49 protein-coding genes, 1 tRNA gene, 1 other RNA gene, 2 pseudogenes and 1 riboswitch are annotated in these 50,125 nt (G+C 46.6%); of the genes and pseudogenes, 36 read left to right on the plus strand and 17 right to left on the minus strand.

Going from position 1 to position 50,125, the window contains the following annotated elements:
- Window positions 1-423: ESPR-type extended signal peptide-containing protein (locus MBO_RS08510; protein ID WP_036366735.1), on the minus strand; the 423-nt coding region annotated here is incomplete at its 3' end.
- 516 nt (window positions 424-939) lie between these two features.
- Here MBO_RS08510 and MBO_RS08515 point away from each other — a divergent pair.
- The 4 genes and pseudogenes from MBO_RS08515 (at window position 940) to galE (ending at window position 5,822) form a co-directional block, all read left to right on the plus strand.
- A complete protein-coding gene (locus MBO_RS08515; protein ID WP_036366737.1) occupies window positions 940-1,806 on the plus strand; it encodes a UTP--glucose-1-phosphate uridylyltransferase in 867 nt (288 codons plus the stop codon).
- A gap of 9 nt (window positions 1,807-1,815) precedes the next feature.
- Window positions 1,816-3,438 (plus strand): glucose-6-phosphate isomerase, encoded by a 1,623-nt coding sequence (gene pgi / locus MBO_RS08520; RefSeq protein WP_036366739.1) that lies wholly within the window; start codon window positions 1,816-1,818, stop codon window positions 3,436-3,438.
- 34 nt (window positions 3,439-3,472) lie between these two features.
- On the plus strand, window positions 3,473-4,753 hold the full coding sequence (locus MBO_RS08525) for a UDP-glucose 6-dehydrogenase (RefSeq protein WP_036366741.1): 1,281 nt from the start codon (window positions 3,473-3,475) through the stop codon (window positions 4,751-4,753).
- 30 nt (window positions 4,754-4,783) lie between these two features.
- Window positions 4,784-5,822 (plus strand): annotated as a pseudogene (gene galE / locus MBO_RS08530) (UDP-glucose 4-epimerase GalE).
- A 46-nt stretch (window positions 5,823-5,868) separates the two neighbouring features.
- On the opposite strand, the gene MBO_RS08535 reads toward galE, so the two are convergent.
- Together MBO_RS08535 and MBO_RS08540 are read right to left on the minus strand one after the other, a co-directional pair.
- Complete coding sequence (locus MBO_RS08535) at window positions 5,869-6,888, minus strand: M48 family metallopeptidase (protein ID WP_036366742.1); 1,020 nt, start codon at window positions 6,886-6,888, stop codon at window positions 5,869-5,871.
- 11 nt (window positions 6,889-6,899) lie between these two features.
- Complete coding sequence (locus tag MBO_RS08540) at window positions 6,900-8,006, minus strand: YjgN family protein (RefSeq protein WP_036366744.1); 1,107 nt, start codon at window positions 8,004-8,006, stop codon at window positions 6,900-6,902.
- 202 nt (window positions 8,007-8,208) lie between these two features.
- Here MBO_RS08540 and rdgB point away from each other — a divergent pair, with 202 nt between their 5' ends.
- The 12 genes from rdgB (at window position 8,209) to MBO_RS08600 (ending at window position 21,852) form a co-directional block, all read left to right on the plus strand.
- Window positions 8,209-8,805 (plus strand): RdgB/HAM1 family non-canonical purine NTP pyrophosphatase, encoded by a 597-nt coding sequence (gene rdgB, locus MBO_RS08545; RefSeq protein ID WP_036366747.1) that lies wholly within the window; start codon window positions 8,209-8,211, stop codon window positions 8,803-8,805.
- Window positions 8,806-8,971: 166 nt separating this feature from the next.
- A complete protein-coding gene (gene tig, locus MBO_RS08550) occupies window positions 8,972-10,306 on the plus strand; it encodes a trigger factor (RefSeq protein WP_036366749.1) in 1,335 nt (444 codons plus the stop codon).
- Window positions 10,307-10,447: 141 nt separating this feature from the next.
- Entirely contained in the window at window positions 10,448-11,074 is a 627-nt protein-coding gene (clpP, locus tag MBO_RS08555; RefSeq protein WP_036366801.1) for an ATP-dependent Clp endopeptidase proteolytic subunit ClpP, read from the plus strand.
- 9 nt (window positions 11,075-11,083) lie between these two features.
- The gene (gene clpX / locus MBO_RS08560) at window positions 11,084-12,391 is read left to right on the plus strand and encodes an ATP-dependent protease ATP-binding subunit ClpX (protein WP_406812855.1); all 1,308 of its coding nucleotides are present in this window, start codon (window positions 11,084-11,086) and stop codon (window positions 12,389-12,391) included.
- Between the two features lie 185 nt (window positions 12,392-12,576).
- Window positions 12,577-14,727 carry a fatty acid oxidation complex subunit alpha FadB gene (fadB, locus tag MBO_RS08565; RefSeq protein ID WP_036366754.1) on the plus strand — a complete coding sequence of 717 codons (2,151 nt, stop codon included), beginning with the start codon at window positions 12,577-12,579 and terminating at the stop codon, window positions 14,725-14,727.
- Between the two features lie 22 nt (window positions 14,728-14,749).
- Window positions 14,750-15,922, plus strand: a complete 1,173-nt coding sequence (gene fadA, locus MBO_RS08570; protein ID WP_036366756.1) for an acetyl-CoA C-acyltransferase FadA — start codon at window positions 14,750-14,752, stop codon at window positions 15,920-15,922.
- Between the two features lie 235 nt (window positions 15,923-16,157).
- Window positions 16,158-16,670 carry a hypothetical protein gene (locus MBO_RS08575; RefSeq protein ID WP_227712717.1) on the plus strand — a complete coding sequence of 171 codons (513 nt, stop codon included), beginning with the start codon at window positions 16,158-16,160 and terminating at the stop codon, window positions 16,668-16,670.
- 158 nt (window positions 16,671-16,828) lie between these two features.
- Window positions 16,829-17,872 carry a siderophore ABC transporter substrate-binding protein gene (locus MBO_RS08580; protein ID WP_052585411.1) on the plus strand — a complete coding sequence of 348 codons (1,044 nt, stop codon included), beginning with the start codon at window positions 16,829-16,831 and terminating at the stop codon, window positions 17,870-17,872.
- Window positions 17,873-18,364: 492 nt separating this feature from the next.
- A complete protein-coding gene (locus tag MBO_RS08585; protein WP_036366757.1) occupies window positions 18,365-19,354 on the plus strand; it encodes an ABC transporter permease in 990 nt (329 codons plus the stop codon).
- 9 nt (window positions 19,355-19,363) lie between these two features.
- The gene (locus tag MBO_RS08590; protein ID WP_036366760.1) at window positions 19,364-20,338 is read left to right on the plus strand and encodes an iron chelate uptake ABC transporter family permease subunit; all 975 of its coding nucleotides are present in this window, start codon (window positions 19,364-19,366) and stop codon (window positions 20,336-20,338) included.
- A gap of 42 nt (window positions 20,339-20,380) precedes the next feature.
- Window positions 20,381-21,079, plus strand: coding sequence for a CPBP family intramembrane glutamic endopeptidase (locus MBO_RS08595; RefSeq protein WP_036366763.1), 699 nt, complete (start codon window positions 20,381-20,383; stop codon window positions 21,077-21,079).
- Window positions 21,080-21,090: 11 nt separating this feature from the next.
- Complete coding sequence (locus MBO_RS08600) at window positions 21,091-21,852, plus strand: ATP-binding cassette domain-containing protein (RefSeq protein ID WP_036366765.1); 762 nt, start codon at window positions 21,091-21,093, stop codon at window positions 21,850-21,852.
- Between the two features lie 365 nt (window positions 21,853-22,217).
- On the opposite strand, the gene panF is transcribed toward MBO_RS08600, so the two are convergent.
- Window positions 22,218-23,654: a sodium/pantothenate symporter gene (panF, locus tag MBO_RS08605; protein ID WP_036366767.1), complete on the minus strand. Its 1,437-nt coding sequence runs from the start codon at window positions 23,652-23,654 to the stop codon at window positions 22,218-22,220.
- Window positions 23,651-23,950, minus strand: coding sequence for a YhdT family protein (locus MBO_RS08610; RefSeq protein WP_052585412.1), 300 nt, complete (start codon window positions 23,948-23,950; stop codon window positions 23,651-23,653). The genes panF and MBO_RS08610 overlap by 4 nt, the downstream gene beginning before the upstream one ends.
- A gap of 161 nt (window positions 23,951-24,111) precedes the next feature.
- Here MBO_RS08610 and MBO_RS08615 point away from each other — a divergent pair, with 161 nt between their 5' ends.
- Both MBO_RS08615 and MBO_RS08620 read left to right on the plus strand, forming a co-directional pair.
- Entirely contained in the window at window positions 24,112-24,831 is a 720-nt protein-coding gene (locus MBO_RS08615; RefSeq protein ID WP_036366769.1) for a nitroreductase family protein, read from the plus strand.
- A 122-nt stretch (window positions 24,832-24,953) separates the two neighbouring features.
- A complete protein-coding gene (locus tag MBO_RS08620) occupies window positions 24,954-25,430 on the plus strand; it encodes a hemerythrin domain-containing protein (RefSeq protein WP_036366771.1) in 477 nt (158 codons plus the stop codon).
- 89 nt (window positions 25,431-25,519) lie between these two features.
- On the opposite strand, the gene ykgO is transcribed toward MBO_RS08620, so the two are convergent.
- From ykgO to MBO_RS08660, 8 genes and pseudogenes are all read right to left on the minus strand, one after another.
- Window positions 25,520-25,660 carry a type B 50S ribosomal protein L36 gene (gene ykgO / locus MBO_RS08625; protein WP_036366773.1) on the minus strand — a complete coding sequence of 47 codons (141 nt, stop codon included), beginning with the start codon at window positions 25,658-25,660 and terminating at the stop codon, window positions 25,520-25,522.
- Between the two features lie 132 nt (window positions 25,661-25,792).
- Window positions 25,793-26,764 carry a tRNA dihydrouridine synthase gene (locus MBO_RS08630; RefSeq protein WP_036366775.1) on the minus strand — a complete coding sequence of 324 codons (972 nt, stop codon included), beginning with the start codon at window positions 26,762-26,764 and terminating at the stop codon, window positions 25,793-25,795.
- Between the two features lie 18 nt (window positions 26,765-26,782).
- Window positions 26,783-28,270 carry a UvrD-helicase domain-containing protein gene (locus tag MBO_RS08635; protein WP_036366805.1) on the minus strand — a complete coding sequence of 496 codons (1,488 nt, stop codon included), beginning with the start codon at window positions 28,268-28,270 and terminating at the stop codon, window positions 26,783-26,785.
- Window positions 28,271-28,338: 68 nt separating this feature from the next.
- On the minus strand, window positions 28,339-29,097 hold the full coding sequence (gene tatC, locus MBO_RS08640) for a twin-arginine translocase subunit TatC (protein WP_036366777.1): 759 nt from the start codon (window positions 29,095-29,097) through the stop codon (window positions 28,339-28,341).
- Window positions 29,094-29,633 (minus strand): Sec-independent protein translocase protein TatB, encoded by a 540-nt coding sequence (tatB, locus tag MBO_RS08645; RefSeq protein ID WP_036366779.1) that lies wholly within the window; start codon window positions 29,631-29,633, stop codon window positions 29,094-29,096. Before tatB ends, tatC begins: the two co-directional genes overlap by 4 nt.
- A 17-nt stretch (window positions 29,634-29,650) precedes the next feature.
- On the minus strand, window positions 29,651-29,884 hold the full coding sequence (tatA, locus tag MBO_RS08650) for a Sec-independent protein translocase subunit TatA (protein ID WP_036366781.1): 234 nt from the start codon (window positions 29,882-29,884) through the stop codon (window positions 29,651-29,653).
- Window positions 29,885-29,932: 48 nt separating this feature from the next.
- On the minus strand, window positions 29,933-30,718 hold the full coding sequence (gene hisIE / locus MBO_RS08655; protein WP_036366806.1) for a bifunctional phosphoribosyl-AMP cyclohydrolase/phosphoribosyl-ATP diphosphatase HisIE: 786 nt from the start codon (window positions 30,716-30,718) through the stop codon (window positions 29,933-29,935).
- A gap of 53 nt (window positions 30,719-30,771) precedes the next feature.
- Window positions 30,772-31,119: pseudogene (locus tag MBO_RS08660) on the minus strand (YnfA family protein).
- Between the two features lie 179 nt (window positions 31,120-31,298).
- On the opposite strand from MBO_RS08660, the gene rpmI reads away from it, so the two are divergent.
- Window positions 31,299-31,493: a 50S ribosomal protein L35 gene (gene rpmI / locus MBO_RS08665; RefSeq protein WP_036366807.1), complete on the plus strand. Its 195-nt coding sequence runs from the start codon at window positions 31,299-31,301 to the stop codon at window positions 31,491-31,493.
- A 29-nt stretch (window positions 31,494-31,522) separates the two neighbouring features.
- On the plus strand, window positions 31,523-31,879 hold the full coding sequence (rplT, locus tag MBO_RS08670) for a 50S ribosomal protein L20 (RefSeq protein ID WP_036366783.1): 357 nt from the start codon (window positions 31,523-31,525) through the stop codon (window positions 31,877-31,879).
- A gap of 140 nt (window positions 31,880-32,019) precedes the next feature.
- Here rplT and MBO_RS08675 read toward each other — a convergent pair whose 3' ends face one another.
- Window positions 32,020-33,123, minus strand: a complete 1,104-nt coding sequence (locus MBO_RS08675; RefSeq protein ID WP_036366784.1) for a porin — start codon at window positions 33,121-33,123, stop codon at window positions 32,020-32,022.
- 353 nt (window positions 33,124-33,476) lie between these two features.
- Here MBO_RS08675 and pheS point away from each other — a divergent pair, with 353 nt between their 5' ends.
- The 7 genes from pheS (at window position 33,477) to MBO_RS08710 (ending at window position 42,076) form a co-directional block, all read left to right on the plus strand.
- The gene (pheS, locus tag MBO_RS08680) at window positions 33,477-34,505 is read left to right on the plus strand and encodes a phenylalanine--tRNA ligase subunit alpha (protein ID WP_036366786.1); all 1,029 of its coding nucleotides are present in this window, start codon (window positions 33,477-33,479) and stop codon (window positions 34,503-34,505) included.
- Between the two features lie 39 nt (window positions 34,506-34,544).
- Window positions 34,545-36,944 (plus strand): phenylalanine--tRNA ligase subunit beta, encoded by a 2,400-nt coding sequence (gene pheT, locus MBO_RS08685; RefSeq protein WP_036366787.1) that lies wholly within the window; start codon window positions 34,545-34,547, stop codon window positions 36,942-36,944.
- A 46-nt stretch (window positions 36,945-36,990) separates the two neighbouring features.
- Complete coding sequence (locus MBO_RS08690; protein WP_036366788.1) at window positions 36,991-37,290, plus strand: integration host factor subunit alpha; 300 nt, start codon at window positions 36,991-36,993, stop codon at window positions 37,288-37,290.
- A 225-nt stretch (window positions 37,291-37,515) separates the two neighbouring features.
- Window positions 37,516-37,779, plus strand: coding sequence for a type B 50S ribosomal protein L31 (locus MBO_RS08695; RefSeq protein ID WP_036366789.1), 264 nt, complete (start codon window positions 37,516-37,518; stop codon window positions 37,777-37,779).
- Window positions 37,780-38,057: 278 nt separating this feature from the next.
- Window positions 38,058-38,939 carry a cell division protein ZipA C-terminal FtsZ-binding domain-containing protein gene (locus MBO_RS08700; protein WP_036366790.1) on the plus strand — a complete coding sequence of 294 codons (882 nt, stop codon included), beginning with the start codon at window positions 38,058-38,060 and terminating at the stop codon, window positions 38,937-38,939.
- A 73-nt stretch (window positions 38,940-39,012) separates the two neighbouring features.
- Window positions 39,013-41,085: an NAD-dependent DNA ligase LigA gene (gene ligA, locus MBO_RS08705; RefSeq protein ID WP_052585413.1), complete on the plus strand. Its 2,073-nt coding sequence runs from the start codon at window positions 39,013-39,015 to the stop codon at window positions 41,083-41,085.
- An 88-nt stretch (window positions 41,086-41,173) separates the two neighbouring features.
- Window positions 41,174-42,076, plus strand: a complete 903-nt coding sequence (locus tag MBO_RS08710) for a DMT family transporter (protein ID WP_046700783.1) — start codon at window positions 41,174-41,176, stop codon at window positions 42,074-42,076.
- Window positions 42,077-42,140: 64 nt separating this feature from the next.
- Here the strand turns inward: MBO_RS08710 and MBO_RS08715 are convergent, their stop codons facing one another.
- Entirely contained in the window at window positions 42,141-42,716 is a 576-nt protein-coding gene (locus tag MBO_RS08715) for a hypothetical protein (protein ID WP_036366791.1), read from the minus strand.
- 24 nt (window positions 42,717-42,740) lie between these two features.
- On the minus strand, window positions 42,741-43,208 hold the full coding sequence (locus MBO_RS08720; RefSeq protein WP_036366792.1) for an Lrp/AsnC family transcriptional regulator: 468 nt from the start codon (window positions 43,206-43,208) through the stop codon (window positions 42,741-42,743).
- Between the two features lie 147 nt (window positions 43,209-43,355).
- On the opposite strand from MBO_RS08720, the gene rarD reads away from it, so the two are divergent.
- Window positions 43,356-44,336 carry an EamA family transporter RarD gene (gene rarD, locus MBO_RS08725; protein ID WP_036366793.1) on the plus strand — a complete coding sequence of 327 codons (981 nt, stop codon included), beginning with the start codon at window positions 43,356-43,358 and terminating at the stop codon, window positions 44,334-44,336.
- 48 nt (window positions 44,337-44,384) lie between these two features.
- Here the strand turns inward: rarD and smpB are convergent, their stop codons facing one another.
- The gene (smpB, locus tag MBO_RS08730; RefSeq protein WP_036366794.1) at window positions 44,385-44,852 is read right to left on the minus strand and encodes an SsrA-binding protein SmpB; all 468 of its coding nucleotides are present in this window, start codon (window positions 44,850-44,852) and stop codon (window positions 44,385-44,387) included.
- Between the two features lie 177 nt (window positions 44,853-45,029).
- Between smpB and nfsA the strand changes: the two genes are divergently transcribed.
- From nfsA to MBO_RS08770, 8 genes are all read left to right on the plus strand, one after another.
- Entirely contained in the window at window positions 45,030-45,812 is a 783-nt protein-coding gene (nfsA, locus tag MBO_RS08735) for an oxygen-insensitive NADPH nitroreductase (RefSeq protein WP_036366795.1), read from the plus strand.
- Window positions 45,813-45,894: 82 nt separating this feature from the next.
- A riboswitch (TPP riboswitch) is annotated at window positions 45,895-45,990 on the plus strand.
- A 31-nt stretch (window positions 45,991-46,021) separates the two neighbouring features.
- Entirely contained in the window at window positions 46,022-46,735 is a 714-nt protein-coding gene (locus MBO_RS08740; protein ID WP_036366796.1) for an ABC transporter ATP-binding protein, read from the plus strand.
- Window positions 46,735-47,478, plus strand: a complete 744-nt coding sequence (locus MBO_RS08745) for an ABC transporter permease (protein ID WP_036366797.1) — start codon at window positions 46,735-46,737, stop codon at window positions 47,476-47,478. The genes MBO_RS08740 and MBO_RS08745 overlap by 1 nt, the downstream gene beginning before the upstream one ends.
- A gap of 30 nt (window positions 47,479-47,508) precedes the next feature.
- Window positions 47,509-48,492: an ABC transporter substrate-binding protein gene (locus tag MBO_RS08750; protein ID WP_036366798.1), complete on the plus strand. Its 984-nt coding sequence runs from the start codon at window positions 47,509-47,511 to the stop codon at window positions 48,490-48,492.
- A gap of 141 nt (window positions 48,493-48,633) precedes the next feature.
- Window positions 48,634-49,128 (plus strand): pantetheine-phosphate adenylyltransferase, encoded by a 495-nt coding sequence (gene coaD / locus MBO_RS08755; protein WP_036366810.1) that lies wholly within the window; start codon window positions 48,634-48,636, stop codon window positions 49,126-49,128.
- On the plus strand, window positions 49,129-49,374 hold the full coding sequence (locus tag MBO_RS08760; protein WP_036366799.1) for a YfhL family 4Fe-4S dicluster ferredoxin: 246 nt from the start codon (window positions 49,129-49,131) through the stop codon (window positions 49,372-49,374).
- A 68-nt stretch (window positions 49,375-49,442) separates the two neighbouring features.
- An RNA gene (gene rnpB / locus MBO_RS08765) (RNase P RNA component class A) lies at window positions 49,443-49,782 on the plus strand.
- A gap of 77 nt (window positions 49,783-49,859) precedes the next feature.
- Window positions 49,860-49,936: transfer RNA gene (locus tag MBO_RS08770), tRNA-Met, on the plus strand.
- The last annotated feature ends 189 nt before the right edge of the window (window positions 49,937-50,125 follow it).

The following is a 50,125-nucleotide window of genomic DNA, read 5'->3' on the forward strand; positions in this document are numbered from 1 at the left end:
GTTGGCATTATCAACAGCAGTATGTGTGTTGGCAGCAATGGCTTCAATGAGTACATCGTCTGTTGCGTCCAAAGCACTAACAATATCGCCCACGCCATCAAGAGCAGCATGGTGGTCTCCAATTGTCTCATAAGCTAGTTTAAACCATTCCGAAAGGTTATCAAGATCAGTGCTTGTTTCTTTTGCAGCAACCTCTAAATTTTCTATTCTTTCATAGTTCAATTCACTAAGGTTAGCCAGTTCCGTAGTACTTTCTGTATAGTGCGATTTAACTTGAGCAACCGCTTGACCAGCTACCGTACTTGCTACAGCCAATGCCAACGCAGAGGCGATCACACGACCTTTTGAGCGAGAAGTGGCGATTTCTGAGCATACCACCGATTGACCAAGCGAGTTGCGCTTGACTTTAAAGATTTTATTCACAAGATAACTCCTATCTGATTTGTGATGGAAGGTAAATAAGAGCCCATTGTGTAGCTTTTGGGCACCTATCACCATATGTTTTAACACCGTTTTGCTTTATGGTAACAAGGCATTCCTTTTGTGTCAAATATATTTTAGCAACACTTGAAGCCTTGCTATAAAATTTTTTGGATTTTTTGGGGTTGTTTTGGCAATTATTATGTGTGGCGATTGGCGTTTCGTCGCATCCCTCATTGTGCTTCCAGTTAGCACTTGCTAAGAATAGATATTATTTGAATGCTGGGAGATCGCTGTGTCTGGGGCGCATAAGATGAGCGGATGTATTATTGGCAAGATAGGTCATTTGCCTGCATTGTCATTGTGCGATGTGTGTTATAATCGAACATTGATTGAATGCCATGAGGTTGAATGGTCATGATGGATCATTTGGCTGGTCTGATGCTCAAGGCGTCATGACTTTTTTGAATTGCTGTTATTTAATCATAGTAGCCGTTGTAGATGTGATAGGTAGTTTAGATGAAATCAGTAACTTATGCCATCATTCCTTGTGCAGGCTTTGGCACACGGATGCTCCCGCTTTCAAAAGCCATCCCAAAAGAGCTGTTGCCACTTGGCAATCGCCCAAGCATTCATTATGTGATTGATGAAGCGATCAAAGCAGGCATTAAAAACATCGTGCTTGTCAATCACTCCCAAAAAAGTGCGATAGAAAATTATTTTGATGTCAATGGCGAACTTGACAGTCAATTAAGACATAAGGGCAAAAATGAGCTGGCCGACAGTCTAAACTTTTTGCCAGATGATGTGGTGATTGCCAGCGTGCGTCAAGGCAAGCCTTTGGGGCTTGGGCACGCTGTGCTACAAGGGCGTGCGGTGGTGGGCGATAATCCTTTTGCTGTGCTTTTGCCTGATGTGGTGCTTGACCCATTTGACACAGATTATGCCAGTCAAAACTTGGCATTTATGCTAAAAGAATTTGAAAAAACGGGTCGCTCACAAATCCTTGTCAACCCTGTGGCGGTGGCGGACATTGACAAATATGGCATTGCTAAATTACAAAATGCCCAAACCCTTGAAAAATCAAGCCAAAACCAAGTGCTGCCTGTTACAGGTTTTGTAGAAAAACCAAACGCCAAAGACGCACCGTCAAACCTTGCGGTGGTGGGTCGCTATGTGTTTGACAATGCTATTTTTGAGCATCTTGCCAACACTGCCCCAAGCGTGGGCGATGAAATTCAGCTGACCGATGCGATTGATGCACTGATTGGCAGTCAGGGCGTGGATGTAACAACAATGGTGGGTAACAGCTTTGATGCTGGCGATATGACAAGTTATATGCAGGCGTTTGTTTATTTTGCTGAGCATATTGGCGAGCCATTTTAAGGATTTGCCATGAATCAAAGTCCCACTTGGCAAACTCTACACGCCCTTGCCCAAACCGAGCGCACCTTAACCGAGCTGTTCAAAGATGACAAACGTGGCGAGCGGTTTGGCGTGTCGGCTTGTGATATGTACATGGATTTTAGTAAGCAAGCGATTGACGATGAGATTTTATCAGCGTTATTGAGCTTGGCGGACGATTGTCAATTATTCAATAAAATCAATGATTTATTAACAGGTAAAAAAGTAAACGACTCTGAAAACCGTCCCGCCTTGCACACCGCGTTACGCTTACCAAAGGGCGAGTCGCTCATCGTGGACGGTGCGGACGTAAACGCCCAAGTCCACGACAGCCTTGCCAAAGCCGAGACGATTGTTAGCCGTATCCGCACAGGCGTGTGGCGTGGCTATGCAGGTCATGCCATGACGGATGTGGTCAATATCGGTGTGGGCGGTTCGGATTTAGGGCCCCTAATGGCAACGACTGCCTTGTCCGAGTGGTCAGACACGTCCATTCGGGTGCATTTTGTCTCTAACATGGACGGCACTCAGCTTGACAGTCTGTTAAAGGTGCTAAATCCGCAAACCACACTGTTTATCATTTCATCAAAGTCGTTTGGTACGATAGACACGCTCTCCAACGCCAAAACCGCCTTGGGTTGGCTGTTGTGCGCCCATGACAATAAACCCACGATTTTGCGTCGTCATTTTATTGGCATTTCCACACGTCCTGACAAGATGAGCGATTGGGGCATTCATGAAAATAATCAGTTGCTACTGTGGGACTGGGTCGGCGGTCGGTTTAGTATGTGGTCGGTCATCGGGCTTGCCATTGCCATAAAAATCGGCATGGACGGCTTTTATGAGCTACTATCAGGGGCGAACGATATGGACAAGCATTTTGCCACAGCCGATTTTGCCCAAAATATGCCCGTCCTACTTGGGCTGTTGGGTGTATGGAACAGCACTTTTTTGGGGATTAACGCCCACACCGTGCTACCTTATGACGGCAGATTGTCGCATTTTCCCAACTATCTGACCCAGCTTGAAATGGAGTCCAACGGCAAATCGGTCGCCAGAGATGGTCAGCAGGTCGGCTATGACACTTGCCCGATTTTGTGGGGTGACATTGGTTCAAATGCCCAGCACGCTTTTTATCAGCTCCTTCATCAGGGCACGCAACGGGTCTCTTGCGACTTTATCACGCCCATTCATCGCTATCATCAGCACCAAACTGCCAATTCTCATTTGTCCGAACAGCACAAGCTTTCCTTGTCAAATTGCCTTGCTCAGTCGCAGGTGTTGGCATTTGGCAATCACGCCTTGCCTGATGAGTTGCAAAAAAATGACGATGATTTTGCCCAATTTAAACAATATCGTGGCAATCAGCCGTCCACAACGCTTTTGCTTGACAGCCTAACGCCAAAAACGCTCGGCTCACTCATCGCCCTATATGAGCATAAAGTTTATGTGATGAGCGTGATTTGGGGTATCAATCCGTTTGACCAATGGGGCGTGGAAGTGGGTAAAGTCATGGCAAATCAGGTCTATGACGTATTGTGCGACAAACAAAGCGTGGGGGCGTTTGATTCATCAACCAATACGCTGTTAAATAAAATTAAGGGTAAATTTTAAAAAGTATTTTTAATAAAAATTACGGTAAATGATAATGAAAACACACGATACGGTCTATATCATCGGAGCAAATCATGAAGCGATTAACGCAGGGATTTTGTTTGCCAGTTTAAATAAAAAAGTGCATTTATTAAGTGTTAAAAATGCCATTGATGAGACGTTGTTTCATTACCATTTTGACCGTCAAATTAATGCCTTATGGTCGCTGTATGTGAATGAAAATAAAATCATTCATCATCACAAAAATAGCCGTGATGATACACTTGATTTTATTAAACAATCCCAAGGCAGTTTAATCTGGCTATTTGTTGATGACATGAGTGATGAAGAATTGGCATTATTTACCGAAACACAGGATAATCCGCACAGTCAAATTATCCTAAGTGGTATTGATACCATTGGCAAAATGGAGCAAATTGCCGATGAAATGATTAGTAAATGGGTGTATTATTTGCCGTTTGTTTTTATGAAAGACGGGGCGAATTTTAGCAGTTTTTATCAATCGGATTTGGTATTGATTGGTGAAAAAACAGCAAATAGTGTGGTAAATTGCGAAATCATCTCTTTTATCAAATCCCAAGCCAAAAAATTTCAAATTGACACCATTAAAACCATAGAATTTGCTCGTAGTGCGATTATGGCAATGCTTGCCACTCGCTTGTCGTTTATGAATGAAATGACACGCCTTGCCGATAAAGAAAACGTCAATATCAAGCACATTGAGCGGATTATGGGCTCGGACAGTCGTATTGGTTCGGCATATTTGGGAGCAGGTTGGGGGTTTGGCGGAAAGACCCTGCCCAATGAATTGGCTTTATTAAAAAGTCAATTTGACAATCAAAACGTCAAATCGGATGTGTTAAATGCCGTGATTGATGTCAATGATGACCAAAAAGAGCTGATTTTTAGAAAATTTTGGCGATATTTTAATGGCTTTATAGAAAATAAAACCGTGATGATATGGGGGGCAGGTTATCGCACTGGGGCAGGGCTTAGTACCAATAGTGCCATTCACCCTTTATTAAAATTGTTGTGGTCGTATGACATAAAGACGATGGTTTATACCAATAATACCACGATTGAATTACAAACGATGTATGAAAATGAGCGGTTATTTTCAATCACAAATGACCCTTATGAATTAAATGAAATAGACGGTTTATTTATTATTAATTGGTCGGGATTAACACCGCCTGATGTTTATGAATTAAATAAACATAATATACCGATATTTGATGCCAAAAATATTTTAAGTGATGATGAGATTAAAATTTTAACCAGTGATTATATTGGTATTGGTCGCAAAAATCACTAAGCCCATTTTTAAGAGAGTATGACATGAAAAATCCTAGTAACAGGCAGAGCAGGCTATATCGGCTCACATACCTTGATTGAACTCATCAAGGCAGGTTATAAGCCTGTGGTGTAGGATAATTTGTCCAATTCTAGCCCTGTGGCGATTGGGCGTGTACAAAAAATTGTCGGTACGCAGATGGCATTTATCAAGGCGATGTCTTAGATAAGGCTCATTTGGAGCGGGTGTTTGATGAACATGATTTTTTTGGTGTGATTCATTTTGCAGGGCTAAAATTGCAGGGCTAAAAGCGGTGGGCGAGAGCGTGGCAAAACCGCTTAAATACTACCAAAACAACGTAACAGGTACGCTAAATCTCTTAGAAGTTATGAAAGACAAGGGCATAACCAACTTTGTCTTTTCATCATCGGCAACCGTCTATGGCGACCCCAAAGTGTTGCCCATTACCGAGACCGCCAAACGCTCATGCGCCAATCCTTATGGGCAGTCCAAGCTCACGGTTGATTATATCCTAGAAGATTTGGCAAAATCCGCCAAGGACAGCCAAGTGTGGAATATTATCTCCCTACGTTACTTTAACCCCATTGGGGCGGACTTATCAGGGACAATCGGCGAAGACCCAAGCGACATTCCCAACAGCCTTATGCCTCATACCAGCCAAGTGGCGGTGGGTAAATTAGAAAAATTATCCGTGTTTGGCGATGATGATGATACTGTTGATGGTACAGGGGTGCGTGATTATATTCATGTGATGGATTTGGCAAAAGGTCATGTGTCAGCACTGGATTATATCGCCAAATGTGAGACGGCTTTTGGCTTTGAGCCGATTAACCTAGGCACAGGCAACGGCACAAGCGTACTACAACTGGTTAATGCCTTTATCCACACCACAGGGCAGTCCGTGCCATACGTCATCGCCTGAAGACGAGCAGGGGGCATTGCCACTTGCTATGCCAGTAGCGATAAAGCCAAAAATTTGCTTGGCTAGATGGCAGAACACGACATCGAGCGTATGTGCGTGGATACATGGCATTGGCAAAGTCAAAATCCCAGAGGGTATCATGCTTAAAAAAACCGCCCAAAGGCGGTTTTTGCGACATTATGACAGTCATGTCCTATTCACTATGCTTCTTAACCTGCTCAATCCGCTTATCCGTCTTGGGGTGCGTGGACAGTACCGACCAATGTCCTTGACCATTGCCATCTTCTTTTTTCATTTTCTCAAAGAAGTTGGCAAGGTGCAAGGGCGATATGCCAAGGCGTTTTAGCTCATCGATGGCAAATTTATCTGCTTCCATCTCCGCAGCTTGGGAGTATTGGGTGGCAGCGAGCATGGTGGGTAGGGCGAGTATCAAATCAGATGCATCGCCTGTGATGACGATGACCAGTACTCCCACACCAATACTGCTAATCGCCTGCTCTAAGCTATGACGATGCACCAGATGCCCCTGTTCATGGGCAAGCACGGCTAGGATCTCGTTGTCATCCCCACTAAGCTCGATGAGCTCATCCGTGATGACGATGGTGTTATTGGGAATGGCCAGTGCATTGGCGCCGATGTCCCCGCCACTTCTGACGATGATTTTGGCTTGTGGGTTGGCATCTAGCTTATCATACAGAGCCTTGATCTCATCTTGGCGCGCCTTAGACAGGGCGCTGGGCCCGGTCATCTCCATGACGTATTGCTCAGCATGATTGCCTGCCTCCATAAGAACATCGCTGGGCAGTCTTTGGGTGATGTGGTGAGATGCCATCGGAATGCCAAAACGAACCAACCCAAAGACTAACACGCACAATATCATCAACCCCGTTCCGATCCACGCCCAGTGGTTCTCCATCTTGGTGATGTTATCGAATAGCGAACGATGCTGCAGCTCGATCCAATCGGGTGGCGAGCCTAGAAATTCTATGCGCGCGCCATCGGACAGCATGATGGCGTGTGGCGAATTATCCACGCTGGGCAGGTATTCACAATTCTTGGCAAAGTAACGCTTCTCTTGGTGTGTGTTGTCGGTATTTCTCCAGACAACCACAAGACCATCCGCTTGACCTTGGTAAAATACAGGATGAATTTGAGCGTTGTGCGCTTTACTGATTTGCCCATCAAAATACCGCACGGTCACAGCTTGATTCATGCTAGACTCACTTACCAAGACACATCAAAGTCGAACACGTCGCTGATCTCTTCTGCCAGAGGCGATACGTTATCCGCGCCCGGCGTGGTCAGCGCATCGAAGTCGTCCACCACAGACAGGGTGAGGGTTTCGGTTTTGTAGCGGTGCATTCTCACCGCTGCCCAAGGGTGTAATAAGCCTACGCTTAGGACGGTTGCGATGACATTGGTTAGGCTGATGAAGGCGAATTTTAATGGGCTAAAGCTCACCAAGACGAAGCGATTGTCCCCCAAGGTTAATTTGCCCCAGATGGCGCGATGGATATAGCCTTGCATAAGTGGAAAAATAAGCAGCATCACAGCGTAGATGATTGCGATGATGCCTATTGCCACAGGTGGTAGCGACCCATCGGGTGAGGTCATCGTCTCTACTTGGCTAAAGATAAAACCAACACCCAGCAACATCACAACGAAAAATGCAAGTAACGGCAGAATCATCGCCTTATACATGTCCCAGACGCTGGTGTTGAAGTTGAATTTAAGTTGTCCAAAATACGTATTGTCAAATTGATAACGCTTAAACAACCAAATCGTAAATGGTGTTAACAGACCGAAGCTTACGAAGTTTAAAGCCACAATTAGCAACATCACCACATAAGCCGCCGCGAGCGTACCACCAAAACCAAAGCGAACATTATTAAATTGGCTGTTTCTCGCCATAAAACGCAGCGTCGAGCGCAGCATCCAAGGGAAAACCAAGAATAGTAATATCGCCCCTGCAAAAGCAATCTCAGGCGAGAACTGACCAAAGACGCTGATGGCGACATAGATGGCGATGGCGATCAGGCGCCCGATCAAGATGCGCTTGGGGTTGGCGGTAAAATCAAAACTCTTGCCATCAAGGTGCGTATTGCCATAAAAATAACGTAGGCGGCGCACTTTCGCCCATGGTGAGTAGATGCCCAGCGTAACGATGGTCAGCACCAGATTGACAATCCAAATCTTAAAATAAGCCATTGCTGTACCACCAAAGGTAAAGCGATGAGTGGTCGGCTCAGGCTGCAAGGTAGGCAGTGGAGGTGGCGCGGACGAAGCTGACAATACATCGCTGCCCATGTCGGTGTGGATATTATTTGACATGAAAATCCTTTACTATTGAAAATGATTATTAAATGATAAACAACAGCATTGTATCAGGAATATTGCCAAAAAGAAACCTGAGCTTATATTAGGCTTGCTTGAGGGGTTTTTTGGATGACAGCATTCGCTGAGTGCTTAGGATGATTATCCGCTGGGCTTAATTATGCTACAATAACAGACTGATAATTAGGAGATTTAAATCATGCAAACCATCGTTCTAGCCAGTAACAACAAAGGCAAATTGGCTGAATTTCAGGCGCTGTTCGATCAGGCGAATCTGGGCATTAGCATCATCCCACAAGGTGAGCTTGGCATCACAGACGCTGATGAGACAGGATTGTCATTCATCGAGAATGCCATCATCAAGGCGCGCCACGCAAGTGCTGCCAGCGGACTGCCTGCTTTGGCGGATGATAGTGGGCTGTGTGTGCCTGCACTTGGCAACATGCCAGGGATTTATTCGGCGAGATACGCAGGCGTGCATGGCGATGATCAGGCAAATAACATCAAGCTACTGACAGAGCTGACGCCGCTTAGGGGTGATGCTCCCATCGCCGGTAAATTCGTCTGCGTGCTTGCTATGGTGCGCCACGCCGATGACCCTTTGCCAATCATTGCTCAAGGCGAATGGGCGGGCGAGATCTTGGATGTGCCACGGGGTGAGAATGGCTTTGGTTATGACCCGCTGTTCTATGTGCCAAGCCTTGACAAATCTTCCGCCGAGCTTGAAAAGACAGTCAAAAATTCGCTTAGTCATCGCGGACAGGCTTTGCAGACACTCATCAATCAGCTCAAATAAAAGGCATTTGATGGGGAATGCAGCGTTTTTGGTTGTAATTTTAACCGCTTAGCGTTATACTGTGATGCTTTTAGGTGTTTTGATGCCTAAATCGTGTTATGATAACACCCAAATTTTATACTTGATGGAAGTCAAGCCGTTTTTCATATTTTAAAAGGTAATTACCATGAGCAATCTAGACATCGCAGTCAATGTACTGTCAGACAAAGAAACCCAATTGACCGTAAAAGTGCCAGTTGGTACCATTCAAGGCAAAGTAGAAGGTCGTATCCGCAGCCTAGCTAAGACCGCTAAGATTGACGGTTTCCGTAAGGGCAAAGTGCCTGTGTCGCACATCCGCGCCCAGTACGGTGCTGGCATCCAGCAAGAAGTCATCAACGACGTGATTCGTGACACCGTATTTGAAGCGATGAACGAGAAAAAAATCCGCGCAGTGGGCGTGCCGAACATTGATGACGTGAAGCTTGAGAATGATTTCTTGGTATATCAAGCCACGGTTGAAACTTTCCCAGAAGTGGAAGTAAAAGGCGTGAGCGAGATCGAAGTTGAGCGTCAAACAGCTTCTGTGTCTGACGAAGACGTAGACGTGATGATCGAAAACCTACAAAAACAACGCCAAACGCTAGAGACCAAAGACGGTGCGCTAGAAGATGGCGATGAAGCGACTTTTGACTTTGAAGGTTCTATCGATGGCGAAAAATTCGAAGGTGGCAGCGCTGAGAACTATCGTCTGGTGATCGGTTCTGGTCAGATGATTCCAGGCTTTGAAGATGGCATGAAAGGCATGAAAGCTGGCGAAGAAAAAACCATCAAAGTAACTTTCCCAGAAGATTATCAAGCCGAGAACCTAAAAGGCAAAGAAGCTGACTTTAAAATCAATGTTAAGGAAGTTAAATCACCAAAACTGCCTGAGCTAAACGAAGAATTCTTTGAGCTATTTGGTGTAAAAGAAGGCGGTCTTGACAAGCTAAAAGCTGACGTTCGTAAGAACATGGAGCGCGAAATCAAGAACGCAGGTCGCAATCAAGTGAAACAAGCTGCATTTGACGCGCTACTTGAGAAGAACGAATTTGACGTGCCAAAAGCCATGCTAGAGCAAGAAATCAACCGTCAGCGCGAACAAATGCTACAGCGTTTCGCTCAGCAGTTCGGTGCCAACCCTAATACTTTCGGTGCTGACATGCTACCAAATGAGCTGTTCGAAGATCAAGCACTACGCGCGGTACGTCTTGGCGTATTGGTTAGCCAAATCATCGACAAAGAGAAAATCGAAGTTGATCAAGATCGCGTGACTGCATTCATCGCAGAAGCGGCTGAAAACTACGAAGATCCACAAGAAGTTATCGACTACTACACCAACGACAAGCAGCAACGCGCTGGCATCGAGTCTGTGGTTCTAGAAGATCAAGTGGTTGATTATCTACTGGCTCAAGGTAAAGTAACTAACAAAGAAGTTAAATACCAAGACCTACTAGCAGCAGCTCAACAAGCTCAGCTATAATCTTGGCTTACAATAAAACCATAAAAATACCCCAAACAGTGTTTGGGGTATTTTTTAATTAATGGTAAAATAAGCGATATTTTCAAAAACTAGGAAATCACAATGCAAAACATGAAACACAATCCTTTTTATGACCAGTTGATGGACAGCTATCACGCGCCCATTGCACCACAAAACGCCCTTGTGCCGATGGTGATTGAGCAGTCTGGTCGTGGCGAGCGTTCATTTGATATTTTCTCACGTCTTTTGCGTGAGCGTGTGATTTTCTTGACGGGTCAGGTTGAGGATAACATGGCGAACCTGATTGTCGCTCAGTTGTTATTTCTAGAAGCTGACAATCCAGAAAAAGATGTACATCTATACATCAACTCCCCTGGCGGCGTGGTTACTGCGGGCATGGCGATCTATGATACGATGAACTTTATTAAGCCGGATGTCTCGACCATCTGTATGGGTCAGGCAGCGAGCATGGGCTCGTTCTTATTGTCGGCAGGTGAGAAGGGCAAGCGTTATGCTCTTGCCAATTCACGCATCATGATTCATCAGCCGCTAGGCGGTTTCCGTGGTCAGGCATCGGACATCGAGATTCATGCGCGTGAGATTATCCAGCTGAAAGCCAAACTAAATCAGCTGCTTGCTGATCATACAGGTCAGCCAGTCGAGCGCCTAGAGAAAGACACCGACCGCGATAACTTCATGAGTGCAGAAGCGGCGCGCGAATATGGCTTGGTGGATGTTGTGCTTGACAAGCGTCCTGCTGGGCTATAAGGATTGATGATGAGTAATTTAGAAAATACCTGTTCGTTCTGTGGTAAAAAGAAAGCCGAGGTCAAAAAACTCATCGCTGGCGATGCAGCTAATATCTGCAATGAGTGTGTGTCACTGTGTGGCGACATGCTAAGAGAAGCAGGCATCGGCGTCAAGCCATCCAAGGCTAAAGCTGATAAGCCAACAAAACAGACCACCGAAGAAGCCACGTCTTATGACCATCAAGAAGAGGCTGACGATTGGGCGAATGCTAAGCTGCCTACGCCAAAAGAGCTGCGCGCGCACCTAGATGAATATGTCATCGGTCAAGACGCTGCCAAAAAAGCACTGTCGGTTGCGGTCTATAACCACTATAAGCGCTTAAAGTCTGCCCAAAAAGACGACACGCTAAATGGCGAGAAGGTTGAGCTGGCTAAGAGTAACATTCTGCTCATCGGACCAACGGGCTCGGGTAAGACTCTATTGGCGCAAACTTTGGCGCGACTGTTGGATGTGCCATTTGCCATGGCAGACGCCACGACCTTAACCGAGGCAGGCTATGTGGGTGAGGATGTTGAGAACATCGTTCAAAAGCTGCTACAAGCTGCTGACTATGACATTGAACGCACCCAAAAAGGCATCATCTACATCGATGAGATCGATAAAATCACCAAAAAAAGCGAAAACGTCTCAATTACTCGTGACGTATCGGGTGAGGGCGTTCAGCAGGCACTACTAAAAATCATCGAAGGTACGGTTGCCAGTATTCCGCCCCAAGGTGGCCGTAAGCACCCACGCCAAGAGATGATTCAGGTGGACACCAGCAACATCCTAATGATCGTCGGTGGTGCATTCGCAGGGCTTGATAAGATCATCCAGCAGCGCACCGAGACCACAGGCATGGGCTTTAATGCGGTGGTCAAAGCCAAAGAAGAGACCAAGATCAGTGAGCTGTTCCGTGAGGTTGAGCCTGAGGATTTGGTGAAGTTTGGTATCATTCCAGAATTTATTGGTCGTCTGCCGGTCATCGCGACGCTTGATGAGCTTGATGAAGAGGCGTTGGTACAGATTCTCACCGAGCCCAAGAATGCGCTGACCAAGCAATATCAGTATCTGTTCGAGATGGAGAGCGCCAAGCTGTCATTTAATAAAGATGCATTGGATGCCATCGCCAAAAAAGCCATGAAGCGCAAAACAGGCGCACGCGGTCTGCGCTCTATCATCGAGAATGCGCTGCTTGATACCATGTATGAGCTGCCAAGCATGGACGATGTCAAAGAAGTGATCGTCGATGCTGACGTCATCAACGATGGCAAAGCACCAACTGTTAAGAAATAATCAGCCATGGTAAAAATCCCCGTCATTGCACGGGGATTTTTATTGCATGGTCATAAATGATCGCCGCCAAAAGATGACCAGTCGGTCAAATTTGCCCAAAATTCTGTACTTATTTTCGCTGATGGCTTATGTTATAGTAAGATTGGATGTGCAAATTATCCCAAACATAAGCAATAGGAGTACATATGATCTATCAAGGAAAATCCATACAAGTCAGCCGACTAGACGGCGATATCGTCAAATTTCATTTCAATAATGAAAATGAATCAGTCAATAAATTCGACCAAGCCACGAATGCTGAGTTCAAAGAAGCGGTAATCGCACTCGAGAACGACAGTACCATCAAGGGCGCCATTGTCACATCGGGCAAAAAGGTCTTTATCGCAGGGGCGGATATTACCGAGTTTATTAGTTATTTTAAGCGTCCACAGGATGAGCTAGAGACGTGGCTGCTTGATATTAATGACACCTTTAACCGTTTTGAAGATTTGCCATTTCCTAAGGTTTGTGCCATTAATGGCGCAGCGTTGGGTGGCGGCTGTGAGATGACCTTGGTCTGCGAATACCGCATCATGGGGCAGTCGGGACAAGTAGGATTCCCTGAGACTAAGCTGGGGATTTTCCCCGGTTTTGGTGGGTCGGTGCGTGCGCCGCGTATCATTGGGGTGGATAATGCCCTAGAACTCATCGCTACGGGCAATTCATTAAGACCTGCCGATGCGTTGAAGGTTGGTTTAGTGGATGCCGTCGTTGCTGATGACATCTTGGAGCAATCAGCGATTGATCTGGTGCACAAGTGCATCAGCGGTGAGATCGACTGGCAAGCCAAACGTGCCGAGAAGTTAGAACCTGTTAAATTAAATAAAACCGAGCAAGCCATGGCGTTTAATTCTGCCAAAGGTGTGATTTTTGCTAAGGCGAACCCTAAGCATTACCCATCCATCGCTTTGGCGTTGGATGCGGTTGAGCGTCATGCCAATCTGGGGCGTGATGAAGCGATTAAGATTGAGGCGACTAATTTTGCCAAATCCGCCAAAACCCCACAAGCGGGTGCTCTTGTCGGTGTATTCCTAAACGACCAGCTTGTCAAAAAGCGTGCTAAAGAACAATCCAAATCCGCCCACGACATCGATGAAATGGCGGTGCTTGGGGCCGGGATTATGGGCGGTGGTATCGCTTATCAGTCGGCGGTCAAGGGCTTGCCTATCATCATGAAAGACATCAAGGCAGAACAACTTGATCTAGGTATGAATGAAGCGAGCAAGCTCCTTAGTAAAGAAGTAGAACGTGGCAAAATCAGCACCGCCAAAATGGGCGAAACCCTATCCAAAATCCGCCCAACCCTAAACTATGGCGATTTTGCTACGCCTGACATCGTCATTGAAGCGGTGGTGGAGAACGAAAAAATCAAAAAATCGGTGCTTGCCGAGACCGAAAGCCTGATTAAAGACACGGCTATTCTTGCGTCCAACACGTCCACGATTAGCATTACCGAACTTGCCAAATCGCTAAAACGCCCCGAGAATTTTGTGGGTATGCACTTTTTTAACCCTGTTCATCGTATGCCCCTTGTGGAGATTATCCGCGGCGAGAAGACGAGCGATGAAGCGGTGGCGACTACGGTTGCCCTTGCTCAAAAAATGGGCAAAACGCCAATCGTGGTGAATGACTGCGCAGGATTTTTGGTAAACCGTGTGCTGTTCCCTTATTTTGGGGCGTTTGATTTACTCATCAAACATGGGGCGGATTTTGTCAAGATTGATAAAGTCATGGAAAAATTCGGCTGGCCTATGGGACCTGCCTATCTGCTTGACGTCGTAGGTATTGATACAGGCGTGCACGCAAGTAGCGTCATGGCGAACGCATTCCCCGAGCGTATGAATCCTGATTATAAGAGTGCCACGACTGTCATGTTTGAAAATAACCGTCTAGGTCAAAAAAATGGTGCAGGCTTTTATAAATATGAGCTTGACAAAAAAGGCAAGCCCAAAAAGAGTGTGGATACGACCACTCATGAGCTGTTAAAGGCGGTGCAAGACGGTAATGCCGATTTTGACGAGCAAGAAATCATTGACCGCTTAATGGTGGCGTTTTGTACCGAGACGGTACGTTGCCTAGAAGATAGCATCGTGGCAAGTGCAGGCGAGGCAGACATGGCGATGCTGATGGGGCTTGGCTTCCCACCGTTCCGTGGCGGTCCGTGTCGCTACATTGACCAAGTGGGTGTAAAAGAGTTTGTTGCTTTGTGTGATAAATACGCTCATCTGGGCAAGGCGTATGAAGCTCCGCAAATGCTACGAGACATGGCAGAGCGTGGCGAGAGCTTCTATCAATAATTAAAATTTTAAGGAAAAAATTATGACAACATTAAATCCAACAGACGTGGTCATCGTCGATGGCGTACGCACCGCCATGGGCAAATCCAAAAACGGTATGTTCCGCAATGTGCGAGCCGAGACTTTATCGGCAGAGCTGATGAAAGCCCTAATCAAGCGAAATGATTTTGACCCTAATGACATCGAGGACGTAATCTGGGGCTGTGTTAATCAAACCCTAGAACAAGGCTGGAACATCGCTCGCCACGCAAGCCTGTTGGCAGGCATTCCAAAGCACGTCGCAGGACAAACGGTAAACCGCCTGTGTGGATCGTCCATGCAAGCCCTGCACACCGCTGCCGCCCAAATCATGACCCACCAAGGCGACATTTTTATCATCGGGGGCGTGGAACATATGGGGCATGTTGCCATGATGCACGGTGTGGACATCAACCCCAGTAGCTCAAAGCACATCGCAAAAGCGTCCAACATGATGGGGCTGACCGCCGAAATGCTTGGGCGTATGAATGACATTACACGAGCCGAGCAGGACGAATTTGCGCTAGGCTCACATGTCAAGGCAACCAAAGCCACCCAAGAAGGACGGTTTGGTAAAGAAATCGTGGGCGTGGAAGGGCATGACGAGCAGGGTAATCTGCAGTTATGCACGGTGGACGAAGTCATTCGTTTTGATGCTAATATTGAGAGTCTGCAAAAACTCAGACCCGTATTCGACCCTGTGAACGGCACGGTAACGGCAGGTTCATCGTCTGCCCTATCAGACGGTGCTTCCGCCATGCTCGTTATGTCGGCAGGTAAAGCTAAGGAGCTTGGGCTGACCCCACGAGCAGTCATCCGCTCCATGGCGGTGGCAGGGTGTGATGCGGCGATTATGGGCTATGGTCCTGTCCCTGCCACACAAAAGGCGCTAAAGCGAGCAGGGCTGTCTATCGGCGACATTCAGACGGTAGAGCTAAACGAAGCATTCGCCGCCCAAGGCCTGTCGGTGCTAAAAGGCTTGGGACTGTATGATAAGCAAGACATCGTCAATCACAATGGCGGAGCGATTGCCCTAGGACACCCGCTGGGCTGTTCTGGTGCGAGAATTACCACGACCTTACTCAATGTCATGGAGCAACAAGATACTCAAATCGGACTTGCCACCATGTGTATCGGATTGGGGCAGGGGATTGCGACCATCATCGAACGCGTATGATACGAAGTCTTAAAACCAAAACCCAAGCGAACAGTTTTGCTTGGGTTTTTATTGCGCCTAATAAAGATGCTATTAAGCTGCTAGCAATTTAGCATAGTGAATGTAAACAATTGAAAAAATCATACACAGCGGTGTAATTTACGATACAATTCGATGCATTTTAGGCGTAAAATCATGGTATCATAGGGCAATTTTAGACATGATTAAACTTTTATTTTAAAAAAAGGAATGACGCATGAGACTACGCAGCGCACTATTGGCAACACTGGCGATGACCGCAGCATCTGCACAGGCAATGTTACCAACCCCAGAGAATCCACAGCTGACAGAGGCTACCGAGCAGCAAGTAGCCGCACCGAAGATTGACACCAAGCTAAACGCTTTCGTGGTTCGTAAAGACGAAACCGGTGCTGAGAAGCTAGAACTGCTGACCGTTGGCGCAAGCGTTGCCAAAGGCGAAATCGTGGAATACCAAGGTCTATTCACCAACCAAGACACCAACCGTGTGCGTAGCATGAATGCCACATTGAACATCCCTGAGGGTGTTGAGCTGGTGGGTGATGTGAGCCCTGCCATCGTTAAGGCGAGCATTGACGGCAATCGTTTCGTACACATGCCAATCCGCGCAACCCTAAATGGACAAACCCAACAGCTGCCACTAAGCTACTATAAGGCATTGCGCTGGACGATTGAAGATTTGGGCATTGGTGCGACCGCTGTCGTGAAATACCGCGCTCAAGTTAAATAATCTCATGCTACTCCATAAAGCCGAACTCATATGTTCGGCTTTTTTATGCTTTAATTTACTGATTTAACAAAAAAAATTCTCATTATCATTGATATTTGCGAGAAAATTTTATATCATAGTGTGATGCTTTATATCTTTATAAAAACCATGGAGTTTGTATGAAAATCACTCAGATGATGCGTCCTGTTAGCCTAGGCGTTATTGCAGCACTAAGCTTATCACTGATGGCATGTAGTCAAGACAAGCCAGCCGACACCAAGAGCGAAGCACCTGCTGCCAATGCCGACCAAAAAACAGAAACCACTGCTGATAATGCAACCCCTGCCACAGGCGATGTTACCATTAAGACCGCCACAGGCGAGCAGACCATCCCTGCCAACCCAAATCCCATCGCCGTCTATGACATGACCGCCCTACAAAACCTAAAAGCCTTGGGCGTGGCGGTGCAAGGCATGCCGTCAGCCGAGATGACTGCCGAGCGTATCGCTACCCTAAACCTAAAAGCGGACGGCACGCCAGACGGCACAAGCGTTGGTACGCTATTTGAGCCAAATTTAGAAGTATTGCACAGCCTAAAACCACAAGCGATTTTTGTGGGTTCTCGTATGGCAGAAAAGAGCGAAGAGCTTGGCAAAATCGCCCCAACGTATAACCTAACCATTGACACCAACAACGTCTATGAGTCAAGCAAACAGCAGATTACTGATTTTGGTAAAGTGTTTGGTAAAACTGCCGAAGCCGACAAACTCATCGCCGACATTGATACTGCCATCGCCGAGACCAAAAAAGCGGTAGAAGGCAAGGGCAATGGGCTTGCCATTCTTATCAACGGCAACAAAATGAGTGCCTATGGCAAAAACTCACGCTACGGCTATCTACACACCACATTCGGCATTCCTATGGCGGACGCTAACGTGAACAAAAACGAAGAGCGTCATGGTCAGCCCATTAGCTTTGAATATATTCAAAAAATTGACCCTGATTGGCTGTTTGTCCTAGACCGCACGTCGGCGATTGGCGAAGAAGGCGTATCGGCTAAGGAAGTGCTAAATAACCCACTCATGCACAACACCAAAGCCTATAAAAATAACCAAATCGTCTATGTCAGTCCAGATTCTTATCTTGCCTTTGGGGGTTATTACCAATGGCTAAAAGATGCTAAGATTGTTACCGATGCGTTTAATGCAAAAACAGCTCAGTAATTGATGTTGGGTGTAAAAAAAGGGGGCGGATTTTATTCGCCCTTTTGCTGATTTTTATTAGCATTGTTAATTGATTGTGTTTGTAGTGAATTTGCAGGGGTAAGTTACATTTGCCCTGTATCATAAGTGTCTTTTAGGCGTTGTATTCGCCCCTACACATCCAAATTTTAAACATGCTTATTTAAATTCAGAATATACCAAAGGGCGTGGAAAGCACGACCCTACAAAGGCATTATTTTAAAAATGCAAATTGGGGCATATATTTTGATTTGATCATATCAATTTATCATACACTCTACAAAACGAAAGAGTACTACAGTTTTTCGTTCGTGGTGAGCCTTGTCGAACCATGACGGAAACCGACCCGCAGGCAAGCTTGCGGCGAACGGTTTTTGTGGTAAAATTCAATTTTTTTTGGCTGTATAAACCCATTTTAAATTATAAACCCCTTTGCCCCACCATGCACCTTAGGAATTATCACTTGGGAATCCTATGACCACAGCGACACTCTCCGCCCCAACTTCTTGGTGGTCGCCAGCATTTGTCAATGTTGGCGCGTTTTTGCTTTTGTTTGTTTTGATTGTCATCAGCATTTCGGTGGGGGTGGCGGATTTTTCATGGGCGAAACTCTTTGACGACACCGACAACAGCTCACAGCTTTTTTTGGTGAGCCGTCTGCCCCGTACGCTCGCTTTAATTTTGACAGGGGCGAGCATGGCGATAGCGGGCATGATGATGCAGGTCGTGCTAAAAAACCGATTTGTTGAGCCGTCTATGGTCGGGGCGACACAGTCGGCGGTGCTTGGGATTTTGCTCACAAGCCTTTATATGCCAACCTTGCCCCTTTTGGGTAAGATGAGCGTGGCAACCGTCATGGCGTTTGGCGGTATGATGATTTTTATGCAGATTATCAAACGCTTGCCGCCCACGGACTTTCTCATCATTCCGCTTGTGGGGATTGTGTTTGGGGGGATTATTGATTCGGCGACCTTATTTTTGGCGTATCAGACCGAGACGGTGCAAATGCTGTCGGTGTGGCGGTTTGGCGATTTTTCTAGCGTGCTGGCAGGGCGGTATGAGACCTTGTGGCTGGTGGGGATTTTGTCCGCCATTGCCTATATCATGGCAGACCGCTTGACGATTATCGGGCTTGGGGACGGTATCGCCAAAAATTTGGGGGTCAATAAAGACGCTGTCATGTGGCTTGCCATTGGCATGGTGGCGATGATAAGTTCGGTGGTGGTGGTAACGGTGGGGGCGATTAGCTTTGTGGGGCTTGTCGTGCCAAATATCGTGAGCCGTCTGGTCGGAGATCGCCTACGAGTGTCACTCCCTGCGGTGGCGTTGCTTGGTGCGTCTTGTGTCCTTTTGTGCGATATTATTGGGCGTGTGATACGTTATCCCTTTGAAATCCCTGTCTATGTCGTCTTTGGCGTGCTAGGGTCGGCACTGTTTTTATGGCTTTTGTCAAAATCAAAATAGGGGCGTGTGATGAATTTTATAAAAAAGTTATTGGGCAATCCTATTTTGTTGGCGTTTATCGTGCTTGTGATTGGCTGTGGGCTGTATTTGACCTTAAATGTCATCAATTGGGATTTTGCCTTGCCCCTGCGTACTCGCAAACTCATTGCTTTTTTGGTGGTAGGCTATGCGGTGGGGGTGTCCACGCTGTTATTTCAAACGCTTACGCATAACCCCATTTTAACGCCAAGTCTCTTGGGCTTTGATGCCTTATATGTCTTGATACAGAGCCTGATGCTGTTCTTTTTGGGCATGCTAAGTTATGTCACCTTGCCAACGGTGGGCAAATTTGCCTTTGAAGTGGCGGTCATGATGGTGCTGTCGGTGATTTTGTTTCGTTTTTTGTTTACTAAACATAATCAGGATTTGACACGGCTTATCTTGGTGGGCGTGATTTTTGGGACGTTGTTTCGTAGCCTATCCTACATGGTCGCTCGCATGATAAATCCCGATGAATTTGTTACCGTACAAGCCCAAAGCTATGCCAGTTTTACCGCTGTTAATGTTAATCTGCTCATCACCAGTGTGGTGCTGTCGGTGGCGACTTTTATTTATGTGTGGCGACAACGGTTTGCGTTGGACGTATTGCTACTTGGTAGAAATTGTGCCATTTCGCTTGGCGTGCCGTATCATAAGCTGTCTCTTGGTATTTTGATGACAATCTCGCTACTGGTGTCTATGGCAACCGCCCTCGTGGGTCCGATTACGTTTTTTGGGCTACTGGTGTGTGCTTTGACCAATCGTTTTTGTACAAAAATGGCTCATGGTGAGAGGCTGATTTTGGTGACGCTCATCGCCAGTAGCACGCTCATCGTGGGACAGGCGGTGTTTGAGCATGTCTTTAAAATGGCAGGCGTGCTTGAAGTGGTCATTGAGCTGTTTGGCGGGGTGGCGTTTTTGCTACTGATTTTTATGCAATATAGCAAACAACGTACAATGCAATAATTCTTAATACATAAAATTTAATCTATAAATTTAGGTTGTTGAATGACAAATAAATTAAAATCATTGCACTTATTTGATGTGGTTATTTTGGCGATTATCTTTTTTGGCTTTGCCATTTATAGTTCCAATATGCAGTTTTTTGAATTGATAAGCCATGAGCAGGTTGCTCCCGAGACTTTGGAATTCAACAGTTCAAGTAACTGGTCGGGGATTTTGAGTGAAATTGTGGCATTATTGGTGGCGTTTGGGTATTTGGCCTATCGTAAATTTGATTTTACACAATTAAATTTTAGTGTCAATCGCTGGACATTGCCAAAAGTGGTGCTATACATTCTCATTGCAGGAACGGTGGCATCGCTTTATGAGTATTTGCAATACTGGGCTTTTCCCGAGCTTTATCCAACCACGGAGGCACATTATGGGGCAAGCGAGCATTTTAGTATGTGGTCTGTTTCCTTTATTTTATTTGCCCTACTAAATGGCTTTTATGAAGAAGTATTTTTTATTGGATTGGTGGCATTGACCACAAAAAAACATTTACCCCTTGCCATTGTGTTTACTTTGTTTGTGCGATTTGCCTTTCATACCTATCAAGGATTGGCAGGAGCATTAACCATTACCACTTTGGGGATTGTGTTTTTGTTATTACGCTATAAAAGTGATGAACTGGTGCCATTTACTTTGGCACATTCATTTTTTGATTTATTTGGGCTTGGCTTGCCTTTGTATTTGTTGGAATAATTGGGGTATTTATGATAAAAGTAAAAAACGTTAGCCACAACATCGGCGATTTACCCATTTTAAAAAACGTAAACTTTGAGCTACCCACAGGGCAAATCATCGCACTCATCGGAGCGAACGGGGCGGGCAAAAGTACGCTGTTTAGCCTGATGGCTCGCATGAATCCTTTGCAGGACAAATCCGCCTGTATCAGCTTTGATGGGCATGACATCAGCACCGCTACAGATAGTGATATGGCAAAAGTGGTCGCCATGCTCGCCCAAGAAAACCACATTCAGGGGCGACTGCGTGTGCGTGAGCTACTCATGTTTGGGCGTTATCCTTATCATCAAGGCAGACCTACACAGGCGGATAAGGATAAGGTGGAGGAGATGATTACAACCTTTGAATTAGAGACGTTGGCGGAGCGGTTTTTGTCCGACTTGTCAGGCGGTCAGCGTCAGCGTGTGCTGATTGCCATGGCGGTGTGCCAAGATACGCCGTATATCTTGCTTGATGAACCGCTCAACAACCTAGATATGTACCACGCAGGGCGACTCATGCGACAGATGAAGGTGTTGGCAAGTCGTGGCAAAACGGTGGTTATCGTGCTACACGACATCAACCAAGCGTCCCAATTTGCCGATACGGTTGTGATGATGAAAGGGGGCGAAGTGGTGTCGGTGGGTACGCCAAAAGACGTGCTAACGGCTCAAAACATGAAAGTGCTGTATAATGTGGACATAACGGTACTAATGCACAATGGCAAGCCGATTGTGGTAGATGCAGTGTGAAAAGGGGGCGAGAGTTCGCCCTTTTTAATATTAAACTGAACAGCATTGTTCAATAAAGAGATATTTTAAAATTTGGGCATGTAGGGGCAAATTACATTCGCCCAAAAATCAAAATGTTATCACAAGGCAAATGTCATTTGTTCCTACAAATCTACCCAAAGGTATGGTTGATTAACAATGTCAATGATAAATGGTGTCTATGAGTCGCTCCAAGATATAGAAAATCAACCTAAATCCCCACTGGTTCCACATTTAAAAAATATTTTGTAGGATTGGCAGGGCGTGTTCAACGCACCCCTACACGTCCATATTGCAAAAAATATCTTAATTGAACAATACTACTTTTTGAAAAAACCAAACCAACATCACGCCTTTTTTATCTCCCCCACCTTATTCCCCACCAAAAATGCAACAAGCCCAATCACCAACGCAGGCACAACAGGGTGCAAATCCCATAAGGCGATTTTAAAATAGGCAATGATGACATAGCTCGTCAGACCTGCCACCATAGACCATATCGCCCCTGTGGCATTGGCTTTTTTGTAATACAGCCCAAACACTAGCACCCATAAGAAAGTCGCCTCTAACCCACCAAAGGATAATAAGTTTAGCCAAATGAGCATATCTGGCGGATTTAGCATGGCAACGACCGCCAAAATCATGGTAAAGCCAAGCGTGAGCGTGGTGGAGTAGCGTTTGATTTTGGCTTCGTTGTGGATAGCGTCAGGCTTGATAGATAAATACAAATCCTTAATCAGCGTGCTTGACGACTGTATCAGCATCGAGTCAATGGACGACATAATCGCCGCCATAGGTGCCGCCAAAAATATCCCTGCCATAAAGGGCGGTAGCACCGTCATCATGAGCGTGGGAATGACCTTGTCAGGCACATCAAGCTCAGGCACGACCGCACGAGCCAAGACCCCTGCTAGGTGCATGCCCAAGACCAGCACCGTCATCACTACCGTTCCCACGAGTATCCCACGGTGTAGCGAGCGACTGTCCTTATACGCCATCGCCCGTACCGCCGTATGGGGCAAGCCAATGAGACCAAAACACACCAGCACCCAAAACGACAGCATAAATGTTGCCGACAGCTTATCATCAACGCCTGTGGGGGTCAGTAGGCGTGGGTCAATGGCGTGCAGGGTGGTCATGGCGTTCTCCATACCCCCTGTGGCGACAAGCGTTGCCCCGAGTAGGAGCATCGTGCCGATGAGCATGACAAGCCCCTGCACGGTGTCGGTCAAGACCACCGCACGAAAGCCCCCAATAAAGGTATAAAGCCCAATCACAAGGGCAAACACGCCAATCGACCATTCATAAGGCAGACCCAGTGTCGTTTCAAGCAGACGACCTGCCCCAATAAACTGCACCACCATCATGCCGAAAAACGCCAGTAGCAGCGAGACACACGCAAGCCACACCACGACTTTATTTTGATAACGGGCAAATAGCAGGTCATTGATGGTAATGCTACCTGTTTGGCGGGCGAGCATGGCAAACTTCTTACCAAGCGTGCCAAGCGTGAGCCAGATTGCAGGCACTTGTATCATGGACAGTAGCACCCAGCCCAAGCCAAATTTATACGCCGCCCCAGGCCCGCCGATGAATGAACTTGCCGAGACGTAAGTCGCCACCGTGGTCATCGCAAGTACAAATCCGCCCATGGAGCGTGAGCCAACATAGTATTCATTTAAAAATCCGACCGTTTTGCGTTTTTGATAAGCGTGCCACGCCACCCCAAACACAAAAAACAGATACAGAACAAGGGGGATTAAAATTTGAATATTTAAATTCATGCGTCGTCCCCTTTGTCTGATGTCAAATCAGTGTCCAAATCTACTTCCTGATAAACCGCCTTTAACACCGCCATACTGATTAAAATAAAAATCAGGGGCAAAAAAATACAGCTTAACTCAAACCACAACGGCAAGCCCAAAAGCCCCGTCCCTGCTGGCATAAAATACGCAAAAATCACCCAACCTGCCATGTACAGGAGCGTGAGATACAAAGACCATTTGGCTTCACGGTTGAGTTGATGGCTAAGGCTTGATTGGGTGTGGGTAGGTTTGGGCGAATTGGAGGTGCCAGTCATAGCATTACCTTGTCTCAAAATTGGCATCAAAGGGAAAAATTGCATTAGTTTATCACAAAATTTTACGGCAAAAGTTAAAACTTTACGATAAAATAGCCTGAATTTTAAGATTGAAGATTTTAGCTTTTATTCATTTATTGGACATGAATTAAGGATGTGGTATGAGTTTGCATGACATATTAAGCCATCGTCGTTCCGTGCGCGATTATTTGCCCGTTGCTATTGACGAAGCACTGGTGAAACATTGCCTTGAGCTTGCCACGCTGGCGCCAACGAGCTCGAATATGCAGCTGTACGAATTCTATCATGTAACGGATAAGACGCTATTGGCGAAGCTTGCCAAGGCGTGCCTATCTCAAGGTGCAGCGACCACTGCCGATCAGATGGTGGTATTCGTGATTCGCCCTGATCTGCATCGTGCGCGCGCCAAAGCGGTGTTAAATTTTGAAAAATATAACGTCAAAAACTACAGTCCCGCCCATAAAGTACCTAACCGCACCAAGCGATTCGAGCATTATTATAATCGCCTGATGCCGCTCCTATATAGTCAGACCAAGCTTGTGCCGACCGCACGCCAGATGCTTGCTCGTACGATTGGACAATTTCGTCCGATTCAAGCAGACGTGTCTTTTAATGACATGCGTGTTGTCATGCATAAGAGTTGCGGTCTGGTTGCGCAGACGTTCATGCTTGCCATGAGCGAAAAGGGGCTTGACACCTGCCCGATGGAAGGCTTTGATGGCAGAATGATCAAGGATCTCTTGGATTTGCCCGAAGAATGCGAGATTAACATGGTCGTCTCGTGTGGTATCCGTAGCGAGAAGGGTGTTTGGGGCGAGCGTTTCCGCGTGCCGTTCAATGATGTATATCGCAAGTTATAAGAATTCTTATTGGTTACATAATCCTACATAACTCTTGGAGTTTGGGCTTTTTTGGGTTGGGTTTTTTGTTATAATGAAATGACTAGGCAGGGTAAAAGCCCACTGAGCAAGAGGACAAAAATATGACAACCATCACCGCCAATAAAGACATCTTTAGCGCATTGATCGCCAAGCATGACATCCAGCGCGACCTATGTAAAAGCTTCCAAAAGCACGTCGATGCCAAAGATAGAAACAAGGCCAAAGAAGTGTTCTTAGAATTAGAAGAAGAATTAAAGGCGCACGCGGCCGCCGAAGAGCGTCATCTTTATGTGCCTGTGATGGCATTTGATGAGGGACTTGAGCTGTCTCGCCACGCCATCGCAGAACATCATGAGATGGATGAGCTGATGGCAACTTTGGGTGATGGTCGTACCGGCGATGACAGATTCTTTGAAACGGCGAACGCACTCATCGAAGAGACCATTCACCACCTAAAAGAAGAAGAGAATGAATTCTTTAAAGAAGCCAAAAAGCTGCTCGATGCCGACACTCAAAAACGCTTAGGCACGCTTTATCAAGCTGAACATGATGCCTATGAGGCCAGACACGAAGACTAAGCTGCCAGCAGATAATAAAATACCGCCAATGATGCATTGTGCGGTATTTTATTATCACCATGAAACTGTGATGAGGGAAGCGGTAGCGTTTATTTTTTCTTTTTGCCGCCTTGTACCGCTTTAAAGCGTGGATTGGATTTACAGATGACAAAGGTACGTCCACGACGACGGACGACTTGGCAGTCTTCGTGACGGGTTTTGGCAGATTTTAGGGATGATAGTACTTGCATGGAGAACCTCGCATGGTTATTTGAGTAATTATTTAAATGTTATAATATAACTTTAAATAAATTATACGCCTCCCTATTCCCTTTTGCAAGCAATAATTGAAAATAATTCTTAAAAAGGTTCGCAGCTAAACATCATGCATTAGATTGGATTAACGCTTGGATGATGTCATCTTTGTTTTTTAGGCGTTTGATGGTATGCCAAAGATGTTCAGCTTCAGCATAGCCTTTGGTGAGCATGCCCAGCCATTGTTTGTAGCGTCCGATGAGTCCTGATTGATTGTCCGTATCGTCATGCAGGAATTCGATTTGATGAGTGATCAGCTCATCCCAAGACAGTTGGATGCTCTCATCATGGATGCGCGCGATCAGATCGGGGCGGGTGACCGCGCCGCGCCCGAGCATCAGATGCGGTGTGCTCGCCTGTGCCGTACAGCGACGGGCATCGTCAGCCGTCCAGACTTCGCCATTGGCGATGATGGGCATGCCAAGATTATTAAATGGCGCAATAAGCTCCCAGTAGGCGGGCGGTTTATAGCCTTGGATCTTGGTGCGAGCATGAACTGTTAGCCAGCTTGCCTTGGCGGTGTGCACCGCATCACCAATCTCGCTCATCTTAGAGGTGTCGGTGTAGCCAAGTCGAATCTTGGCACTGACAGGAATGTGCGCAGGTACGGCTTGACGAACAGCGAGAATAATGTCATGAACCGTCTCAGGTTCATCGAGTAATACAGAGCCGCCTTTGTGGTTATTCACAGTCTTGGCAGGGCAGCCAAAATTTAGATCAATCGCATGCACCCCAAGCTCTACGGCTGTGAGTGCGCTCTGACCCATGGTGTCTGGGTTGTTACCAAGCAGCTGCACGTGAATGGGCGTGCCACTGGCGGTCTTGCCATCGGTGTGTAATTCTGGCACGAATTTATAGAATACATGTGCAGGCAGTGGGTGATGTGTCACCCGAATGAATTCGCTCACCGACCAATCATAAGGACGACCCAGATCACTGGCAATCCGCGTAAGAATCCGGCGCATTAGCGGATCGGTCAGGCCCTCCATCGGGGCGAGCAGACGAACAGGATGATTAAAAAAATGGCTAAAATCAGTCATAGAAAAGGTGGTCTTATTTTATTTGTAGATGAGCTTCTTGTCATCGAGGACGATCGATGCCAATAGGTCGCTGATGTGGTGTACATCGAGGATTTCTTTGGCGCGAGTGCAGGCGACATAGAGCAGGCGCAGCTCTTCAGGGGTAATCTTGATGCTTTGGCGATTGATGTCGTATAAGAAGTCATCGCTGATCTGCACGCGATTCCATTCAAGGCCCTTTGCCTTGTGGGCGGTAGAGACGACATAGTCGGCATGGCTTTGGGTGGTGAGGCTCTTGATGGCGCTTGAGATGGTCTGCGTGCCGTGTTCTTCGATGAGCTTTACCCAGGTTTTGAGGTCAGAGCCTTCACCTGTTTCGCTAAATTCCTGCACTTCCCCCCAATGCTTAAAAAAAGCCAATTCGGGCACGCCATAGGCGGATTTTCCTGTTTTTAGGCTCTCGGCAGCATGACAAAATCTTAAAATCCGATCGCTGTCGGCTTGTAGAGCGACTTTATGCCCTGCTTTAAGCCCTGCTAATAGATGACTTATGGCAGTGGCGTTGGTGCGGCACAGTATGGCGTCTTTTTTGCCATGGGCGAGCAATTTGGCGATGCGGCTTGCGGTGTTTGGATTGCCCTTTAATGGGATGGTTTCTTGTAATGCGGTCAAAAAAACATTGGCCACCTTGGCGATCTCATCACCGAAGCGAAACGACTGTGTGAGCAGCGTCTGCGGATAGGGTAGGCGTTTCATGGCGTTCAGTGCGCCGCGCCATTCGTAGATCTGCTGATGTGCATCACCCACGTAAATGGTTTGTTTATCTTGGCGGATGAGCGCGCCCATCATGAGCGGGTCGGCATCTTGGGCTTCATCGAATAAGATGAAGTCAGCAGGAATGATGGGGTTGGATAGCGTCCAGAGTTTTAGGTAGATGTCGTGCCCGATGCCTGACTGATGACGGGGATCGATCGACTGTAACCAGCGCATCTCAAGGGCGGGGTATAGCAGTTCTTGGAGTCTCTCGCTGTCTTTCTCATCCAACCAAGATGGCGGGGTGATGTGCCTTGGTGCAGGGTAAGCGCTCGATGTTTTACAAAAATTGGTGATGCCTTCTGAGACGATGTTGGCAAGCTTGGCAGGGGTGAGCGTGATGGATCTTTTGATGCCATCGACTTTGCGCTCTACTTGTATGGCGGATAGATTTAGCTCATTTGCCAGTCGGCTTGGCGTTAGGCGTGGCAGGCTGATCTTCGCGGTCACATCACGATTGACATGACGATAGGCAAGCGAATGGAAAGTCTGGCAGCGTACGTTTCTTGGGAATTTTCCTTGCGCCTCGCTGGCGATGGCTTTGTTGAATGCCAAATACAGACCACGCCCTTGTATGTGCTCGCTGATGAGCTTGAGCGTGGTGGTTTTGCCCGCGCCAGCATAGGCGACGATCTTGAAGGATTGACCTGTCATCGCCATGTTCAGGGCGTTGATTTGCTCATCGGTGGGCGCAGGTGTGGGTATCTGATTCATGGGCAAATTTAGCAATAAAAACAGCCAAGTATAACACAATTAACATTGCTTTGTTCGCAAGATGGTGTTTAGTCGGTGATGGGATTATCAGTGCTTTCTTCTTTGATGAGAAGTCTTGCCATGAATAATCCTGCCTCGAAAAGCAGGCACATTGGGATGGCAAGCATCAGCATGCTGGCACCATCAGGCGGGGTAACGATGGCGGCGATGAAGAAGCAGCCCACGATGATATAGCGGCGTTTATCAGCCAGTGACTGAGGGGTGACGATGCGCATCAAGACCAGCAGTAGCGTTGCCACAGGAATCTCAAACATTACGCCAAACACCGCAAACAACTTAATGACAAAATCAAGATAGCTTTGGATGTCGGTCATCGGCAGGACGTTGTCGGGTGCGAACATCACGAAGAATTTTAGCGCTGGGACAAGCACCACGAAGTAAGCAAAAGCCACCCCGACATAAAACAGCACAATCGCAGATAGCAGTAGCGGCAGAGCGGCACGCTTCTCGTGCTTATAGAGTGCAGGCGAGACAAAGCCCCAAATCTGAGCAATGATGAACGGCACGGTGATGAACAGCGCCACAAAGAAGGTCAGCTTAATCGGCGCCAAAAACCCCGATGCGACATCGGTTGCGATGAGGCTGGCTTCACTGGGCAATAGCGCAACCAGAGGGTTTGAAATCAGATCGTACAGCTCACGACTAAACCCCACCAAAGCCAAAAACACCACAATCACCGCCGCAAAAATACGGATGAATCGCGTCCGCAGTTCAGCAAAGTGTGCCATCAATGGCATGTCGGCGTCATTATCTAATCGATGGCTCATGATGTCGTCGTATAAAGTAAGGGATCTGCCTTATAATTAGGCATGAAGGGCGCTTGGGGAAGGCGGCGCTTTTTATCATAATCGCCCAGCAGGAACCAATGATTCACCATGGGTAGGTTAAATGCAGTCTCCAGCGCGGCCGCTTGATGAAAGTCTTGATTGCTGGTGTCTTTTGAAGGGTTGATATCTTGATGCTCGCCATCATCGGCGTTGTCCTGCCAAGCATCTAAGATGTGTTGTTTATTTGCTTTGGCAACTTGTTCGGTCTTATTGAGGCTTTGTTGGAGCTCTGCCATTTGCGCTTTCATCTTGGCTTCGGATTCGCGAATTTTGGCAAGTTCGCCTTTGAGCTCTTCTTGAACTTCCAACAGCTGCAATTCGCTGACGAACTCACTTTGTAGGCGCGTCGATAAGCGGCGAAATTTGCCGTACCATTTGCCAAGCGTGCGCGCTGCCACGGGTAATTTCTCAGGCCCAAGCACAATCAGCGCAATCACGCCAAACAGCGTTAACTCAAAAAAACCAAGATTCAGCACGAAGCGATCCGAACTTATTAAGCGTCAGTTTTTTCAGCTTGTTCGGCTTTTTTGACTTCCTTGACATCAGCGATGATGGGTTTGTTTTCACCGTCAGACAGTTTAGGCTTGTCTTCGTCTTTGACCGCATCTTTGAAGCCTTTGACGGCAGAGCCTAGGTCTTTGCCTGCGTTTTTAAGTTTGGATGTGCCAAAAATAACCACAACCACAACCAATAAAATCAGCCAATGCGTTAATGAAAATCCGCCCATAATTACCCTTTTTATTTAACCATTAGATTGTAAATATTCTAGCACAGATTAGTTTGTGCGTAAATTTTTCTCATCGATACCCGACAGCCCAAAGCGTCTGCCAAGCTCAGCCAGCACGTCATCGCTCGATAGCCCCAACTGATGCAAGGCGACCAAGCTGTGAAACCACACATCCGCTACTTCATAGACGACGTCAGCACAAGCTTCATTGTCATCTTTGGCAAGTGAACGAACAAGCTGTAGCTCTTTGGCAGCGATGATTGCTTCGGTGGATTCTTCACCGACCTTCTCTAGGATTTTATTTAGACCCTTGTGATACAGGCTGGCGACATAAGAGCTGTCTTTGTCAGCGCTCTTGCGCTCATGCAGAATCTTATCAAGCTCGGCCAAGACTGTCTGTGCAGACGTGCCTTGCGCCTTAATGGCAGGACAATTGACGGTGTCATGCGTGCCATAAATCTCATCAGGATTTTTGATTACCTCGTCAACAGCCAGCCATTCACCGCGTTCGACATCAAGCTTTTGATAAAAGCAGCTTTCACGCCCAGTGTGGCAAGCGATGCCGCCAATCTGAGTGATGATGAGCGTGATGACATCAGCGTCGCAGTCGGTGCGAATCTCGTGCACGATCTGAGTGTGCCCACTGGTTTCGCCTTTGTGCCATAGCTTGCCACGGCTGCGACTATAGTACACGCCTTTACCTGTCTTGGCGGTGATCTCGAGCGCCTCACGGTTTTGCCACGCCATCATTAAGATTCGCCCCGTGCCTTTGTCTTGGGCGATGGCAGGGATGAGCCCGTTTTCGTCGAATTTTAAAGTGTCTAGCCAGTGCATCATGATAATTGTCTTTTGTTACTAAATGATGAAATAAACCTAAAAATCAGTCCTTAGCGCACGCTAAAGCCATTGGGCTGTAGAATAATGGTCAGCGCGCCAAGCACGACCAATGCTGCGCCCACCATGTCCCATGAGCTAAGCGTAACTTTATCCACAAAATGCAGCCAAACCAATGCAGTGCAGACATAAATACCGCCATAAGCTACAAATCCGTCCTGAGGCGGCAGGGTGTAACGTCAATAGATACACAAATACCGCCAAGCTCCGCGCGGTCGGTAGCCACAGTCACGCGGATTTTTGTTCATTTATAATCAGATATGGCAAATAGCAGCCGACAATCTTTGCACTGCCGTCACGGCAAATAAGATAAGTGTATAGAGTAGCTGCTGAATATTCATGGGTGCGCCATCGCTGAATGGCTTTATTGTAGCGCGGTTGGGGGTGCAAGTAAAGGTATTTAATGGCTTGCATGGCGCAAAAGATTTTGGTATAATACGCGTCCCACCTTCAGCCTATCCTAACGGAGTGTGGCGAAAAGGTTCGTCAAGTCGCAAGACTTATGATTAATAAAGAGGTCATTATGAAACTTAAAACCAAACGTGGTGCCGCCAAGCGTTTCAAAAAAACAGCAAACGGCTTTAAGCGTAAACAAGCGTTCAAACGCCACATCCTAACCAAAAAATCTCCAAAGCGTATCCGTCAATTGCGTGGTTGCGTAATGGTTCATGCATCAGACGTTGCTTCTGTACGTCGTATGTGCCCATACATCTAATCAATTTTTGGATATTTTAGGAGAATAAAATGGCTCGTGTAAAACGTGGTGTACAAGCAAATCGCCGTCATAAAAAAGTTCTAGCTCGTGCAAAAGGCTACTATGGTGCACGTTCTCGTGTGTATCGTGTTGCCGTACAAGCGGTAATGAAAGCTGGTCAATATGCATACCGTGACCGCCGCAACAAGAAGCGTTCATTCCGTCGTCTATGGATTGCTCGTATCAACGCTGGTGCGCGTCTAAACGGTCTGTCTTACAGCCGTCTAATCAATGGTTTGAAAAAGTCAAACATCGATATCGACCGCCGTATCCTAGCTGACATCGCCATGCATGATGCAGGTGCATTCACAGCAATCTGTGAAAAGGCAAAAGCTGCATTGGCATAATTTAGTTTTTACTAAATAACCAAATCCAAAACCGCAATGCGTTTCGTATTGCGGTTTTTTATGATGTGAATAATCTTGACGAATGGCTCATAAAATAACCCACCTTGACGAGGCGGGTTATTTTATCAGGAAGTGCTATGTTAGAAATCGTAACGCAGACCCATCTCTAAACCAAATCCATCTTTTTCTGAGCGAATTAAGTCATTATGAACGACATTATTATCCGTTCTTTCTTTATAAGAATGAGAAACTTGGTCAAGATATGACAGCGAGCCAAAGGTGCGCAGACGAACACCGCCATCACGCTTCAACCATTTGATAAGACCAACACTGGCTTTGGTTAGCTCACCATCTTTGAAGCCTTGATAGTTATTTGCATGACCTACTTGTGCATATACATCAGTCATCTTATCCAAGGAGTATAGTCCGCTTACAAGTGCACCAAGCTCTTTGTTGCCACTGTTGTAGTCGGTTTGTTGAGCGATGACGCCAACGGTTAGTTTTTCATTTGGCTTGTAGCTGACCATACCACGCAACGCACTAAACTCTCCAGCATGAGTATAGGATATTCCTGCGTCATATTTTGTATCTTCATGCAAAATATGACCTGCAATCATATCACGCTCTTGTTTTTTTGTTACACCATCATGAAAGGTGGTAAATTTGCCACCATGATTGTTATCAGAATTTTCATCCATGGCGTAATGCAGTTTGATTTGTGTTTTTCCATTGTTGAATTTTGGGGAAATGTATTGAATGGTGTTATTCGTGCGTTGACCACCGTAGCTAAATGGTAATCCGTTGCCAGAAGCATACAGATAGCTTTGATCGACATAATCAATATCATCATCTGGGGTAAAGATTCGACCCACGCGTACAGTACCGTAGTCATCATGCTTAAACCCTAGGTAAGTGTTACGAGCAGAGAAGTTTTTACCCTCGCCGTCATTGTCCAAGAAAATCGAATATTCCAACCGATACTCTAAATCGATGTCTTTTGTCAACTTTTCTTCACCAGTCAGACGAACACGAGATCCAGCAGAATTTAAAGAAAGGCGGTCGGATTTGGTATTCGAAATGGTCTGTGTGACGGTGTTATGCTCTTTGTTATCAATATTATCGTACAACGCAGACAGATAGAGACGACCAGAGATTTGGGGAGCTGCAAAAGTTTCTGCGGTAAGTGTTGCGATGGCAAGTGTGGCGGTTGCTTTGATGGCGGTATTTAAAAATGAGCGTTTCATAACAGATTCCTTAGAAGGCTGATGTTCCATGTATCATCAAGGTCTTTATCTTATCAAGACATAATGATGCGACAGCTAATATTTGCAATCCTGCAATAAATTGCTAAGACTGCAACGAAAATATACATAAAAACTAAATGCATAGCAATAGTTATTTCGAGAAATTTACAATTTTTGTGAAAAATTTTGATATTTTTCTTGAAACTTTAACAACTCTGCGTGCAAGCCTGATTAAGATTGCGATTTTTCCAATAGAATTGCTAATAATCTGAATCGCTTATTTACATTTGAAAATGAATTATTTACAATAAGTCCTTTATATTCCTAAGAAAATTAATGAAAGTTGCTCTTTTATGACTACAATACCCACCTTAAATCAGCCATTGGCATCGCTAAGCGAGCAGGATTTTTTGGCATTCACTGATGCGGCAAGCGCACTTATCAATAACGCCCAGAGCGAAAGCGAGCTTCAAGAACTAAAAGTAACCCTTCAAGGTAAAAAAAGCGACATCACTACACTATCTAAGCAGATGGGCAGCCTAGATACAGATGGCAAAAAAACCTACGGCGCATATCTGCACGAGCTCCGTACGCGTCTGACGGCCGCATTTGATGCACGTGGGACAGCACTGGCAGAGCAGGCACTTAATGCCAAGCTTGCCAGTGAACAGGTGGATATCAGCTTGCCCGCTCGTGGTGTGGCATCAGGTGGCCTGCATCCAATCACGCACGTCACCGAGCGCATGAAGCAATTCTTCACACAGGCGGGCTTTAGTGTGGCGACAGGACCTGAGGTTGAGAGCGACTATTATAACTTTGAGGCGCTGAACATCCCTGATTATCATCCTGCGCGCGCCATGCATGATACTTTTTATTTTGATGCGCATTATCTACTGCGCACGCACACCAGTGGGGTGCAGATTCGCACCATGGAGAAGAGCGAGCCGCCGCTACGCATCATCTGTCCGGGTCGCGTATATCGCTGTGACAGTGACCAGACGCATTCGCCAATGTTCCATCAGATGGAAGGGTTGATGATTTCAAAGTCATCGAACTTCGCTGAGTTAAAAGGCGTGATTCATGAATTTTTGAACGCTTTCTTTGGTAAGGAGATGACCGTTCGTTTCCGTCCTAGTTTCTTCCCATTTACTGAGCCATCTGCCGAAGTGGATATTTTGTCTGATAATGGCAAATGGCTAGAAGTGCTGGGCTGTGGCATGGTACACCCACAAGTTCTGCGTAACTGTGGCATCGATCCTGATGAATATACAGGCTTTGCGTTTGGGCTTGGCATTGAGCGTTTCGCGATGTTGTACTATGGCGTGAACGATCTGCGTCTGTTCTTCCAAAATGACTTGAGATTTTTAAAGCAGTTTGCTTGATAAACGACAATTATTAAAAAATAGAATCTAGAGAATATTATGAAAATCAGCGAAAACTGGCTAAGACAATGGGCAAATCCTGCCAACACCTCGGATGAATTGGGTCAGCAGCTCACCATGGCGGGGCTGGAGTTAGACGGTTCAGACACGGTTGCGCCTGAATTTAGTGGCGTGGTGGTCGGCGAGGTCATCACCTGTGAGCAGCATCCCGATGCGGATCGCCTGCGTGTTACTACGGTTAATATCGGTACAGGTGAGAACCTACAGATCGTCTGTGGTGCGCCAAATGTCCGTACAGGCCTAAAAGTTGCCGTCGCGACTGTCGGTGCGGTGCTGCCACCGATTGATGGTAAGCCATTTAACATCAAAAAAGGCAAGCTTCGTGGCATCGAGAGCCAAGGCATGCTGTGCGGTGCTTCTGAGATTGGTCTGACTGATGAGATTGATGGTATATTAGAGCTGCCTGATGATGCGCCGATCGGCGTTGATGTGCGTGATTATTTGGGCTTAGATGCGATGATCTTTGACATCGCCATCACGCCAAACCGTGGTGATTGCTTTAGTGCTTTGGGTCTGGCTCGTGAGATTAGCGTGATTAATCGCCTGCCGCTAAGCCGCTCAGAGATCAAAGTCATAACCCCAAACACCGACAAAAAAGTCAATGTTAATGTGCTTAATGATGAAGCCTGCCCGCGTTATCTTGCGCAGTACATCAGTAATATCGACCGTACTGCCAAGAGTCCAAAATGGCTGGTGGATAATCTGATGGCATCAGGCATGCGCACACACAACTTCTTGGTGGATGTGACGAACTATGTATTGCTAGAGCTGGGTCAGCCACTTCATGCCTTTGATGCGGATAAAATTCAAGGCGACATCGTTGTACGTCTGGCGAATCAAGGTGAGACACTAGAACTACTTAATGAGCAGACCATCACGCTAACAGGCGATGAGCTTTTGATTGCTGATGATGTAGGCGCGCTGGCATTGGCGGGCATCATGGGTGGCATGCGCTCGTCAGTGACTGACGAGACGACGAACATCGTGTTGGAATCTGCGCATTTTAATCAGCTTGCCATCGCCGCACGCGCCAGACGTTTTGGTTTGCATACCGATGCCAGCCAGCGCTTTGAGCGTGGTGTGGACTTTGAATTGCCATTGATGGCGCTTCATCGCGCGACCGCTTTGATTCACGAAGTGGCAGGTGCAGAAGTCGGGCAGATTACCACCGTAGAAAATCTTGATAAACTACCAAAACGCAGCCCAATCCATCTACCATATGCGAAGATCGAGCAGCTGTTGGGCGTGGCACTGCCTAGCGATGAAGTTGTCGATATTCTAAATCGTCTAGAGATTGTCACGCAGTTTGATGGTGATAAATTCATCTGCCAGCCGCCAAGCCATCGCTTTGACATAAATATCGCAGAGGATCTGGTTGAAGAAATTGCGCGTATCCACGGCTATGATCACATTAAGCCACGCTTGCCAGAATTTGCTGTGGACATGAGCTATGACGACACAGCAGATCTAACGCATGAACTCAAATTAAGCCTAGCGGCATCGGGTTACTTTGAGGCGGTGAGCTTTAGCTTTAGCGATGCTAAGATCGAAGCGCTATTTAATGATGGCAAGCTTGGGGCAGTATTGCCACTTGCCAATCCAATCTCAGCAGACTTAGCGGTAATGCGCCGTACATTATTATCCAGCCTGCTACCTGTGGTGTCTTATAACCTAAACCGCCAACAGCCTCGCGTACGTCTGTTTGAGACGGGTTTGTCTTTTGTGGGTCAGAACATTGATAACCTAGTGCAGACCCCGAGCCTTGCGATGGTTGCCACCGGCTTGGTTGCTGAAGAGGGCATCTATGATAAGCGCGTGATGGACTTTTTTGATCTAAAGCGCGATGTTGAAAGCCTACTGCCACAACATCTAAATAAGACCAGCCTAACCTACGAGCGCGCTGATTTGGCGTTCTTACACCCTGGGCAAAGTGCTTATCTTGTGGTAAATGGTGTGCATCTTGGCTGGTTCGGTCAGTTACACCCAAGCATCGCCAAAGCGCTTGATCTGCCGGCTGTTTGGGTGGCTCAATTTGCCATCGAAGATCTCATCGATCTGCATCGCGCGACCAACGCCATCACCGCCCCGAGTAAATTCCCAAGCGTGCGCCGTGACTTGGCATTCTTGGTGGATAAATCGGTAGAGTGGCAAGATTTGGTTGTGGATATTCGTGCGGCAGCGGGTAAATATCTGACCGATCTTTGGCTGTTCGATGTCTATGAAGGCGACAGACTGCCAGAGGACAAAAAATCACTGGCTTTTGCCATGCTTTTCCAGAATGCTGATGCCACATTAGAAGATGATGTCATCAAAAAAGCGATGGATGATGTCGTCTCTAGATTGAGCGACAAGCACGGCGCAAAACTAAGAGACAGTTAATCCAAATGCCACTTCGGTGGCTATTGACCTAACATAAGGACACATCATGAGTGCATTAACCAAAGCTGACATGATAGACCGCTTAACGATTCGTCTGCGCATCACTCGCCAAGATGCCAGACGGATTGTGGATAAATTTTTTGAAGAAATTAGCCAAAATCTCGCTGACGGCAAGGAAGTCAAGATCTCTGGATTTGGTAATTTTGAATTAAAAGACAAAAAATCCCGCCCAGGGCGTAACCCAAAGACAGGCGAGAGCATTCCTGTTAAGGCGCGCCGCGTGGTAACATTCAAGGCAGGTCAAAAATTCCGCACGCGCATCGAGATGGAGAATGATCCGCGTTAGTCGGCAGACTGCCGTTAATTTCAATGAGCTGATTTGCTAAATTTGCTTGAATAGTTGGTGGTGTTTTGCTAAAATATCGGCTCATTTTTCCCATCTAAGTGGGCTAATGTGTGAAAACATGGTGCGGTATGCCAAAGTTGGTTGGTGATGGCGTGGCTATGTTCGGCTGTAATGGCATTTGCCAAGGCAGTATATATTAGTGCTTAGATTTATTGGACGATCATCATGCGTAAAGACATCCACCCAGAATACAAAGAAGTTCTATTCCATGACACCAATGCTGACGTGTACTTCCTAACTCGCTCAACTGTTGCGACTAAGACTACTCGTGAATACGAAGGTCAAGAATACCCATATTTCCCACTTGATATTTCAAGTGCGTCGCACCCATTCTACACTGGCGAGCAACGTAAAGCATCTAACGAAGGTCGTGTTGCTAGCTTCAACAAGCGTTTTGGTGCATTCGCAAGCCGTGGCAAAAAAGCCTAACTTGTCCACCAAAAGCAACAAAGCTTTTGATGAAAACCGTCCTGTATGGACGGTTTTTTTTATTATCCATCACAATGAGTTGAGCGACTTTTGAACAGTTTTTATCAAAAGAACATTAAGCTGTTCAAATTTATAAAAATAATTGCCAAAAATATAAAACTTGGTCCAACAAATAGATGACGAATTTGGCGCATCGTGATAGACTATGAATAATTTATTTGTATCAACCATCAGTTGATGATGATGTTAGATTTTTTAAAAGAATATTTGGGGTAGATATGGATCAGAGTGTTTGGCTATTGCTTGCAGTGCTTGCGATTGTACTCGGATGTATTTTGTTGGTGCCTGCCATTTTGCGCGCCATTAATAGCAAAAAACAAATCGATCATGCTGGTGATGTACATCACAAAGATGGTTTACCGATCACGCCAAGAGACGAGCGACTGCTGACTCATGATGATGCGGTTGCCTTGCCAAGCGACGACGCACCTGATGCGCTAACCAGCATGGCGGCGGTGGCAGCTTCATCCCCTGTGGTGAGTGCATCAGATCGACCGATTATTAATCCTGAGCCCAATAAGCCTGCTGAAAATGCTGATGAGGCGATCGCGCCGAGCGATGCTGCGCACGAAGAGACCGAACAGCTGCGTGAGCTTAATGGTAAATTTGAGCAAAACTCCCCAATCCTAGATAAGCATCTGTCTGACCAAGAAAGCTTCGATCAGAATAACAGCCCACTGTTGAATGCCACAGATAACATCGCTGTGGTGATCACACCGCGTAACGCCTACACGGGACTGTCAGGCAAAACCGTACTGAGCTTGGTGCGTGAATACGGCTTAAAATATGGCGTGATGAACATGTTCCACCGCTACGAGCATGAGAATGGCACGGGCGATCTGTGGTTTAGTATGATGGGCGTCAATAACGAGGGTGTTCAGCCGTTTGACTTGAATGTACTTGCTGAGAGTCGTTTTAATAGCATTCTATTGTTCTTATCACTGCCGCACCCACATGCCTTGCGTGGCTTTGATAGCATGGTGTCAGTGGCGCAGATGATCGCTGATGACCTAGAGGCTGACATATATAACGAAGAGGGCTACACGCTCGACGATGCAGAATTTGCCAAATTGCGTGCCCACGCTGCCAGCCATCAATAAGTTTATGCCTTCTAAAAACCGTCTTTGCTAAGGCGGTTTTTTGTCTGATTTTATAGTTGTTTAGAAGTTAAAAATGACCGATTTATTTGATTTTACCCAAGAGGATTTAGTAGCCAACCCCAAAGATGATCACATCGTTGGCCAAATGCGTAATCTGATTCAAGCGCTAAAAAAACACAACCACGCCTATTATGTGCTTGATAACCCAACCATCGCTGATGATGAGTACGACAGTCTAAGATCTAAGTTGGTGCAGCTTGAACAAGCGCATCCCAATTTAAAACAACCTGACAGCCCGACCGACAGCGTGGGCGGTGAGCCGCTACCTGCTTTTAATCAAGTGGCGCATGATTTGGCGATGCTCTCCTTGGGAAATGTATTCGATGAAGAAGGGCTATTAAGCTTCGTTCGCCGTATCAATGACCGCCTTGATGATAAAAATAAGCAGCCAGAATTTGAGATGGAGCTTAAGCTGGACGGTTTGGCAGTATCCTTAAAATACATGAATGGCGTATTCACTCAAGCCATCACGCGTGGCGATGGTCGCTTGGGTGAGGATATTACGCATAATGTCAGAACCATCCGTAACTTACCGTTGGTGCTGCCAGAGTGTGTCGATATTGATTTATTGGAAGTGCGCGGCGAGGTGCTCATGCCAAAAGCGGGCTTTATGAAGTTTAATAAAGACAGTGAACTGCGTGGTGAGAAGACTTTTGCCAATCCTAGAAATGCCGCCGCGGGCAGTCTGCGCCAACTTAATCCTGCCATTGCAGCAGCACGACCTTTGGCGTTTTTTGGGTATTCAGTGAATCAGGGTTTGCCAAGTCACATCACGACCCAAAGTGGTGCATTGGAATATCTGCGCACGTTAGGATTTGAGACTGCGCCTTTTGATACTGCAACCACCCCTAAGGGTGTGCAGGAATTTTATGATAATATCGCCAATGCACGCGATCAGCTGCCCTTTGAGATTGATGGGGTGGTAATCAAGGTGAATTCGTTAGCGCTGCAGAATGATTTGGGGTTTTTGAGCCGCGAACCGAGATGGGCGACGGCTTATAAATTTGCCGCCCAGAATGCCATCACGCGTCTTTTGACGGTAGAGTGGCAAGTAGGGCGTACAGGACAGCTGACCCCTGTGGGTAAATTGGAGCCTGTTAATGTCGGTGGGGTGACGGTCAGTAACGTGACGCTGCATAATTTTGGTGAGATTCAGCGGCTTGGCGTTATGGTTGGCGACATGGTGAGCATCCACCGCGCTGGTGATGTTATTCCGAAAGTCTCGGGAGTGATGATGGAGCTGCGTGATGAGAATGTCAGCTCGATCACACTACCAGAGACTTGCCCTGTGTGTGATTCTCATGTCTCCTTGCCCGAGGGTGAGGCGCTGGCTCGCTGCACGGGCGGATTGTATTGCCCTGCTCAGTCTAAGGAGGCACTGATTCACTTTGTGTCGCGCCGCGCGATGGATATTGATGGCTTGGGTGGGCAATGGCTGATCAAGTTCTTTGAGATGAATCTGATCAAGACAGTTGCTGACATTTATACTCTAAAAGACCATCAAGAACATCTGATGACCTTGGAGGGTCTCGGCGAAAAATCTGTTGCCAATATGCTGTCCGCCATTGAAACATCCAAAAACACAACCCTGCCAAGATTTATCTTTGCACTAGGTATTCGTGGGGTGGGTGAGACCACTGCGCAGAATTTGGCAGAGAGTTTTGAGAGTTTTGATGCATTAAGACAAGCAAGTGCCGAGCAGCTGCTTCATGTGCCAGACATTGGCGACATCACGGCGGTTAATATCATGGAGTTCTTCCAAAGTGAGCATAACAATGAAGTCATCGACGGCTTGATTAATGCTGGCATCCATTGGGGTGCAGTGACAAAAAACACAGGCGATGCACCATTAGATGGGCAGACTTGGGTGGTGACTGGCACACTATCAGCGATGGGGCGAGATGAAGCCAAGGCGCATCTACAGGCATTGGGCGCAAAAGTCTTAGGATCAGTATCTGCCAAAACCAGCATGCTATTGGCAGGCGAAAAGGCAGGCTCCAAGCTTGATAAAGCGCAAAGCTTAGGCGTGCAAGTGATGGATGAGGCGACATTTATGGCACTATTGACAGAGCATGGGCGAGCTTAATTGCCCTATGACAGCCTAATGATTGACTTTGCTTGTGCTCATGATAAGCTACCAAAGCCAAAATTAAGTAATAGATTAAGGAATATCCATGACGATAAGTAACACACGGCCAAAGAGCAAGAGTGACCTGTTCTCCATGTTTGGGCTGTTGGTTGGTTGTATCTTATTCGGACTGGGTAGCCTGATCGTCGCACACGTTGAGACGGTCGGTGCGTATGCCATGGCATTTTGGCGGTTGCTCATATCGACAGGGGTTTTTTTGGTGCTTGCGAAGATTTTTGGTCAGCATTTCCCCACCGATAAAAAAGCCATTGGATTTGCGCTGATATCAGGGGCTGCACTTGGTTTTGATTTGGCGCTGTGGCATGAGAGTATTTATGCGATCGGGCCGGGTATTTCTACTTTATTAAACAGCTTGCAGATTTTCTTTTTGGCATTCATTGCGTTTTTGTGGTTTGGTGAGCGTCAGACCAAGATGCAGCTTTTGAGTCTTGTAATGGCATCGGTTGGAGTGGCACTCATCGCCAGCCCTGAGTTTGCGCACAATGATGCTGCGCTGTGGGGCTTTGTCTCTGGGATTGCCTCTGGGGCATTCTTGGCGATCTCCATGGCGTATATTCGGCGCACCCATGAAGTCGTTCGTGTGCCTATATTGCCAATGATGACCATCGTGGGTGCAGGCGGTGCGCTGACGATGCTGCCGATGATGCTCTTGTGGAATTGGGGGCAAATCATGCCTACCACCATGAGTGAATGGGGCTGGGTGTTCGTATACGGTGCGGTCATGCAGTGCATGGCGTGGGGGCTTATTGCTTATTCTATTCCTAAGCTTGCCTTGTCGCTGACAGGTCTGCTCTTGCTGTCAGAGCCTGTGGCAGCACTGCTGATTGATTATTTTTGGCTGCATAAGGCGATCAGTGGGCTTCAATGGGGCGGTGCGTTTTTGGTGATGTTCGCCATCTATCTAGGCTCATTAAAGGCAAGAAATTGATTAACATTTAGCTAAAACAAAAAAGGATTGAATGTCATGTTCAACCCTTTTTTATTTGGTTGTCTTATTTGGCAGGGCGAATCTCGATCGGCAATACCAGGCCTTCCCCAAACTTGTCCGCAAAGACGTATTCATGCTTGTCAGCGACGACATTATCCTTGGTGTGAATGATGAGCTTCATGTCGGCGCCATCGGTGAGTTCATGGCCTTTATAGCCGTCTTCTAACTGATCGAGAATCTTGCCCAGTGCTTCGGGTGCTGCCATGCTAACGACGATGCTGTGCTGGGCCTGTTGATCGCTGATGTTGTAGGCTTTGGCATAGTTTTGCACCGCTTGACTGCGAATGTCGATGGGGTATTGATAGCTATTGATGTCGGCCTTTTGGGTGTTGGTGTCGATGAGCCTCCAGTTGATCTGGATTTTACCATCGGCGGTGATGATTGGCTGAATCTCGGGACTGTCAATATCGACGCCATCAGCTTTTAGGGTGTCGGTGAGTGCTTCAATGCTGTGTGGGTTGTGCGATTCGATATTATCGGCAGTGTCTGCGCTGTCGCTGGATTGGGTAGGCTCAGCAGGCTTAGAGCAGCCGATGAGAAGACAAGCAGACAGTGTAAGCGTTAGGATGGATAATTTCATGAGTAACCTTCTAAAAATAATTGCCTATTTTAGCGTAATTTTGGTGCCAGATTTAATAAAATTCATCACAAATTGACTGTTAAAGTGATTGACGTTATTTTCACTGGTCAATAGGCGGCGTGTAAAAGCGTGATAGTCTTGCATGTTTTGGCTAGTCACCATCAGCACAAAGTCATAATCACCTGAGATTTCATAACACATCATCACCTGTGGCTCGGATGCCATGACCCGCTCAAACCGCTGCTGCATGGATACGCTCGACGTTGCCATCTTGATCATCACCAGTACTGTGAGTGTGTAGCCGACCTTGGTGGGGTCGATGATGGCGACTTGCTTGGCGATGATTTTCTGATCGATAAGCGTGCTGATGCGTCGCTGTGCCGTGGCGATAGAGATACCCGCTCGTTCGGCGACGCTCTTTAGTGGGAGTGTCGCATCATCTTGTAGGAGATTTAAGATGATTTTATCGGTGTCATCAAGTGCGTGTGTCATTAGATTACATAATTTAGTTAATTATGAGAAATTTTATCAAAATTACCTATTATATGCAAAATAAAACTAAATAATTAACTTTGATCGTGCTTTATTCTCATGATTTTTATTTAAAATGTGCGAAAATTATTTGAATAGACAAATATCATGAATGCGAACATTTCTGTAACCAATTCTAGTGTACTCATCGCGCCACAAGACACCGCCAAAGCTCGGGCGCGCCGACAATTCATGTGGGGAATTGCGCTTGTCGTACTTGCTAACTTATTATTTGGGGTGCTGTACACGTATGGCAAATGGTTGTCGCCTTTGACCGGCACGAGCGTGTTTTTGTGGCGCATGGTGATGATCTTGGGCTGTTTGTTGGTGTTCTTGGTGGTTAGTGGGCAATCAAAAACCATCATCAATGATCTAAAAGCCATCAAGGGCGTAAAGTCTTGGTTTTGGCTGTTGCTGCCGACACCGATTTTTGCCAGTCAGCTGTGGCTCTTTATGTGGGCACCACTGAACGACCAAGGCGTACAGACAGCGATGGGCTATTTTCTTTTCCCATTGACGATGGTGTTGTTCGGCTGTGTATTATTTAAAGAAAAGCTAAGCAAGGTGCAGTGGCTTGCGGTCGCCTTAGCGGGGGTAGGCGTGGCAGCGGAGATCGTGCGCACAGGCGAGCTTAGTTGGGCGACGTTTTGGGTGTGTGGTACTTATCCGATTTACTACATCATGCGCCGCGTTCAGAAGGTGCGTGCTGTGACAGGCCTGTTCATCGATGCGCTCATCATCGCACCCGTGTGCTTGATTTGGCTTATCATGACTGACATGGATACAGTCAAGACGGTGCTAACGGATGGTTGGCTGCTTCTTAAAGTCGTGGGTCTTGGCGTGGTGAGCATCCTTGCGCTGCAGTCGCATCTTGAGGCGAATCGCCTGCTGCCTGTCAGTCTGTTCGGCTTAATGGGATATATCGAGCCTGCGCTGTTGTTCTTGCTTGCGGTGACGGTGCTTGGCGGAACATTTACGATGGACATGCTGGGCAGCTATGGGCTGATCTGGGCGGGAATTTTGTGTTTGGTACTGCAAGGTGTTGTCTCGTATCGCAAGAATAAAGGTGAATCAGCATCAAGCCAATAAAATGAAAAGGTCAATATCACATTGACCTTTTCATTTTGACGACGGGAATTATCGTAAATCCGCCTTGAACCCGCGTTTTTTATCCATTTGCCAATCGCGTTCTTTTAGGGTGGCGCGCTTGTCGTGGAGTTTTTTACCTTTAGCTAGGGCGATTTCGCATTTGACGCGTGAAGATTTCCAGTAGCAAGATAATGGCACGACCGCATAGCCTTTTTGGTTGACCATGCCGAATAATTTGTCAATCTCGCGGCGATTAAGAAGTAATTTGCGCGTGCGAATGTTGTCTGGATTGATGTGCGTTGAGCTGGTCAAAAGCGGCTGAATGTGCGCACCGAACAAGAACGCTTCGCCATTTTTGAAAATGACATAAGCGTCGGTGATCGCCATTTTGCCTGCGCGGATTGCTTTGACTTCCCAGCCCTCCAGGGCAAGCCCAGCTTCAAAGGTCTCTTCGATAAAATATTCGTGGCGTGCTTTTTTATTGGCACAGATTTGATTGCTTGGTTTTTTTGCCATGAGTTTTTGTCCTATTTTTATATAATGCTTGGTATTATAACAAATTATGACAGCCGATAAAGTAGTGCATCTGTTAATTTGCCTAATTGTCAATTTTTGCGAAATCGATTTGCGTTTAAAGGCGATAATTGATACCATGAACATGATTTATCCATATTATCTACACAAGGAACAACCATGCTAAATAGTGCTCCTACCATTGAGACTCTATTGAACCACCGCTCTGTGCGTAAATACACAGGCGAACCGATTTCTGATGAGATGCTGCAGGCGATCTTGGAAGCGGGGCGTGCGGTATCGACGTCCAGCTTTTTGCAGGCGACGAGCATCATTCGTGTGGTTGATAGCGCTAAGCGTACCCAGCTGCGTCAGATCTCATGCAACATGAGCGAGGCGGATTATAATGAAGCGTTTGCCAATGGCGAGCGTTTGGGTCATGGCTATGTGGAGTCTTGTGCTGAGTATCTGATTTTTTGTATGGATGCTAAGCGCCATAACCAGCTGGCGGATGTGCAGACTGACTGGACAGAGGTGACGCTAATTGGTGCGATCGATGCCGCACTCATGGCGCAAAACGTACTGGCTGCGGCCGAGAGTCTTGGCTTGGGCGGCGTATTTATCGGTTCTCTTCGTAATGACATCGAGCGAGCAGGCGAGATCTTAGGCTGCCCTAAGCACGTCGTCCCATTATTCGGTCTGTGCTTAGGTCATCCTGATTGGGAGTCTAAGATTAACCAATCACAGCGTCCACGTCTGCCGCTAGACGTACTTGTCTCTACCGACGCCTACCAAGAAGCTGATGAAGCGTCCCTAAATGCGTACAACGAACAAGTGCGTGAATATTACCAAGGGCGCAAGCTTGATCTAGACTGGCGCGCTCAAATCGCCCAAACCTTCGGCGCTGAAGTGCGTCCCTTCATGCTAGAATACCTACAAAAGCAAGGCTTTGCCAAGCGATAACCTTTAGCATTCAAGCCTTTCGTTGCATATTGCAGGCGCGAAAGGCTTTACAATATTGACGAGAATACGTTATAATCTTTTAAATTTTTAGTCGGGGTGCTGTCCTTTTGATGGCTGAGATAATACCCGTGAACCTGATTCAGTTAATACTGTCGTAGGAAACTAAACCATGCCCACCCCATCATTTCTACTGTCCTGCTAGAGGGCGTATGCACCACGTTAGCATAGACGGTCTGTCGCTAAGATTCTGCGAGCAGCAGATTTTTCATGATTTTAATTTTCAATTGCCCAAAGGTCGCTTTAGCAGTCTATTGGGTGGCTCGGGTGTGGGCAAATCCACCTTGCTGCGCATCATCGCAGGACTTGAGAAAGGCTATCAGGGAGAAGTTAGCTTCCTAGACGATGCCAATATCGCCTACATGGCTCAGCACGATGCGCTGTATCCTTGGCTATCAATCATCGATAATGTACAGCTCTATGTGCACCTATCAGGTCGCAAATCCCCCAAGACACACGCCAAAGCACTGCAACTACTCACCCAAGTAAAGATGAGCGATCACACTCATAAAAAAGTCCACGAACTCTCAGGCGGCCAAAGACAGCGTGTTGCATTGGCGCGCACGCTCATGATGGATGCCGATCTGGTGCTGATGGATGAGCCGTTTTCTGCATTAGATGCCGTGACACGCCATGAATTACAGGCTTTGGCGTATGAATTGCTACAAGACAAAACCGTCCTACTCATCACTCACGACCCCCAAGAAGCTCTTCGACTTAGTGATGATATTTATGTCCTAAAACACCAGCCCGCCACCATATCCCTAAAAATCACGCCAGATGATAGACCCATTAGGGCGCTCACTCATAGCGTATTTGGTGAGCTACATGCACGGCTCCTTGCTGAGCTTGGGGAGATTGTCTGATGCGATGGCTCAAGATACCTTTGATTACCTTGGTTTTGTTATTGATTTGGCAGGTGATTGTGTCGCTTGGTGAGTTACCGCACTACATTCTACCAAGTCCTTTGGCGGTCTATGAATCATTCTTAGTGCATCATGAGCTTATCTGGGAGCAAGCCAGAATTACGCTGATTGAGATTTTGTTTGGGCTTGGCATTGGCACGACCTTGGGTGTGGCGTCAGCATTGATATTAAGTGCGTCGCGCAGATTGTCCTCGGTGCTGTTGTCTATACTGATCATCTCGCAGGCGATTCCTGTATTTGCCATCGCGCCATTGCTCGTGCTTTGGTTTGGATATGGGATCACCTCGAAGATTGTCATGACGGTAATGATTATTTATTTCCCTGTCACGGCAGCGTGTTTTGATGGGCTGCGCCAGACTCAGAATGCGTGGCTTGACATTGCTCAAACTTATCGCATTTCGCCCATGCAGATGCTATTAAAGGTTAAACTGCCCGCTGCGCTACCTGCCCTAGCATCAGGGCTTCGCATTGCCATCTCGATCGCGCCAATTGGGGCAGTGGTTGGCGAATGGGTCGGCTCATCGCACGGCTTGGGTTATCTCATGTTGCATGCCAATGCCAGAATGCAGGTTGATTTGATGTTTGTGGCGTTATTTGTACTCGTTATTATCGCACTTAGTCTGTATTTTTTGGGTGATTATTTATTAAAACGCCTAATTCCTTGGGCATCCCATGTGCGTTAATCACACAACCAACCATAAAAAGGAGAATTTATGACTTTATCGAAATTTATCAAAGGTGCGCTTATCGCCACCGCTGCGCTGATTTTATTGGCTTGCGCGCCAAAAGAACAAAATGCTAAAGACAGCGTGCAAGACGTTCAAAAGCTAACATTGCTACTAGATTGGTTCGTAAACCCGAATCACGCAGCCATCATCATCGCTAAGCAGCAAGGGTATTTTGATGAGCAGGGGCTTGATGTTGAGATCACAGAACCCGCCGATCCATCCATGCCGCCAAAACTGGTCGCCTCAAACCAAGCAGACATCGCGGTTGATTATCAGCCGCAGCTACAACAAAGCATCGCCCAAGGCTTGCCACTTGTGCGCATTGGCACGGTGATTAATACGCCGCTGAACAGCTTAGTCATTCTAAAAGACAGCAACATCACCAAGCTAGAAGACCTAAAAGGCAAAAAAATCGGCTATTCGGTGAGCGGGTTTGAAGAGCTATTATTAAAGACCATGCTGCAATCAGTCAATTTAACCGACAAAGACGTACAAATGGTGAATGTAAACTGGTCGCTTTCGCCTTCTTTGCTTAGCGGTCAGGCGGATGGCGTGATTGGTGCGTTTCGTAATTTTGAGCTTAATCAATTACACATCGAAAAACATGAAGGCGTGGCGTTCTATCCAGAGGAGCATGGGGTGCCCGCCTATGATGAACTGATTTTCGTGGCGAACAAGAACGCTATTCAAGACGAAAAATTGGTTAAATTCATGAATGCCATCACTCAGGCGACAGATTTTATCAGACAAAATCCTGATCAAGCATGGCAGTCATTCGTGGCTTATAAGCCAAAAGAGCTTGATAATGAGCTGAACAAGCTGGCGTGGGCGGACACCTTGCCGCACCTGCCAAATAACCCAAAAGCGCTGGATATTAACCGCTATCAAGCCATGGCAGATTTTATGTACGCCCAAAACCTAACCAAAAAACTACCCAATGTCAGCGAATACGCCATCGAACTGCCTTAAAGGTCATCAAAAACGCATCCAAAATGGGTGCGTTTTTTAATTTAAATCAGCAAGGCGATTCTAAAATCACAAACAGGTTTAAAAAATTAGCAAAATTTGATAGCATACTCAGTTATTTTAGCCAGATTTAAAAAGCCAATGATCTCACACACCCCAAAAAAAGCCCTATACCCTGGCACATTCGACCCCATTACCAATGGACACATCGATCTTGTTAAGCGCACATTGAAACTGTTTGATGAAGTGATCATTGCCGTTGCTTTCGCCCATCACAAGAAGCCACTGTTTAGCTTCGATGAGCGTGTGGCGATGGTGGAATCGGTATTTAAAGATGATCCACGTGTGGTGGTGGTTGGCTTTGAAGGGCTTTTGGTGGATTTCGCCAGAGAGCAAAACACCCAAGCGGTCATTCGTGGTCTGCGCGCGGTGTCGGATTTTGAATATGAATTTGGTCTTGCCAACATGAATCGTAGTTTGGATGAGAATTTTGAGGCGGTATTTTTGACGCCATCTCAAGAATATTCCTTTGTGTCATCTACATTGGTGCGTGAAGTGGCACGGCTTGGTGGCGATGTCTCAAAATTCGTTCCACCTTGTGTGCTGACAGGCTTTGCCAACAAGTTTGCGGTGAACTAAATGGCGTTAATTATTACCGAAGAATGCATCAACTGCGATGTCTGCGAACCTGTCTGCCCTAATGAAGCCATCAGTGCCGGCAATGACATCTATGTGATCGACCCGAATTTATGCACAGAATGCGTGGGCCATTACGATACGCCGCAGTGTGTAGATATCTGTCCTGTAGATTGTATTCCAAAAGATCCAAATCATGCCGAGAGCGAAGAAGAGCTTTTGGCGAAATTTCATCGAATTACTGGATAATACGGATAATTTATAAAGCAATCAAAGATTGTATCTTAAGCCAAGAAAATTATGATATAATAGCCATCTTGGCAGACTAGACAATCGCCGTCCAAACTTTGGAGGGAGGAAAGTCCGGGCTACATAGGGCGACGTGCTAGCTAACGGCTAGGAGGCGAGAGCCTACGACCAGTGCAACAGAGAGCAGACCGCCTATTATATAGGTAAGGGTGAAAGGGTGGGGTAAGAGCCCACCGCATGACTGGCAACAGTTCATGGCATGGTAAACTCCACGTGTAGCAAGACCAAATAGGTGTCCAACGAGTTGCCCGCTTGGGACACGGGTAGGTTGCTTGAGCGTATCAGTGATGATGCGCCTAGATGAATGATTGTCCACGACAGAACCCGGCTTATCGGTTTGCCATAATATTTTAAAAAATTGCAGAATTTTTGAAAAATTTCATTGACAGCAAATGAATTCATCTGTATAATTCGCACCCTGTAACGGCGATGTAGCTCAGCTGGTTAGAGCGCACGACTCATAATCGTGAGGTCAAGAGTTCAAGTCTCTTCATCGCCACCAATTATAAAATAATTTGAAAAAAAGTTCTTGACTTCAATTCAAAATATAGTATAATTAGATTTCTGCTGACGAAAAAGCATTTTTAAAAATTATCAACTAAAAATAAATTTTAAAAAATTGCTTGACATCACAAAATAATGTGATAAAATGGTCAGCCTTGATTAATGATAATGATGCAGACGATGTATC

The sequence above is a fragment of the Moraxella bovoculi 237 genome (assembly GCF_000696305.2).
In the GTDB taxonomy this organism is placed as follows: Bacteria; Pseudomonadota; Gammaproteobacteria; order Pseudomonadales; family Moraxellaceae; genus Moraxella; species Moraxella bovoculi.

Coding starts and splice junctions, on each gene's coding strand:
- MBO_RS08600 (WP_036366765.1), top strand. CDS start 21,091: ATGATAAAAGTAAAAAACGTTAGCCACAACATCGGCGATTTACCCATT.
- MBO_RS08750 (WP_036366798.1), top strand. CDS start 47,509: ATGACTTTATCGAAATTTATCAAAGGTGCGCTTATCGCCACCGCTGCG.
- MBO_RS08710 (WP_046700783.1), top strand. CDS start 41,174: ATGACGATAAGTAACACACGGCCAAAGAGCAAGAGTGACCTGTTCTCC.
- MBO_RS08715 (WP_036366791.1), bottom strand. CDS start 42,716: ATGAAATTATCCATCCTAACGCTTACACTGTCTGCTTGTCTTCTCATC.
- tig (WP_036366749.1), top strand. CDS start 8,972: ATGAGCAATCTAGACATCGCAGTCAATGTACTGTCAGACAAAGAAACC.
- pgi (WP_036366739.1), top strand. CDS start 1,816: ATGAATCAAAGTCCCACTTGGCAAACTCTACACGCCCTTGCCCAAACC.
- MBO_RS08515 (WP_036366737.1), top strand. CDS start 940: ATGAAATCAGTAACTTATGCCATCATTCCTTGTGCAGGCTTTGGCACA.
- clpP (WP_036366801.1), top strand. CDS start 10,448: ATGGACAGCTATCACGCGCCCATTGCACCACAAAACGCCCTTGTGCCG.
- MBO_RS08580 (WP_052585411.1), top strand. CDS start 16,829: ATGAAAATCACTCAGATGATGCGTCCTGTTAGCCTAGGCGTTATTGCA.
- MBO_RS08760 (WP_036366799.1), top strand. CDS start 49,129: ATGGCGTTAATTATTACCGAAGAATGCATCAACTGCGATGTCTGCGAA.
- fadB (WP_036366754.1), top strand. CDS start 12,577: ATGATCTATCAAGGAAAATCCATACAAGTCAGCCGACTAGACGGCGAT.
- rarD (WP_036366793.1), top strand. CDS start 43,356: ATGAATGCGAACATTTCTGTAACCAATTCTAGTGTACTCATCGCGCCA.
- MBO_RS08620 (WP_036366771.1), top strand. CDS start 24,954: ATGACAACCATCACCGCCAATAAAGACATCTTTAGCGCATTGATCGCC.
- nfsA (WP_036366795.1), top strand. CDS start 45,030: ATGCTAAATAGTGCTCCTACCATTGAGACTCTATTGAACCACCGCTCT.
- hisIE (WP_036366806.1), bottom strand. CDS start 30,718: ATGCACTGGCTAGACACTTTAAAATTCGACGAAAACGGGCTCATCCCT.
- MBO_RS08525 (WP_036366741.1), top strand. CDS start 3,473: ATGAAAACACACGATACGGTCTATATCATCGGAGCAAATCATGAAGCG.
- tatA (WP_036366781.1), bottom strand. CDS start 29,884: ATGGGCGGATTTTCATTAACGCATTGGCTGATTTTATTGGTTGTGGTT.
- pheS (WP_036366786.1), top strand. CDS start 33,477: ATGACTACAATACCCACCTTAAATCAGCCATTGGCATCGCTAAGCGAG.
- tatC (WP_036366777.1), bottom strand. CDS start 29,097: ATGAGCCATCGATTAGATAATGACGCCGACATGCCATTGATGGCACAC.
- MBO_RS08720 (WP_036366792.1), bottom strand. CDS start 43,208: ATGACACACGCACTTGATGACACCGATAAAATCATCTTAAATCTCCTA.
- MBO_RS08590 (WP_036366760.1), top strand. CDS start 19,364: ATGAATTTTATAAAAAAGTTATTGGGCAATCCTATTTTGTTGGCGTTT.
- MBO_RS08700 (WP_036366790.1), top strand. CDS start 38,058: ATGGATCAGAGTGTTTGGCTATTGCTTGCAGTGCTTGCGATTGTACTC.
- ligA (WP_052585413.1), top strand. CDS start 39,013: ATGACCGATTTATTTGATTTTACCCAAGAGGATTTAGTAGCCAACCCC.
- clpX (WP_406812855.1), top strand. CDS start 11,084: ATGAGTAATTTAGAAAATACCTGTTCGTTCTGTGGTAAAAAGAAAGCC.
- MBO_RS08595 (WP_036366763.1), top strand. CDS start 20,381: ATGACAAATAAATTAAAATCATTGCACTTATTTGATGTGGTTATTTTG.
- ykgO (WP_036366773.1), bottom strand. CDS start 25,660: ATGCAAGTACTATCATCCCTAAAATCTGCCAAAACCCGTCACGAAGAC.
- MBO_RS08540 (WP_036366744.1), bottom strand. CDS start 8,006: ATGTCAAATAATATCCACACCGACATGGGCAGCGATGTATTGTCAGCT.
- MBO_RS08585 (WP_036366757.1), top strand. CDS start 18,365: ATGACCACAGCGACACTCTCCGCCCCAACTTCTTGGTGGTCGCCAGCA.
- panF (WP_036366767.1), bottom strand. CDS start 23,654: ATGAATTTAAATATTCAAATTTTAATCCCCCTTGTTCTGTATCTGTTT.
- MBO_RS08630 (WP_036366775.1), bottom strand. CDS start 26,764: ATGACTGATTTTAGCCATTTTTTTAATCATCCTGTTCGTCTGCTCGCC.
- MBO_RS08695 (WP_036366789.1), top strand. CDS start 37,516: ATGCGTAAAGACATCCACCCAGAATACAAAGAAGTTCTATTCCATGAC.
- MBO_RS08615 (WP_036366769.1), top strand. CDS start 24,112: ATGAGTTTGCATGACATATTAAGCCATCGTCGTTCCGTGCGCGATTAT.
- MBO_RS08740 (WP_036366796.1), top strand. CDS start 46,022: ATGCACCACGTTAGCATAGACGGTCTGTCGCTAAGATTCTGCGAGCAG.
- rplT (WP_036366783.1), top strand. CDS start 31,523: ATGGCTCGTGTAAAACGTGGTGTACAAGCAAATCGCCGTCATAAAAAA.
- smpB (WP_036366794.1), bottom strand. CDS start 44,852: ATGGCAAAAAAACCAAGCAATCAAATCTGTGCCAATAAAAAAGCACGC.
- MBO_RS08675 (WP_036366784.1), bottom strand. CDS start 33,123: ATGAAACGCTCATTTTTAAATACCGCCATCAAAGCAACCGCCACACTT.
- MBO_RS08610 (WP_052585412.1), bottom strand. CDS start 23,950: ATGACTGGCACCTCCAATTCGCCCAAACCTACCCACACCCAATCAAGC.
- MBO_RS08745 (WP_036366797.1), top strand. CDS start 46,735: ATGCGATGGCTCAAGATACCTTTGATTACCTTGGTTTTGTTATTGATT.
- fadA (WP_036366756.1), top strand. CDS start 14,750: ATGACAACATTAAATCCAACAGACGTGGTCATCGTCGATGGCGTACGC.
- pheT (WP_036366787.1), top strand. CDS start 34,545: ATGAAAATCAGCGAAAACTGGCTAAGACAATGGGCAAATCCTGCCAAC.
- rdgB (WP_036366747.1), top strand. CDS start 8,209: ATGCAAACCATCGTTCTAGCCAGTAACAACAAAGGCAAATTGGCTGAA.
- MBO_RS08535 (WP_036366742.1), bottom strand. CDS start 6,888: ATGAATCAAGCTGTGACCGTGCGGTATTTTGATGGGCAAATCAGTAAA.
- MBO_RS08690 (WP_036366788.1), top strand. CDS start 36,991: ATGAGTGCATTAACCAAAGCTGACATGATAGACCGCTTAACGATTCGT.
- MBO_RS08575 (WP_227712717.1), top strand. CDS start 16,158: ATGAGACTACGCAGCGCACTATTGGCAACACTGGCGATGACCGCAGCA.
- MBO_RS08635 (WP_036366805.1), bottom strand. CDS start 28,270: ATGAATCAGATACCCACACCTGCGCCCACCGATGAGCAAATCAACGCC.